This is a genomic window from Streptomyces sp. NPDC127117 (assembly GCF_042677325.1).
Lineage (GTDB): Bacteria > Actinomycetota > Actinomycetes > Streptomycetales > Streptomycetaceae > Streptomyces.
Window position 1 is genome coordinate 130,394 of record NZ_JBHXTM010000004.1, and the last position, 56,585, is coordinate 186,978.

Below are 56,585 nucleotides of genomic sequence, written 5' to 3' on the forward strand. Positions count from 1 at the left end.
CTGCGGCGACACCCCGCTGCTCTCCGGCGAGACGCTCACCGCACTCGCCGCCACCCACACGGCCGACTCCAACGCCGTCACCGTGCTCACCGCCGAGGTGCCGGACTCCACCGGCTACGGCCGCATCGTCCGCGACCCGGCCGACGGCGCGGTCACCGCGATCGTCGAGCACAAGGACGCCACCGACGCCCAGCGCGCGATCCGGGAGATCAACTCCGGGGTCTTCGCCTTCGACGGCCGGCTGCTCTCCGACGCCCTCGGCAAGCTCCGCACCGACAACAGCCAGGGCGAGGAGTACCTCACCGACGTCCTCTCCATCCTGCGCGAGGCCGGGCACCGGGTCGGCGCCTCCGTCGCCCCGGATCACCGCGAGATCCTCGGCATCAACAACCGCCTCCAGCTCGCCGAGGCCCGGCGGCTGCTGAACCAGCGGCTGCTGGAGCGCGCCATGCTGGCCGGCGTGACCGTCGTGGACCCGGCGTCCACGCTGATCGACGCCACCGTCACCTACGAGCGCGACGCGATCGTGCACCCGGGCACCCAGCTCCTCGGCACCACCCACCTCGGCGAGGACGCCGAGGTCGGCCCCAACTCCCGGCTCACCGACACCGTCGTCCGCGCGGGCGCCCGGGTGGACAACACGGTCGCGGACCGGGCCGAGGTCGGCGAGGGCGCGACAGTGGGTCCGTACGCCTATCTGCGGCCCGGCACCAGGCTCGGCACGAAGGCCAAGGCCGGTACGTACGTGGAGATGAAGAACGCCACGATCGGCGAGGGCACCAAGGTCCCGCACCTGAGCTACGTCGGCGACGCGACGATCGGTGACCACACCAACATCGGTGCCGCCAGCGTCTTCGTGAACTACGACGGCGTGGCCAAGCACCACACCACGATCGGCTCCCACTGCCGTACCGGGTCGGACAATATGTTTGTGGCGCCTGTCACGGTCGGGGACGGTGCCTACACCGCGGCCGGCTCGGTCATCACCAAGGACGTACCGCCCGGTTCGCTGGCCGTCGCCCGCGGCCAGCAAAGGAATATCGAGGGTTGGGTGGCCCGCAAGCGTCCGGGAAGCGGCGCCGCGCAGGCAGCACAGGCCGCCGCATCGGAGCGCGACGGCGAAAGCTGACCGGAAACAGGTACGCCGCACACGGCGTACCGTGATAGATGCTCACCCCATTTCGGCTGGCTCGTTGCACATCGGGACACATGCGTGCAGCGCCAGGAACACGTCTGAGGAGACTGTGCTGTGACCGGGATCAAGACGACCGGCGAGAAGAAACTGATGCTCTTCTCCGGCCGCGCCCACCCCGAGCTGGCCGAGGAGGTTGCGCACCAGCTGGGTGTCGGCCTCGTGCCGACGAAGGCCTTCGATTTCGCCAACGGTGAGATCTACGTCCGCTTCCAGGAGTCGGCCCGCGGCGCCGACTGCTTCCTGATCCAGAGCCACACCGCTCCGATCAACAAGTGGATCATGGAGCAGCTCATCATGCTGGACGCGCTGAAGCGCGCCTCGGCCCGCTCCATCACGGTGATCGTGCCGTTCTACGGCTACGCCCGCCAGGACAAGAAGCACCGCGGCCGCGAGCCGATCTCGGCCCGTCTGGTCGCCGACCTGATGAAGACGGCGGGTGCCGACCGCATCCTCACCGTCGACCTGCACACGGACCAGATCCAGGGCTTCTTCGACGGCCCGGTCGACCACCTCTTCGCGCTGCCGATCCTGGCCGACTACGTCGGCGCCAAGGTCGACCGCACGAAGCTGACGATCGTCTCGCCGGACGCCGGCCGGGTGCGGGTCGCCGACCGCTGGTGCGACCGTCTGGACGCCCCGCTGGCGATCGTGCACAAGCGCCGTGACAAGGACGTCGCCAACCAGGTGACCGTCCACGAGGTCGTCGGCAATGTGAAGGGCCGGGTCTGTGTCCTGGTCGACGACATGATCGACACCGGCGGCACGATCTGCGCCGCCGCCGACGCCCTGTTCGCGCACGGCGCCGAGGACGTCATAGTGACCGCAACACACGGTGTGCTCTCGGGTCCGGCCGCGGACCGGCTGAAGAACTCCAAGGTCAGCGAGTTCGTCTTCACGGACACCCTGCCGACCCCGGGCGAGCTGGAGCTGGACAAGATCACGGTGCTCTCGATCGCGCCGACGATCGCGCGCGCGGTGCGCGAGGTCTTCGAGGACGGCTCGGTCACCAGCCTCTTCGAAGAGCAGTAGGAGCAGCGGCTCCGAAGATCCACTTTGGGGACGGCCTCCCCGCCGGGTAGACTCAGCGAGTTGCTCGGCGAGGGAGGCCGTACTCATGTGTACGGCGGTCCGTTATCGACGCGCTCTTCGTAGCAGGCCTGTCGTGGGCCGGGTGACCGTCCAAGTTTCGTCACCTTACGAGGAGTGCAGTCATGGCTGAGGTCAAGCTCGCCGCCCAGGTCCGTACCGAGTTCGGCAAGGGCGCCGCCCGTCGCACCCGCCGCGCCAACCTGGTCCCCGCCGTCGTCTACGGCCACGGCGCCGAGCCGGTCCACGTCACCCTGCCGGGTCACGAGCTGATGATGGCGCTCAAGACCGCCAACGTCCTGATCGGCCTGGAGATCGACGGCAAGGACGCCCTTGTCATCCCGAAGGCCGTGCAGCGCAACCCGCTCAAGGGCGACATCGAGCACGTCGACCTGCTGACCGTCAAGCGTGGCGAGAAGGTCAACGTCGAGATCGCCGTGCACGTCGAGGGCGACCTGGCCCCGGGCGGCAACCTGCTGGAGTACGTGCAGAACACCCTGCTCGTCGAGGCCGAGGCCACCCACATCCCCGAGTCCGTCACGGTCTCCGTCGCGGGCCTGGACGCCGGTGCGTCCATTCTCGCCAAGGACATCCCGCTGCCCAAGGGCTCCGTGCTCGCCGGTGACGAGGACGCCGTGGTGCTCCAGGTCGTCGCCGCGCAGGCCGAGGAGCCGGCCGCCGACGCCGCCGAGGCCGAGGGCGCCGAGGCCTGAGCCTCGCCCGCACTGCTCGACTGACGGGGCGGCGGTTCCTTGTACGAGGACCCGCCGCCCCGTTCCCCTGTGATCAGCCGTTCCGCCAATCAGCCGTCGCCCGCGAGGAGACCGAGAGAGATGTCCGACGCCACCGACCCCTGGCTCATCGTGGGCCTCGGCAACCCCGGCCCCGAGTACGCGGCGAACCGGCACAACGTCGGCTTCATGGTGGCCGACCTCCTGGCCGAGCGGATCGGCGGGAAGTTCAAGCGGGCGCAGAAGGCGCAGGCGCAGGTGGTGGAGGGCCGCATGGGTCCTCCCGGGCCGGCGAACCGCCGGGTGATCCTGGCCAGGCCGATGTCGTACATGAACCTCTCGGGCGGCCCGGTCACGGCGCTGCGCGACTTCTACAAGGTGCCGACGGACCACATCGTGGCGATCCACGACGAGCTGGACATCGACTACGGGGCGCTCCGGCTGAAGCTGGGCGGTGGCGACAACGGGCACAACGGGCTCAAGTCGATGACCAAGGCGATGGGGGCGGACTATCACCGGGTCCGGTTCGGGATCGGACGGCCGCCGGGGCGGATGCAGGTCGCGGACTTCGTGCTGAAGGACTTCTCGTCCGCCGAGCGCAAGGAGCTCGGGTATCTGGTGGACCGGGCGGCGGACTCGGTGGAGTGCCTGCTCGCGGAGGGGCTGGAGCGCGCGCAGAGCGCGTACAACTCCTAGCGCCGCTCGGCTCGCGGCGGCTCGTACATCTCTGACATTCCTGCCGGTACCTCGGCGATTTTCGGCCACGAGTTGACCGGTGGTGCCGGTCTGCCCAAGGATCGCTCCCCATGAAGCGGAGCTCCTCCAACCGCGCCCTGGTCTACGCCCGCAACGCCGCCATGGGCTGTGTCGTCCTGTTGCTGCTGGTGGCGGGTGTGCTGTCGTCCTGGGACGAGGCTCACCACATCGTTCTGGCCAAGGGCCGTGAGCACGGCACGATGACCGTGACCGGTTGTGGCGCCGATGTCTGCACGGGTCCGTTCGCGCCCTCGGGGCAGGCCGCCGCACGGAGCAGGGTGACGATCGACAAGTCCGTCGCGGCGCGGCGGGGTGACCGGTTCCCCGTGGTGATCAAGCCGGGTACGGACGATGTGGTGCGGACCGGGACGCCGGGGTTTCTGCATGCCTGGGTGCCGCTGGGCGGTGCGTTGTTGCTGGCGGGGCTGGTGATCGGTGGTGGTCTGCGGCTGTCGCGGACCGGTTGGGGTACCGGGATCGCGGGTGCGGCCCTGCTCGTGGCGACGTTCATCGCGCTGTGAGCGGGGCCGCGCCCGCGTTCCCGTGGGCTGTCAGCCGGTGTTGCGCAGGCCCGCGGCGACACCGTTCACGGTGAGCAGCAGGGCCCTGGCGAGCAGCGGGTCGGCTTCCTCGCCGCGTGCCGCGGCTTCGCGCTGGCGGGCCAGCAGCGAGACCTGGAGGTAGGAGATCGGGTCCAGGTAGGCGTCGCGGATGGCGAAGGTCTGCTGGAGCACCGGGCTGGTGCCCAGCAGTTCGGTGGAGCCGGTGACCTTGAGGACTTCCTGGACGGTCAGCGCGTGCTCGGCCTCGATGGCGTCGAAGACGTGCTTCAGCTCGTCGGGGACGAGCGTGTCGACGTAGTGCCGGGCGATCCGCAGGTCGGTCTTGGCGAGGGTCATCTCGACGTTGGAGAGGAAGTTCCGGAAGAAGTGCCAGTGCTCGTGCATTTCGTCCAGGACGGTGTCGAGACCGGCCTCGCGCAGTGCCTTGAGCCCGGAGCCGACGCCGTACCAGCCGGGGACGATCTGGCGGGACTGGGTCCAGCCGAAGACCCACGGGATGGCCCGCAGTCCGTCGAGCGAGACGCCCGAGCCGGGGCGGCGGGAGGGCCGCGAGCCCAGGTGCAGGTCGGCGAGCTGGTCCACCGGCGTGGAGGCGAGGAAGTACGTCGGCAGGTCCGGGTCCTCGACCAGCTTGCGGTACGCGGCGTGCGCGGCGTCGGAGACGGTGTCCATCGCGGCGTCCCAGCGGGCCAGGGCCTCGTCGGACTGGCGGGGTGCGGTGTGCAGCGCGGAGGCCTGGAGCGTGGCCGCGACGGTCAGTTCCAGGTTCTCCCGGGCGAGGGCCGGGATGAGGTACTTGTCGGAGATGACCTCGCCCTGCTCGGTCACCTTGATCTCGCCCTCCAGGGTGCCCCAGGGCTGGGCGAGGATCGCGTCGTGCGAGGGGCCGCCGCCGCGGCCGACGGTGCCGCCGCGGCCGTGGAAGAGCCGCAGCCGTACGCCGTAGCGGTGGGCGACGTCGCGGAGCCGGCGCTGGGCGCGGTGGATCTCCCACTGGGAGGTGGTGATGCCGCCGAACTTGGAGGAGTCGGAGTAGCCGAGCATGACCTCCTGGACGTCTCCGCGCAGGGAGACGAGGCGGCGGTAGGAGGGGTCGGCGAGCATCTCGTCGAGGATGACGTCGGCGGCGCGCAGCTCGTCGGTGGTCTCCAGGAGCGGCACGATGCCGATCTTGGCCCAGCCGCCGTGCAGGTCGATCAGTCCGGCTTCGCGGGCCAGTACGGCTGCGGCGAAGACGTCGTCGGCGCCCTGGCACATCGAGATGATGTAGGACTCGATGACTTCGGGGCCGAAGCGTTCGAAGGCTTCCTTGACGGTGTGGAAGACGCCGAGGGTCTTCTCGCCGGCGGCGTCGAGCGGGGCCGGGGTCGGGGCGAGCGGGCGGCGGGAGCGGAGTTCCTTGGCGAGGAGCTTCTGCCGGTAGTCGCGGGGCATGTCGGCGTAGCGCCAGGATTCCTCGCCGAGCCGGTCGAAGAGCTGGCCGAGGGCGTGGTGGTGGGCGTCGGCGTGTTCGCGGACGTCCATGGTGGCGAGCTGGAGGCCGAAGGCGGAGAGCGTACGGATGGTGCGGTCCATCCGGCCGTCGGCGAAGAGTCCGCCGCGGTGCTCGCGCAGTGAGGTCTGGATGAGTGCCAGGTCGGCGATGAGTTCGGCGGTGCCGAGGTAGTCGCAGCCGGGGCGGTGGGGGGTGCCGGAGGCGAGGCGCTCGCGGGTGTTGACGAGCTTCTGCCGGATGCAGGTCGCCTTGAGCCGGTAGGGCTCCTCGGCGTTCAGCCGCTTGTAGCGCGGGCTGATCTCGGGGAGGCGTTCCAGGTCGGCTTCGAGCGAGGTCAGCAGCTCGTCGGTGGCACCGGTGTAGCGGATGGAGTTGGAGAGCAGTCCGCGCAGGTGGTCGATGAGTTCGAGGGCGTCGGTGATGCCGTGCTCGTGCTGGAGGATCAGCACTTCCCAGGTGACGGCGGGCGTCACGTTGGGGTTGCCGTCGCGGTCGCCGCCGATCCAGGTGCCGAAGGTGAGGGGGCGGGTGCCCGCGGGCAGTTCGACGCCGACGCGTTCGAGCTCGGCGGCCAGGTCCTCCAGTACGTCGCCGACCGCGTTGGCGTGCAGTTCGTCGAGGTAGTAGATGGCGTTGCGGGCCTCGTCGGCCGGCTCGGGGCGGACCACGCGCAGTTCGTCGGTCTGCCAGATGAGGTCGATGTTCTCGGCGAGGCGGAGGTCCTGGCGGCGCCGGTCGGCGTCGACGACGGGGGTCTCCAGGAGCGCGGCGATGCGGCGGAGCTTGTTGAGCACGGAGCGCCGGGCGGCCTCGGTCGGGTGCGCGGTGAAGACCGGTCGTACGTTGAGGTTCTTGACGGTCTCGCGCAGGTGGTCGGGGTCGGCGTCCTTGAGCCGGTCGGCCGTCCGGGCGAGGAGGCCGCCCTCGGCGGCGCGGCGGTCGCGCATCTCGTGGGCGCGGTGGACCTGCTCGGTGACGTTGGCGAGGTGGAAGTAGGTGGAGAAGGCGCGCACGAGCTGCGCGGCGGTCTCCAGGTCCGTTTCGCCGAGAAGCTGGGCCGCGGCCTCGCCGTCGGTGCGGGTCAGGGCGCGGACCCGCTCGACGAGGTCGAGGAGGTCCTGACCCTCCTGGCGTACGAGGGTCTCGCCGAGGAGGTCGCCGAGGCGGCGGATGTCGGCGCGCAGCTCGGGGCTGGCGGCAGGGGTCTGGTCGGCACTGCTCACAGTGTGCGGCTCCTTGCAGTGGTTGAGCACGGGGGTCTCCGGGGCCGCGGCAGGCAGCGGTGCTGACGCCACCCCGGGAAAGCAGAGTGCGGACCGCGCTGTCCGACCCCACCAGGATAGGTGTCCACGCCGTCGGCGCCGCTCCCGGCCCGATCGGGATTCCGCTCGATGGGCGGTCCGCCGCGCTCTCGTGCGGTGGGCCTTCCCGCTGCCATACTTACGTCGCCGTAGGTTACGGAAGCGTAGCCAGAGCTATCCGTCGTACTCCTCATCCCCAGGGGAACCCCCATGAACACCAGCACCGCTGCGATCGACGACGCCCAGCCATCGGCGGCCGACGGTCGCGACCTTCCCTCCGCCACGCTCGGCGGGGACAACAAGCGGTCGATCGAGCAGATCGCGCTGCTGCTGTTCATCGTGGTGCCGTTCGTGGCGCTGGTCGCGGCGGTGCCGCTGGCCTGGGGCCGCGGTGTGAGCTGGCTCGATCTGGGTCTGCTCGTGGCGATGTACTTCATCGGCTGCCACGGCATCACGATCGGCTTCCACCGCTACTTCACGCACGGCTCCTTCAAGGCGAAGCGCCCGCTCCGCATCGCCCTGGCCGTGGCGGGTTCGCTGGCCGTGGAGGGTCCGCTGGTGCGGTGGGTGGCCGACCACCGCAAGCATCACCGCTTCTCCGACGCCGAGGGCGACCCCCATTCGCCGTGGCGTTTCGGTGAGAGCCTGCCCGCCCTGATGAAGGGCCTGTGGTGGGCCCACATCGGGTGGATGTTCGACGAGGAGCAGACTCCGCAGCAGAAGTACGCACCCGATCTGATCAAGGACCCGGCGCTGCGCGGCGTCTCCCGCCACTTCCTGACCCTCACGATCGTTTCGCTGGCGCTGCCGCCGCTGGTCGGCGGTCTGGTGACGATGTCGTGGTGGGGTGCGGCGACGGCCTTCTTCTGGGGCTCGCTGGTCCGGGTGGCCCTGCTGCACCACGTCACCTGGTCGATCAACTCGATCTGCCACGCGGTCGGCAAGCGCCCCTTCAAGTCCCGCGACCGGTCCGGGAATGTGTGGTGGCTCGCGGTCCTGTCCTGCGGCGAGTCCTGGCACAACCTGCACCACGCCGATCCGACGAGTGCCCGGCACGGTGTGATGCGGGGGCAGGTCGATTCGAGTGCCCGGCTGATCCGCTGGTTCGAGATGCTGGGCTGGGCGCACGATGTGCGCTGGCCGGACTCCGCCCGGATCGAGTCCCGCCGGATCGGCTCCCGGCGCGACCCCGAGCGTGCCGACGCGGCATGATTGACGACGTGGCGACCGACTCCAGCAGCAGCAGCGAGAAAAACCGTCCTTCCTCTTCCACCCGGCGTACCCGTCGGGTGCGGATGACCGGCAAGGAGCGCCGCGAGCAGTTGTTGGACATCGGCCGTACGCTCTTCGCCGACAAGGGCTTCGAGGGCACCTCGGTCGAGGAGATCGCGTCCCGCGCCGGTGTCTCCAAGCCGGTCGTGTACGAGCACTTCGGCGGCAAGGAGGGCCTGTACGCCGTCGTGGTCGACCGCGAGATGCGCCAGCTCCTCGACATGGTCACGAGCGCGCTGACCGCGGGCCACCCGCGCGAGCTCCTGGAGCAGGCCGCGTTCGCCCTGCTGGACTACATCGAGACGTACACGGACGGCTTCCGCATCCTGGTCCGCGACTCCCCCGTGGCCCAGTCGACCGGCACCTTCGCCTCTCTCATCAGCGACATCGCCACCCAGGTGGAGGACATCCTGGGCCTGGAGTTCAAGGCCCGCGGCTTCGACCCGAAGCTGGCCCCGCTCTACGCGCAGGCGCTGGTCGGCATGGTCGCCCTGACCGGCCAGTGGTGGGTGAACGCCCGCAAGCCGAAGAAGTCGGAGGTCGCCGCCCATCTGGTGAACCTGGCCTGGCACGGCCTGGAGAACCTGGAGGCGAAGCCGAGGCTGATAGGGCACCGCAAGAGCTGAGCGGGGGCCGGCAGGTCACTCCACCGGTTCCAGGAACTCCAGCCGGTTGCCCACCGGATCGTGGCTGTGGAAGCGCCGGTGCCCCGGCAGGCCGCCGTCCCACCGCACTTCGGCGCCCCGCTCCTCCAGCCGGGCCGCGTACGCCTCGATGTCCGTGACGCGCAGCCCCGGGTGGGCCTTCTTCGCCGGGCGGAAGTCCTGCTCGATGCCCAGGTGGAGCTGGACCGGGCCCGCCTGGAACCAGCAGCCGCCGCGGGCCGCGAGTACCGGGGGCTTGGGCATCTCCGTCATGCCGAGGATGTCGGCGTAGTAGGCGCGCAGGGCGTCCTCGGAACCCTCCGGGGCGGCGAGCTGTACGTGGTCGACGGCGGCGATCATCACTTCTCCTTGCGGGCCACGGCGAAGATGCGGCGGAACGGGAAGACCGTGCCGTGCGGGCCCCGGGGGTAGGCGGTGCGCAGCAGGTCGCGGTATTCGGTGAGGAACGCCTCGCGGGCCCCGGGGTCGTCTGCCAGGGCGGTCAGGACGGGGCGCAGGCCGGTGCCCTTCACCCAGTCGAGCACCGGGTCCGGGCCGTGCAGCAGGTGCAGGTACGTGGTCTCCCAGACGTCCGCCGTGATGCCGGGGGCGGTCAGCGCGTCGAGGTAGGCGGTGGGGGTGAGCACCGCGTCGGCGTGGCGCAGTTCGCCGCCCAGGCGGTCGCGCCAGCGCGGGGATCCGGCGAGTTCCCGCATCAGGACGTGGCTGGGCCGGTCGAAGTTGCCGGGGACCTGGAAGGCGAAGGTGCCGCCGGGGGTGATCGCGTCCAGCCAGGCGGGGAAGCGGTCGGCGTGGCCGGGAACCCACTGGAGCAGGGCGTTGGAGACGATCAGGTCGTGGGGTTCGGCGGGGGTCCAGGTGGTGGCGTCGGCCTCGGTGAAGTCCAGGTGGGGGCCGGCGTGGGCGCGGGCCCGTTCGAGCATCTGCGGGGAGTTGTCGTAGCCGGTGATGCGGGCTCGGGGCCAGCGGTCGGCGAGCAGGACGGTGACGTTGCCGGCGCCGCAGCCGAGGTCGGCGATCCGGGGTTCGGGGGCGGCCGGGAGCTCGGGGACGCGGGCGAGGAGGTCGAGGAAGGGACGGGTTCGGTGGTCCGCGTGGCGCAGATACTGCTGCGGATCCCAGGTGGGTGCGGTCATGGGTCCAGGATCACGCCGAAAATATCTTGATGTCAAGACACTTGAATTCAAGAGACTTCATGTCGACAGACCCTCTACACTGATCCACATGGAGGACGAGGTCGACCGACTGGTCGCTGCATGGCGCCGCGAGCGCCCCGACCTCGACGTGGAACCACTCGAGGTGCTCAGCCGCGTCTCCCGCCTGGCCCGCCATCTGGACCGGGCCCGCCGGATCGCCTTCTCCGAGCACAATCTGGAGCCCTGGGAGTTCGACGTACTGACGTCCCTGCGGCGCGCGGGCGCCCCCTACCAGCTCTCCCCCGGCCAGCTCCTCACCCAGACCCTGGTCACCTCCGGCACGATGACCAACCGCATCGACCGCCTGACCAAGAAGAACCTCGTCGAGCGCCTCCCCGACCCCAGCGACCGCCGCGGCGTGCTCGTCCGGCTCACCGCCGAGGGCCGCGACAAGGCCGACCAGTCACTGGCCGGTCTGCTGGCCCAGGAGCGCGCCATCCTGAGCGAGCTCTCCACCCAGCAGCGGGGCGAACTGGCAGGACTGCTACGCCAGTTGACCGCCCCGTTCGACAACATCCCCGGCTAGGGCCGCCGGGCCCGGTTCGGCCGGGCCGACGCCCGCGCGCCGGGCCAGGGCGACCGCGGCCAGGGTGGAGTGCACGCCCAGCTTCCCCAGCACGTTCTGCATGTGGGTACGGACCGTGTGCGGGGAGAGGAACAGCCGCTCGGCCACCGCCTTGCGGCCCAGGCCCGCCACCATGCAGCGCAGCACCTCGCGTTCGCGCGGCGTCAGCGACTCGACCAGCTGCTCGCTCTCGCTGCGGTGCTTGCGCGCCGCCGTCAGCTCCCGCAGCACGCCGGTGAGCAGCGCCGGGGGCAGATGCGTCTCGCCCCGCAGCACGCCGCGGATGACGGTGAGCAGCCGTTGCAGCGAGCAGTCCTTGGCCACCCAGCCCGACGCCCCGGCCTGGAGCGCCAGCGCGGCCCGGACCGGGTCGTCCTTCTCGGCGAGCACCACCGCGCGCACGGACGGCCGGCCCGAACGGACCCCGGCCACCAGGGAGATGCCGTCCACCGGGGCGCTCTCCCCGTCGGTGGGGACCGGTACGGGGGCCCGTCGGCCCCCCGCCGTGCCCAGGATGCCCAGCTCGGCGTCGATCAGCATCACGTCGTAACCGCGGCCCTCGGCGGCGGCCCGCTCCAGGCACCGCAGAGCGGCGGGACCGCTGCCCGCCGCCGCCACATCGACGTCGGGCTCGGCCGCGAGCGCCGCCGCGAGCGACTCGGCGAAAATCCGGTGGTCGTCCACCACGAGAACCCGGATACGAACCACAGGCACCCCCATGCCGCGTCTGTTCCTGGGCCACCCCCGGGCCCACCGAAGGGACCGGCCAGCACGGGTACGGCACCCCGGATCGGTGAATGGACCGCAGTCCCACGGCCGCCGCCGTGTGCCGACTGCTGCCCGCCCCGGGTGCCGTACCCGACTGTCTCGTACCCCTGAATCAGCACCGGCCCCCACCGGTGCTGTGCATCAGGGTACGGCCGACGGGCCGGGTGGGAAGGCGATTCCCAGAACTGACCGGCTCCGGCCGCCCCCCGGGTGTGGCGCGTGTTCCGTCCTGCGACAGAACGCGTGTTCCGTCCTGCGGCAAAAGGGGGCCTGGACCGGGCCTGCGGGGTTCAGACGAGGCGGCGGGCTCCCGCCGAGGGCACGGCCGGGAAGATCCGCGGGGCCGTGTGGCCCGCCGCGGCGAACGCCTCCAGCACCGACTTGGCGACGGTGCCCGCCTGTTCCTCGGCCACCAGGACGATCGCCGAGCCGCCGAAGCCGCCACCGGTCATCCGCGCGCCGAGTGCCCCGGCCTCGTTCGCCGCCGACACCACCAGGTCCAGCTCCGGGCAGGAGACCCGCAGATCGTCGCGGAGCGAGACGTGCCCGGCGTTCAGGACCGGGCCCGCGGCCCGCACATCGCCCGCGTCGAGCAGCGCGATGACCTGCTCCACCCGCGCGTTGTCGCTGACCACATGGCGTACGTAGCGCACCACCGACTCGTCGACGCCGGCCTCGGCCAGGGTGCCCAGGGCCGCGCCGAGGCCGTCGTACGGCACTTCGCGCAGGGTCCGTACGCCGAGTGCCGCCGCGCCCGCCTCGCAGCCGGCCCGCCGCTCGGCATACGCGCCGTCGCCGAGCGCGTGCTTGACCTGGGTGTCGACCACGAGCAGCCGCAGCCCGTGGGCGGCCAGGTCGAAGGGGATCTGGCGCTGGGTGAGATCGCGGGTGTCGAGGTGGAGTGCGTGGCCCTCGGTGCAGCAGGCGGACGCCATCTGGTCCATGACCCCGCAGGGCACGCCCACGAAGTCGTTCTCGGCGCGCTGGCCGAGAACCGCCAACTCGGGGGCGGAGAGCCCGAGTCCGAAGAGATCGTTCAGGGCGAGCGCGGTGACGACCTCCAGCGCGGCGGAGGAGGACAGGCCGGCGCCGGTGGGGACCGTGGAGGTCAGCTGGATGTCCGCCCCGGTGACCGGATGGCCGGCCTCGCGCAGGGCCCAGACGACTCCGGCGGGGTAGGCCGCCCAGCCGTGCCCCTGGTGCGGGGCCAGTTCGTCGAGCCGGAGCTGGACGACGCCGCCGGGTACGTCGGTGGAGTGCAGCCGCAGTTCGCCGTCGGTGCGGCGGGCGACCGCCGCGAGTGCGGTGTGCGGCAGCGCGAGCGGCATCACGAAGCCGTCGTTGAAGTCGGTGTACTCGCCGATCAGGTTGACCCGGCCGGGGGCCGCCCAGATCCCCTCGGGCGCGTGACCGTACAGCTCGGTGAAGGTGGCGGTCAGCTCGGCCCGGGAGGCGGTCGGCTCGGTGTTCACGGTCATGGGGCGGTGGGCTCCTCTCGGCGGGCGAACGTCCAGGCGTCGGTGACGATTCCGGTCAGGTCGGCGCGGGACGGCGTCCAGCCGAGCCGCTCCCGGGCGGTGGCGGCGGAGGCGACCAGCACGGCGGGGTCACCGGCGCGGCGGGGGGCCGCGGTCTCCGGGACGGGGTGGCCGGTGACCTCGCGGACGGTCTCGATGACCTCGCGCACCGAGAAGCCGTTGCCGTTGCCGAGGTTGCAGATCAGGTGCTCGCCCGCGGTGGCCGCGTCCAGCGCCAGCAGGTGGGCCTCGGCGAGGTCGGCGACATGGATGTAGTCGCGGACGCAGGTGCCGTCGGGGGTCGGGTAGTCGTCGCCGTACACGGAGATCGACTCGCGGCGGCCGAGCGCGACCTGGAGGACCAGCGGAATGAGGTGCGACTCGGGATCGTGCCGCTCCCCGCAACTTCCGTACGCCCCGGCCACGTTGAAGTAGCGCAGCGAGACCGCGGCCAGGCCGTGCGCGGTCGCCTCGCCGGTGATCATGTGGTCGACGGCGAGCTTGGTGGCGCCGTAGGGGTTGGTGGGCGCGGTCGCGTCGGACTCGGTGATGGGGGTGGTGGCCGGTTCCCCGTAGGTGGCGGCGGTGGAGGAGAAGACCAGGGTGCGCACACCGGCGTCGCGCATCGCGGCGAGCAGCGCGAGGGAGCCGCCGACGTTGTTCACCCAGTATTTCTCCGGGTCCGCGACGGACTCGCCGACCTGGGAGCACGCGGCGAAGTGCAGCACCCCGTCGTAGGAGGCGTCCAGCCACTTCGCCGCGTCCTGGATGCGGCCCTCGATGAACTCGGCCCCGGCCGGGACGCCCTCCCGGAACCCGGTCGACAGGTCGTCGAGAACGGTGACCGCGTGCCCGGCCTCCAGCAGGTGCTGGGCGACCACGCTGCCGACGTATCCCGCGCCGCCCGTGACCAGGTACTTCTTCTGGGGCTTGCTCACTCGCTCGCTACCTCTCGCAGTCGCTGGGCCGCGGCCTCCGGCGGCACATCGTTGATGAACACGTTCATGCCGGATTCGGAACCCGCGAGGAACTTCAGCTTGCCGGAGGTACGTCGAATGGTGAAAAGCTCCAGATGGAGCCCGAAGTCCTCCCGTCCGGGAACCCCGAACGGGGCCTGGTGCCAGGCCGAGATGTACGGGGTCGGCGGCTCGCCGGGGCCGAAGATCCGGTCGAATCGCCTCAAGAGTTCCAGATAAACCTGTGGGAACTCCGTGCGCGCGGCCTCGTCGAGCTCCCGCAGGTCGGGGACGCGGCGGCGCGGGTGCAGATGGACCTCGTACGGCCAGTGGGCGGCGTACGGGACGAAGGCGACCCAGTGCTCGGCGTCGATGACGATCCGGGAGCCGTCCTTCTCCTCGCGGGCCACCACGTCGTCGAAGAGGTTGCCGCCGGTCTCGGCGCGGTGGTCGGCCATCGAGCGGAACATCAGCTCGGTGCGCGGGGTGACGAAGGGGTACGCGTAGATCTGCCCGTGCGGGTGGCCGAGCGTGACGCCGATCTCGGCGCCCCGGTTCTCGAAGCAGAACACCTGCTTGACCTGCGGGAGTTCGGCGAGCTCGGCGGTGCGGTCGGTCCAGGCCGAAAGGACCAGGGCGGCCTGCTCCTCGGTGAGGTCGGCGAACGACGCGTCGTGGTCGGAGGTGAAGCAGACGACCTCGCAGCGGCCGGAGTCACCGGCGAGCGAGGGGAAGCGGTTCTCGAAGACGGCGACGTCGTAGTCGGCCTCGGGAATCTCGCTCTGCCGGCCGTCCCGCGAGGGGCAGAGCGGGCACTCGTCGGCCGGCGGGTGGTAGATGCGGCCCTGGCGGTGCGAGGCGATGGCGACGCTGTCGCCGAGGAACGGGTCACGACGGATCTCCGACGAGGTCGAGACCGGGTCGAGGGGGCGCCGGTCGACGGCGTCGCGGACGATGTCGTCGCGGCTGTCGTAGTAGAGCAGCTCCCGGCCGTCGGCGAGCGTCGTAACCGTCTTCTTCACCAGGTTCCTCCAAACATAACCGAACACAATGAACCACAAGTCAACAATGACGTCAATGAGTGGCCCATGCCCGGCGGCCGGGCACGGCAGGGCCGGGCCCGGGCCCGGCCCGGTGCGTGGTGTTCGTCGTGTCCGCGGGAACGAGCCGCGGCTCAGTGCTTCCGCTGCTGCCCGGGCAGTTCCGGCCGCCCGGCCGGTGCCGCGTGGTCCAGCAGTCCCGTGCGGGCCGCGAGTGCCGCGGCCTCCAGCCGGGAGCCGACGCCCAGCTTCATCAGCACCCGCTGCACATGCGTGCGCGCGGTGCTCGGCGCGATCCGCATCCCGGCCGCGATCAGCCGGGTGTCCTCACCCTCGGCGACCCGCACCAGGACCTCGACCTCGCGCGGGGTGAGCAGTTGGAGCAGCCGCTGCCCCTCGTCGTCCGGCGCCGCGGCGGGATTGAGCAGTTCGGCGAAGGCGCCCTGAAGGAGCTGCGGCGCCACCGCCGCCTCCCCGGCGCGCGCCTTGACCATCGCCCGTTCGACGCCCTCCATGCGCTCGTCGTGGCGGACGTATCCCGCGGCCCCCGCCGCGAAGGCCGCCGCGATCCCGCGCGGGCTGGGCACCGGTCCGAGCACCACGACGGCCACCTGCGGGCGCTCGCGCCGGATCCGTACGATCGGGTCGAAGGCGCCGGGTTCGGCCGGGGCCGCGGTGCCGAACAGGCAGACGTCCGGGGCCCTGCTGACCACCAGCTCCGCCGCCCCCGACGTCGGTGCGGCCGCCGCGAGGACCCGGTGGCCCCGCAGTTTCAGCGCCGAGGCGAGCGCCTCGGCGAGCAGTCTGTGATCATCGACCACCATGAGCCGCACGCCCATCGAGCACACCCCCGTTGCACCGCCACACCGGGCCCCCCGGCCTTCCTGACCCGGCAAGCTACACGCTTGTTCGACGCCGCGGGCGCCTTACCGGCCAAAAGGAGCCGGAACACCGGATCGACGTGCGTTCGGGACCGGTTGATGGTGTGCCATGTCCGACTGGTCGCCGTTGTGATCGGCCCGCCGACCGTTACGGATCACTTCCCGAGGCCCCCGTGCGCCCGGCCCCGAACGTGCGCGGGGGTGGTGCCCGTTACCCGGACACCACCCCCGCGCGCGCGTGCGGCCTGCTGTTACGGCCTGCTGAAGCTGACCACCAGTCGGCGGCTCGCGTCCAGCGAGCCACTCGGCTTGCTGACCATGGTGCTGGACAGGTACAGGTGCCCGTCGCTGTAGCGGAACTCGGAGTAGTCCGGCGTGAAGCTGGTCTCCGCGTCCCGGATCGACTCGTCGCTCGGGTTCTCCATCAGCACCGTCTGCTTGAACGTGGCGCCGTCGATGGAGACGACCTGGCCGCCCTTGTCGTACGGGGGAACCCGGTAGGCGATGATGTTGCCGCCGTCCATGCGGATCGGGAACATCGTGTAGCGGTCGCCCGCGTCGGCCTTGTCGCTGGTCGGCTTGCCGGTGGTGAGGTCGAAGGAGACGATCTCGTTGGTGTCGCCGTACTCGCCGGTGCCCTCGTGGTCCTCGGTCGGCACGTAGATGCGGTTGTTGCCGACGGCCAGCTGACTGCAGCTCTCGACCTCGGTGGAGGCGCAGCGCGCCGCGTACTTCTCGCCGTCCGCCGCGATCCGGGTGAGCAGCTTGCCGGTGGAGGCGTCGATCGAGAAGAAGTCCGAGATGCCGCTGCCGTCACCGGCGGTGTCGCCGACATCGGCCGCGACGACCAGCGGCTTGGTGGAGACGATGCTCGCGTAGTCGACACCGGGCGGCATCTTGTACGAGGAGATCGGGGCCCCGGTGGTGGGGTTCAGCGCCTGGACGACGAGCTGCGGGTCGTCGTACGTACCGCACTTGCGGACCACCGCGAGCGCTTCGCCGCCGCCGTACCCCTTGTCGTAGCAGCCGTCGGTGGTGGCCTTGGGCTTCCAGCGCTCGGCGCCGGTGTTGAGGTCGAAGGCGGCGCCGCCCTCGGTTCCGCCCGCGGCGACCGTGGTGCCGCTGAGCGTGACCTCGTCGAACCTGACCGCCGCGTCACCGCTGGTGGCGGCGGTCACCGACTTGCTCCACATCAGCTTGCCGGTGCTCAGGTCGAGCGCGCCGACCTGGTTGCACGGCGGGTACTTGGTCGCCTTGGTCGGCTTGCTCTGCTCGAAGGCGATCGCGGTCTTGAAGTCCTTGGACATGTGCCGGGACGCGGCGCAGACCTGGCCCGCCAGCGGGATCGACCAGAGCTTGGTGCCCTTGGCCGGGTCGTAGGCGACGATCTCGTTCAGACCGGTCTTCACGTACGCCTTGTCGGTCAGCCAGGAGCCGTCGACCTTGGTGACGTCGGTGACCTTGGGCAGCGGCAGCTGGAAGGCGACCTTGGACTTGGGGTCCGCGGGGGCCTTCTCCTTGCCGGCGCCGTCGACGGCGTTGCCGCCCTGGCCGCCCTTGCCCTCGGTGGTGCCGCCGCTGGACTGGGACGCCTTGTCCTTCTTGCCGTCGTCACCGCCGGAGGAGTACCAGATGCCGCCGGCCACGATCAGCACCACGGCCACCGAGGCGGCGACGATGATCTGCATCTGGGTGCTGAACTTCTTGCCGCCGTTCCCGTCCTGCTGGGGCGGCTGCGGCTGCTGCATCGGGGTGGTCTGGTAGCCGTACCCCTGCTGCGGCGGCTGGCCGGGCGGCATGCCCTGCGGGAATCCGTAACCCTGCTGCGGCTGGCCGGGCACCGGCGCCTGCGGGTAGCCGTAGCCGGGCTGCGGGGGCTGGGCCTGCGGATAGCCGTAACCGGGCTGGGCCTGCGGGTAGCCGTAGCCGGGGCCCGGCTGCTGCGGGGCACCGGTGGGCGGCGGGGTGTCCGCGGGCGGCGGGGTCGGGGCACCGAACCCGCCCGGGGGCGGGGTGGCCTGCTGCTTGCCGAAGGGGTCGGCGGGCGGCGCGCCGAACCCACCGGGCGGTGGGTCCTGCGGAGCACCGAACCCACCCGGCGGGGGGTCCTGCGGGGCACCGAATCCGCCCTGGGGCGGATCGTTGGGCGGCTGGGGGGGCTGCGTCATGGCGTACGTACCTCTGGGGAAAGGGAGTCGGTGGGACGGGTCCGGCGGCGGTCGGTGGTGTGCCGGCCGCCGCCGGTCATGAGCCGTGGGGCTCCGACGGACGAATGGTGCCGTCGAGGGGCCTCGTGAGCCGTCAGTTGCCGAAGGCCATCATGGTCTTCGTCTCCAGCTCTTCCTTGTCGTTCCTGGCGCTGACCCGGCCGCTCGCGATGAACGAACGGCCGCCCGCGTAGAGGATCTTCGAGTTGTAGAAGTCGTTCTCGATCTCGGCCGTCGACGCGGGGTGCTGCAGCAGCATCCGGGGGGTGCCGCCGGTCGGTGCGAGGGTGGCGATGCCGCCGCCCTTCTGGTAGCCGGGCTCCACGTAGAGCAGCACGTTGCCGCTCTCCATGCGCAGCGGCTTCACGGTGCGGTCGGCCGGGGCGGCGGCCTTCCACTTGGTCCTTCCGGTGTTCAGGTTGAACGCCACGACCTTGTTCGTGCGGGCGGTGCCGCTGGAGTCCGGCGCGGTCGCCATGTAGAAGGTGTTGGCGTCGGCGGCGACTCCGGTGCAGCCGTCGAGGGACTTGCCGAAGATGGCGAAGCTGCTGCCGCAGTCCGGTGCGAACTTGTCGCCCTTGTCGCTGGTGATGCCGGTGCGGAGGGAGCCGTTCTCCTTCAGCGCGAGGATGCTCCACTCCTTGTCCTTCTTCAGGGAGACCACCAGCGGGCTGACCGAGTAGACCCGGTCGATCTCCCAGCCGCGCTTGGGCCGGTAGGTCCACCTGGGCTTCCCCGTGTTCGGGTCGAGCTCCTGTATCTGGTGCTGCGGGTTGTCGGTGTTGTCGGTGCGGCAGCTGGAGGCGGCGATCAGCTTGGCCCCGCCGGCGAAGGCGAACGGCTGGCAGATGCCCGACGGCTTGCCGAACAGTTCCTTGCCGTCACTGACCCGGTAGGCGTTGGAGTTTCCGGTGCGTCCGACCGTCACGGTGTCGCCGCTGATGGCCAGCGAGATGTCCGACAGGAAGTCCCAGGTGCCGTTCTGCTTGACCGCCTTCTTCCACCCGGCCTTGCCGGTGGCGAGGTCGATCATCTGGAGGTCGGCGCAGTCCGCCTTGTCGGTGGTGCCGTTCTTGACCCCGATGACGATCTTGCCGTCGGCCGTGGGCTGCGAGGGCGCCGCGCACAGGTCGGCGGGCAGCTTGAGGGTCCACTTCTGCTTGCCGTCGGCCACCGAGTAGCCGGAGACCGAGCGGTACATGCCCCTGACGATGGTGTCGCCGGACACCCAGGGGCCGTAGACGTCCGAGCCGTTGCGCGGCAGGTCGATGTCGTTCTTCTGGAGCCAGAGGACCTTCGCCTCACCGGCCTTGCGCCCGGCGTTGAGGTCCTCGTCGGCGTCGCCGCCGTTGCCGTCACCGTTTCCGTTGCCCTCGTTGATGGAGGGCGAACTGCTCGGCTTCGCGTCCCCGCTCTCCTTCGCGATGGGCTTCTTGTCGTCGTCGCCCCCGCTCGTGGCGACGAAGATGCCGCCGCCGATCACCAGGAGCGCGACGGCCGCGGCACCGATGATGATCGCGGGCTTGCGCTTGGAGGGACCGCCGCCGGGACCGCTCGGGGTGGGCGCGCCGGGGTACTGCTGCTGCGGGTAGCCGTAACCGGGCTGCTGCTGGCCGTACGGACCCGGCTGCTGGCCGTAGGGGCCGGGCTGCTGGGCGTACGGACCCGGCTGCTGGCCCGGCTGCTGCGGGTAGCCGTAGCCGGGGGCCTGGCCCGGCGGCTGGCCGGGTGCCTGCGGATAGCCGTAGCCCGGCTGGGCGGGTGGCGGGGTCTGCGGCGGGCCCTGGGGCGGCTGAGGACTACCCGGCGGCGGCTCCTGCGGCGCGCCGAAGCCTCCCTGCGGCGGTTGCTGGCTGGGCGGCTGGGTCATCAGCACGTCCCCCTTCGTGCGGTCCGGTGCCCGGTCCGTTCTCCCCCGCGATTCCGCGGAACACCACGGGGCAGAACCCCCTGAAATTCCCGGAAAGGAGCGAATCAGGCATGGATCCCGCAGTGTTACGTCAGTCGAGCGGGGCTTCTTTGTACCACCCGCAAGACCCCGCGCACCGGGGCGGTCCACCCCCTGTTCCCAAGGGAGAACCGCCCCGTGATGCCTCCGTTACGCCTCGGTGTCCGTCAGTTGCCGAACATCTCCATCGACTTGGCCCGCTGCTCGTCGCCGTCCTCGACCCCGCTGATGCTCGTACTCATCAGGAGGGAACGGCCGTTCACATAGGCGACCCGGGGCTGGAAGAGCGTGCGCTCGGTCCGCACCCCCGCGTCCGGGTGCCGCAGCAGCGGCCGCGGTGTGCCACCGGTCGGCGGCAGCGACGCGATGGCGCCGGCCTTGTTCATCGACGACTCCACGAACACCAGCAGCCGGCCGTCCTCCACCCGCATCGGCATCATGGTCTGCCCGGCCGGGGCCTCGGCCTTCCATTTGGTCCGGCCGGTGCTCACGTCGAAGGCGGCGACCTTGTTGGTGGGGGTGGCATCGGACTCCTCGGGCTTGGTCGCCAGATAGACCGTCCGGTCGTCGGCCGCCACTCCGAGGCAGTTGTCGAGGTTCCCGCCGCCGGTGATGAGATCGGTGTCGCACTCCACCCGGTAGTTCTCGGTGCCGCCGACCAGCTGGGAGCGGTAGGTGCCGTCCGCGTTGAGCATGACGATGGCCCAGTTGTCTCCCTTCTTCAGGGAGACGACCAGCGGGCTGACCGAGTAGAACTGCGAGATCTCCCAGCCCTTCTTGACCCGGTACTTCCACAGGACCTTCCCGCTGGCCGGGTCGATCCGCTCCACCAGCTGTTCCTTGTGGTCGTCGGCCGCCGTCTGGCAGCTGGCCGCGGCTATCCCCAGCGGTCCGCTCGCGAAGCCGAACGGCTGGCAGTTGCCCGGCAGTTTCCCGAAGAGCACCTTGCCGTCGCTGACCCGGAAGGCGTCCGTCCTGGTCTTGCGCCCGACGGTCACGGTGTCGCCGTTGATCGCCATCGCCGGGTAGGAGAGCAGGTCCCAGGCGCCCTGCCGCTCGTACTTCTTGTACCAGCCGGCCTTACCGGTCGTGAGGTCGACCATCTGGAGTCCGTTGCACTCCGCCGCGCTGCCGCTGCCGCTCTCCACCCCGAAGACGATCCTGCCGTCGGAGGTGGCCTGCGAGGGGGCCCCGCACAGCTTGCCCGGCATGCGGAGGCTCCACTTCTCGCTGCCGTCGGAGACCGAATAGCCGGAGACGGTGTGGAACATCGCCTTGACGACGGTGTCGCCGGCGAACCAGGGGCCGTACACGCTCTCACCGTTGCTGGGCAGGTCGACGCCGCCCTCCTGGAGCCAGCGGACCTTCGCCTCGCCCGGTTTGCGCTTGGCGTTGATCCCGTCGGCCTCCCCGCGCAGGTCGCTCGGCCCGGGGTCCTTCTCGTCGCCCTTGCCCTTTCCGGTGGAAGTGGGGCCCGGCGCGGGGGCGGTGCTCGACTTCGCCGTGGGCTCCTTCTCGTCGCTCCCGCTCGTCGCCAGCCAGACACCACCGCCCGCCAGCAGCACCACGGCGAGCGCGGCACCGATGACCGCCCCTCGCCTGCCCCGGAAGAACCCGCCACCACTGCCGCCCCCGGGGCCACCGGACTGCGGTGGCGACGGCACGCCGTACGGGCCGGGCTGCGTCGGTGCGTCGTAAAGCCCCGGCTGCGTGGGCGCGTTGTACGGACCTGGCTGGACGGGCGGCGGCCCGTAGGGCCCGGACGGCTGGGTGGGCGGCCCGTACGGACCGGGCGGCCGGGTGCCGTACGGGCCGGCGGCCTGGCCCGATGGCTGCGTAGGCGGCTGGGCCGGTGACCCGTACGAACCGGGCTGTGGTTCGTACGGAGCCCCGAAGCCTCCCTGCGGCGGTTGCTGGCCGGGCGGCTGGGTCATCAGCACGTCCCCCTTCGTGCGGTCCGGTGCCCGGTCCGTTCTCCCCCGCGATTCCGCGGAACACCACGGGGCAGAACCCCCCTGGACTCCCCGGAAAGGAGCGAATCAGGCATGGATCCCGCGGTGTTACGGCTGTCGAGCGGGGCTTCTTTGTACCACCCGCGTCTTTTCGGCCACCGGGTCGGTCAGTCGCCGAAAGAGATCATGGTCTTCATCGCGATCTCCTCCTCGTCGGTGACCCCGCTGACGAAGGCGTGCATGAGCAGGGAGCGCCCGTTCACGTACGCGACCCGGGGCAGGGAGAAGCCCCGCTCCACCTCGGCCGCCGACGCCGGATGCCGCAGGACCGGCCGGAGGGTGCCGCCCGTCGGGGCGAGCGACATGATGCCGCCGCCCTTGCCCTTGGTCGCGTCCATGTAGACCAGCACCTTGCCGCCCTCCACCCGCATCGGCATCAGGGTCTGCCCGGCAGGCGCCGGGACCTTCCACTTGGACTTGCCGGTGCCCAGATCGAAGGCAACGACCGCGTTGGTCATGTCGGAACCGACGAACTCGGGCTTCGTGGCCATGTAGAAGGTGTCCGCGTCGGCCGCGACCCCCAGACAGTTGTCGACGTTCTGGCCCCGGGTGAGCACGTCGCCGCCGCACTGCGTCGCGTAGTCGTCGGTGCCACCGATCAGCTGGGACCGGTACGTGCCATCGGCGTTGAGCACCGCGATGGCCCAGTTCTTCTCCCCTTTCCTGATGGAGACGACCAGTGGGCTGACCGAGTAGAACTGGTCGACCTGCCAGCCCTTCTTGACCTTGTACGTCCACCGGACCTTGCCGGTGGCCGGGTCGATCCGCTGCACCTGCTGCTCGGCATGGTCGTCGGCCTCGGTCTGGCAGCTGGTGGCCGCGATCGGGACGGGGCCGCTCACAAAGCCGAACGGCTGGCAGTTGCCCGGCAGTCTGCCCCACAGCGCCTTGCCGTCACGGACCCGGAAGGCGTCCGTCCGGCTGGTCCGCCCCACGGTCAGAACGTCTCCGTTGATCGCCATCGCCACATCGGAGAGCCCGTCCCAGGCACCGGGCCGCTCGTACGACTTGCGCCAGCCCGCCTTGCCGGTGGCGAGGTCGATCATCTGGAGGCTCTCGCAGGGCGCGTCGCTCGCGGTGCTGTTCTCGATCCCGATCACGATCTTGCCGTCGGCGGTCGCCTGCGTGGGGGCGGCGCAGACGTCGGCCGGCAGACGCAGGCTCCACTTCCGCGTGCCGTCCATGACCGAATAGCCGGACACCGTCCGGTACATGGCCTTGACCACGGTGTCGCCGACGATCCAGGGACCGTATGCGTCGGCGCCGTTGCGGGGCAGGTCGACGCCGTTCTTCTGAATCCAGAGAACCTTCGCCTCGCCGGACTTGCGCCCGGCGTTGAGCTTCTCGGCGGTGTCGTGGTCCACGACCGCCTTCCCCTTGCCGTCATCGGTGGGGTGCGGGGGGCTCGGCGGCCCGGTGGTGCTGTGCTGGGCGACCGGCTTCTTCTCTCCGTCGCCGCCGCTCGTGGCGAGCCGGACGCCGCCGCCCACGATCAGGCAGACCGCGAGCCCGGCGGCGACCACGACCGCGGGCTTCCGCTTGGAACGCCCGTCCCGACCGGGCCCGCCGGGGGGCTGCGGTTGCGGTTGCGGTTGCGGCCAGCCGTACCCGGGACCGCCGTAACTCCCCGGCGTCTGCGGGCCGTACGGCTGCGGAGGCTGACCGTACGGCTGCGGGGGCTGCCCGTACTGGCCGGGCTGTGGTTCGTACGGAGCCCCGAAGCCTCCCTGCGGCGGTTGCTGGCCGGGCGGCTGGGTCATCAGCACGTCCCCCTTCGTGCGGACCGTTCCGGCTGCTGCGCCGGGCAAGGTTTCTTTGTATCACCCGCCCCACAGGCCCCAACGGTCACACCTGACGCACCGCAACGATCAGGCGTCCTCGGCCAGTTCCAGCCAGCGCATCTCCAACTCGTCGCGTTCGGCGACCAGTTCGCGCAGTTCGGCGTCGAGCTTCGCCACCTTCTCGAAGTCCGTGGCGTGCTCCGCGATCTGCGCGTGCAGCGTGGTCTCCCGCGTCGACATCTTGTCGAGCTGCCGCTCGACCTTCTGGAGTTCCTTCTTCGCCGCACGGGCGGCCTGCGGGGAGACCGCCGTGACCGGCGCGGCCTCCCTGGCCGGCGCGGGTGCGGCGGAGGGCGTGGCCGCCTCCTCCATCCGCTGCCTGCGCTCCAGGTACTCGTCGATCCCGCGCGGCAGCATCCGCAGCGTGCGGTCGCCGAGCAGCGCCATCACCCGGTCCGTGGTCCGCTCGATGAAGAACCGGTCGTGGGAGATCACGATCATCGAACCGGGCCAGCCGTCGAGGAGGTCCTCCAGCTGGGTCAGGGTCTCGATGTCGAGGTCGTTGGTGGGCTCGTCGAGGAAGAGGACGTTCGGCTCGTCCATCAGCAGGCGCAGGATCTGGAGCCGGCGCCGCTCACCGCCGGAGAGGTCGCCGACCGGGGTCCACTGCTTCTCCTTCGAGAAACCGAACTGCTCGCAGAGCTGGCCCGCGGTCATCTCGCGGCCCTTGCCGAGGTCGACCCGGTCCCGTACCTGCTGGACGGCCTCCAGGACCCGCAGGTTCGGGTTCAGCTCGTGGACCTCCTGGGAGAGGTAGGCCAGCCTGACGGTCTTGCCGACGACGACCTTCCCGGCGGCGGGCTGTGCGTCGCCCTGGGTACGGGCCGCCTCGGCCAGCGCCCGCAGCAGCGAGGTCTTGCCCGCGCCGTTGACCCCGACCAGGCCGATCCGGTCGCCGGGGCCGAGCTGCCAGGTGAGGTGCGTGAGCAGCGTCTTGGGGCCCGCCTGGACGGTCACGTCCTCCAGATCGAAGACGGTCTTGCCGAGCCGGGCGTTGGCGAACTTCATCAGCTCGCTGGTGTCGCGCGGCGGCGGCACATCGGCGATCAGCTCGTTGGCCGCCTCGATGCGGTAGCGCGGCTTGGAGGTGCGGGCGGGGGCGCCGCGGCGCAGCCAGGCCAGCTCCTTGCGCATCAGGTTCTGCCGCTTGGACTCCTCGGTCGCGGCGATCCGCTCCCGCTCGGCCCGCGCGAAGACGTAGTCGCTGTAGCCGCCCTCGTACTCGTGGACCGTGCCGCGCTGCACGTCCCACATGCGGGTGCAGACCTGGTCGAGGAACCAGCGGTCGTGGGTCACGCAGACGAGCGCGGAGCGGCGGGCCCTCAGATGGCCGGCCAGCCAGGAGATGCCCTCGACGTCGAGGTGGTTGGTCGGCTCGTCGAGGACGATCAGGTCCTGCTCGGCGATGAGCAGCTTGGCCAGCGCGATCCGGCGCCGCTCGCCGCCGGAGAGCGGGGCGATGACGGTGTCCAGGCCGTGCTCGAAGCCGGGCAGGGCGAGGCCGCCGAAGAGTCCGGTGAGTACGTCGCGGATCTTGGCGCTGCCCGCCCACTCGTGGTCGGCGAGGTCGCCGATCACCTCGTGGCGGATGGTCGCCTGCGGGTCGAGCGAGTCGTGCTGGGTGAGGACGCCGAGCCGCAGTCCGCCGTTGTGGGTGACGCGTCCGCTGTCCGCCTCCTCCAGCTTGGCGAGCATCCGGATGAGCGTCGTCTTTCCGTCACCGTTGCGGCCCACGACCCCGATCCGGTCCCCCTCGGACACCCCGAGGGACACGCCGTCGAGCAGGGCACGGGTGCCGTACACCTTGCTGACCTGCTCGACATTGACCAGATTGACGGCCATTTCACTCCTGCCCGGGGGGATGGATCGGCTTCCCAGGGTACGGGGCTGCGGAGGTGCGCCGCCCGCTCGCCCCGGGGCCTCCCCCTCGGACGTGCGCGGGGCGGGCGTGGTCAGACGACGATCGCCCCCGGCGCCGGTGAGACCGCCGTGCGTGCGTTGCGGCAGGTGCCCGAGGTGATCAGGGCCTCGGCCACCTTGCGGGCCGACTCCTCGTCCGCCACCAGGAACGCGGTGGTCGGCCCGGAGCCCGAGACCAGGGCCGCCAGGGCTCCGGCGGCGGTGCCCGCGGCGAGGGTGTCGGCGAGCGAGGGGCGCAGGGAGAGCGCGGCGGGCTGGAGGTCGTTGGAGAGGGCCTCGGCGAGCGCGGCCGGGTCGCCGGTGCGCAGGGCGGCCAGGAGCGCCGGGGACGCCTCGGGGGCGGGGACGTCGGTGCCCGCCGTCAGCCGGTCGAACTCGCCGTAGACGGCCGGGGTGGAGAGCCCGCCGTCGGCGACCGCGAAGACCCAGTGGAAGGTGGAGCCGACCTCGACCGGGGTGAGCCGCTCGCCGCGTCCGGTGCCGAGTGCGGCGCCGCCGACCAGGCTGAACGGGACGTCGCTGCCCAGCTCCGCGCAGATGGCCAGCAGCTCGTCCCGCCCGGCGCCGGTGGACCAGAGGGCGTCGCAGGCCAGCAGCGCGGCCGCGCCGTCGGCGCTGCCGCCCGCCATGCCTCCGGCGACGGGGATGTCCTTGGCGATGTGGATGTGCACATCGGGTGCGATGCCGTGCCGCTCGGCCAGCGCGATCGCGGCGCGGGCGGCGAGGTTGGTCGCGTCCAGCGGGACCTGGGCGGCGTCCGGGCCCGAGCAGGTGATGCGCAGCCCGTCGGCGGGGGTGACGCTGACCTCGTCGTACAGGCCGACGGCGAGGAAGACATTGGCCAGGTCGTGGAAGCCGTCGGGGCGCGGGGCGCCGACCGCGAGCTGGACGTTGACCTTGGCGGGTACGCGGACGGTGATGGTCACTCGCCACTCCCGGCGGACTCGTTCCCGGCAGCCCCGGCGGGCTCGTTCGTGGTGGCCCCGGAGGGCCGGCTCCCGGTCGTCCCGGAGGGCTCGTTCCCGTTGGCCCCGGCGGGCTTGTTCTCGGCGATTGCGGCGAACTCCTCGACGGTCAGCGACTCGCCGCGGGCCTGCGGGGAGATCCCGGCCGCGACCAGGGCCGCCTCGGCGGCGGGCGCGGAGCCGGCCCAGCCGGCCAGGGCGGCCCGCAGCGTCTTGCGGCGCTGGGCGAAGGCCGCGTCGACGACCGCGAAGACCTCGGTCCTGCTCGCGCTCGTCGCGATCGGCTCGGTGCGCCGGACCAGGGAGACCAGCCCGGAGTCGACGTTCGGGGCGGGCCAGAAGACGTTGCGGCCGATGGAGCCGGCCCGCTTGACGTCCGCGTACCAGTTGGCCTTCACGGACGGCACGCCGTAGACCTTGTTGCCCGGCCGCGCGGCCAGCCGGTCGGCGACCTCGGCCTGGACCATGACGAGGGTGCGCTCGATGGACGGGAAGCGCTCCAGCATCGTCAGCAGGACCGGCACGGCGACGTTGTACGGAAGGTTCGCGACCAGCGCGGTCGGCGCCGGCCCCGGCAGCTCCCGGACCAGCATCGCGTCGGAGTGCACCAGGGCGAACCGGTCGGCCCGCCCCGGCATCCGCGCGGCGACGGTGGCCGGCAGCGCGCCCGCCAGCACGTCGTCGATCTCGACGGCGACGACCCGGTCCGCCGCCTCCAGCAGCGCCAGGGTCAGCGAGCCGAGCCCCGGGCCGACCTCGACGACGACGTCGTCCGGCCGGACCTCCGCCGTCCGTACGATCCGGCGGACCGTATTGGCGTCGATGACGAAGTTCTGGCCGCGCTGCTTGGTCGGGCGTACGCCCAGCTCGGCGGCCAGCTCGCGGATGTCTGCGGGGCCCAGGAGGGCGTCGGGCTCAGTGGTGCTCACCCGGTAAGCCTACGGCGGCTGCCGCCGCGGTCAGTAGTCGAAGGCCCTGGCGGTGTTGTCGAAGACGGCCGACGCCAGGGTGTCCTCGTCCAGGCCCTTCACCGCCGCCATGGCCCGCAGGGTGACCGGGATGAGGTAGGGCGCGTTGGGCCGGCCCCGGTACGGGGCGGGGGTCAGGAACGGGGCGTCCGTCTCGACCAGCACCAGTTCCGTCGGGGCGACGGCCAGGGCGTCCCGCAGCGGCTGGGCGTTCTTGAAGGTGACGTTGCCCGCGAAGGACATGAAGTACCCGGCGTCCGCGCAGATCCGGGCCATGTCGGCGTCGCCGGAGTAGCAGTGGAACACGGTCCGTTCCGGGGCGCCCGCGTCGGCGAGGATCCGCAGCACGTCCGCGTGCGCCTCGCGGTCGTGGATGACCAGTGCCTTGCCGTGCCGTTTGGCGATCTCGATGTGGGCCCGGAAGGACTCCTCCTGGGCGGCCATGCCCTCGGGGCCGGTGCGGAAGCAGTCCAGTCCGGTCTCGCCGACACCGCGTACGTGGTCGAGGGCGGCCAGCGCGTCGATCTCCGCGAGCGCCTCGTGCAGCGCCGCCTGCCCGCCGCCCTCCCGCGCGCCCTGGCGCGACCGGCCGTCGGGGTCGCCGTGCACGATGCGCGGTGCCTCGTTGGGGTGCAGGGCGACCGCCGCGTGCACGTTGGGGTGCGCGGCGGCGGTCTCGGCGGCCCACCGCGAACCGGCCACATCGCATCCCACCTGGACCACGGTGGTCACATTGACCGCGGCGGCCCTGGCCAGGCCCTCCTCGACGGTCGCGTCCTGCATGTCCAGGTGGGTGTGCGAATCGGCGACCGGTACCCGGAGGGGTTCGGGCAGCGGCGGGGCTTCGGTACGGCTCATGACGACGATCGTACGAGGACCCACCGGTGCGCCCGGCCCGTGGTGGAGCCGGGGTGCCTACCTCCGGTGGAACGGGTGCAGCAGATCGGACAGGTGCCAGTGGTGTCCGGTGTCCGCGGGGGCGGCGGCCGCGGCCTCGCCGTCCTGGATCGCCGGCCGCGCCGGCTCGGAGCTGCGGAGCAGCTGCTGGACGGTCGAGACCCGGCCGGCCCGCATGATCCGGACCACGTGTCCGCCGCAGTTCGTGCAAGTGGGCCGGGACAGGGGCGAGGGCACCCGCTCGCCGTCCGCCTTGTATATGACGAAGGGGTTGTTGGAGCCGTCGACGTGGTGCTCTATTTCGAAGGCCTGCTCCCAGCCGTGTCCACACCTCATACAGGCGAATGCGTACGCCTCGTGCACGGTGGTTTCTGCGATCTCGCTCATGCCCGCTCCTTTGTCCGCCGGACAGGCACTCCGGACAAACGTTCCGGAGAATGCGTCCCTGACCAGTGGACGCCCTTACCGGCAGGAGCGCATCGACCCCTGTCGACTGTTGGAGCGCTTTTGGCCATCTCGTGGCAGAAAAGCCCCGTGCGCGGCTCTCGCTTTGCTTTTCACGATGGTCCTTTGCCCTTCGCGGGGGCCGTCCGCTCCGCGTTCTTTGCCGCGACGACCGCGTCGAACACCTCGCGCTTGGGAAGCCCCGCGTCGGCGGCCACGGCGGCGATCGCCTCCTTGCGCCGCTCCCCCGCCTCCTCGCGCACCCGCACCCTGCGCACCAGCTCCTCGGCGTCCAGTTCCTGGGGTCCGGACTCGGCCGCGCCCTCGACGACGACGGTGATCTCGCCGCGTACGCCTTCGGCCGCCCAGACCGCCAGTTCGCCCAGCGGGCCGCGCTTCACTTCCTCGTACGTCTTGGTCAGTTCCCGGCACACGGCCGCCCGGCGGTCGCCGCCGAAGACCTCGGCCATCGCGGCGAGGGTGTCGTCGAGGCGGTGCGGGGCCTCGAAGAAGACCATGGTGCGGCGCTCGTCGGCGACCTCCCGGAGCCGGCCGAGCCGTTCGCCCGCCTTGCGCGGCAGGAAGCCCTCGAAGCAGAAGCGGTCGACGGGCAGCGCGGACAGGGCGAGCGCGGTGAGCACGGCGGACGGGCCGGGCACCGCGGTGACCTTGATGTCCTTCTCCACGGCGGCGGCCACCAGCCGGTAGCCGGGGTCGGAGACGGACGGCATCCCGGCGTCCGTGACCAGCAGCACGCGGGCGCCGCCGGTCAGTGCCTCGACGAGTTCGGGCGTACGGGCCGACTCGTTGCCCTCGAAGTAGGAGACGACCCGCCCCGTGGTGTGGATGCCGAGCGCCTGGGTGAGGCGGCGCAGCCTGCGGGTGTCCTCGGCGGCGACGATGTCCGCCGTCTCCAGCTCGGCGGCGAGCCGCGGCGGGGCGTCCGCCACATCGCCGATGGGGGTTCCTGCGAGTACCAGCGTTCCAGTCGTTCCAGTCACGGGAACCATCCTCCCAGCACGGGCGACAGCGCCCGCACAGATGTGTTCCCTACGATGGCGCGGTGACGAGTACTGCGCCCGAAGCCCGACAGGGCCAAGACGCCGGGGAACCGCACGGCGAAGATCCGGCCTCCTGGCAGCAGCGGCTGCGCCGCTTCGGCCATTCGCCCCGGCCCGGGATCGGGCTGCGCGAGCGGCTTGTCCCCCCGTACACCAGGCCCGGCGTCCAGTTGTGGGCGGTGCTCGGGATCTCCCCGCCGATGGCCGAGCGCCTGGTGCGGTGGTCGGCCTGGGGCGGTCCGCTGCTCGTGGCGCTGGTCGCCGGGCTGCTGCGGTTCTGGAATCTGGGCAGCCCGCACGCGCTGATATTCGACGAGACGTACTACGCCAAGGACTCCTGGGCCCTGATCAATCAGGGGTACGAGGGCGACTGGCCCAAGGACATCGACAAGCTGATCCTCCAGGACCCGTCGAAGGTGGACATCCCGGTGGACCCGGGTTATGTGGTCCACCCGCCGGTCGGCAAGTGGATCATCGGGCTCGGTGAGCACTTCTTCGGGTTCACGCCGTTCGGCTGGCGGTTCATGGTGGCGGTGCTCGGCACGCTGTCGGTGCTGATGCTGTGCCGGATCGGCCGGCGGCTGTTCCGCTCGACGTTCCTGGGCTGTCTGGCGGGCACCCTGCTCGCGGTGGACGGTCTGCATTTCGTGATGAGCCGCACCGCGCTGCTCGACCTGGTGCTGATGTTCTTCGTGCTGGCGGCGTTCGGCGCGCTGCTGATCGACCGCGACTGGGCCCGGCGCAGGCTCGCCGCGGCGCTGCCGGTCGACGAGGAAGGGGTGCTGCGCCCCGACGCGGGGGTCGCGGAGAATCTGCGGCTCGGCTGGCGGCCCTGGCGGATCACCGCGGGCCTGATGCTGGGGCTGGCCTTCGCCACCAAGTGGAACGGCCTGTACATCATGGTCGGCTTCGGCCTGATGACGGTGCTGTGGGACGTCGGCGCGCGCCGGACCGCGGGGGCGGTCCGTCCGTACACGGCGGTGCTGAAGCGGGACCTGGTGCCGGCGTTCGTCTCGACGGTGCCGGTCGCGATCCTGACGTACCTCGTCTCCTGGACCGGCTGGATCGTCACCGGCAAGGGCTATTACCGCAACTGGGCGCAGACCGACGGCCGGGGCGGCGACTGGACCTGGCTGCCGGACTGGCTGCGCAGCCTGTGGCACTACGAGTACCAGGTCTACGAATTCCACGTGAACCTGACGTCCGGCCACACCTACCAGTCCAATCCGTGGAGCTGGATCGTGCTGGGCCGGCCGGTCTCGTACTTCTGGGAGGAGCAGCAGGGCTGCGCGGCGTCGGCGACCGGCAAGTGCTCGCGCGAGGTGCTGGCCATCGGGACGCCGCTGCTGTGGTGGGCGGCGTGCTTCGCCCTGGCGTACGTGCTGTGGCGGTGGTTCTTCCGGCGCGACTGGCGGGCGGGCGCGATCGCCTGCGGCGTGGCGGCGGGCTGGCTGCCCTGGTTCCTCTACCAGGAGCGGACGATCTTCCTCTTCTACGCGGTCGTGTTCGTGCCGTTCCTGTGCCTGGCGGTGACGATGATGATCGGCGCGATGCTGGGCCCGGCGGCCGGGACCGGGACCGGACAGGAACTCGGCCTGGGGTCCGGCGATCCGACGGGCGAGCGGCGGCGGACGCTGGGCGCGATCGGGGCGGGTGTTCTGGTCCTGCTGATCATCTGGAACTTCATCTACTTCTGGCCGATCTATACGGGAACACCGATTCCGGACGGGTCGTGGCGCGAGCGGATGTGGCTGGACACCTGGATCTGACAGAAGCGCGCCGGTCGGGGCCCGGATGTCCCGATCGGCGTGCTCACGTCACCCATATCGCGTTCCGATAACAACTGTCCCCGCCTTCACCACCGTCCCGTAGGGTGCCGAGCAGCATCCCCTTGAACACGTTCAAGGGGGACTCCTGGGGAGGGGGACTGCAGCAATGCGCAGTGGAGCGAAGGTTGCGATAGTCGGCGGAGTGTTCGCGGTCGTGGTCGGCGGTGTCGGTTACGGGGCGTACAACATCCTGGACGGGCTGAACGGCGGGGGCGGCGGTACGGACAGCGAATCCGCGTCCGCCGAGGTGAAGACGGGCCCGGTCACCAAGGCGGAGATCGACGACGCGTCGAAGAAGTTCCTCAAGGCGTGGGCGGACGGCGACGCGGACGCCGCGTCCCAGCTCACCAACAACGCGGCCGAGGCCGGCCCGGCCCTCACCGGCTACCGCGAGAGCGCCCATGTCACCGAGGCGGTGATCACCCCGGGTCCGGCGGTCGGCGCGAAGGTGCCGTACACGGTGAAGGCGACCGTCTCCTTCGGGGGCACGTCCAAGCCCTGGTCGTACTCCTCGGAGCTGACCGTGGTGCGCGGACTGACCACCGGCAGGCCCCTGGTGGACTGGGCGCCCGCCGTGATCCACCCGGATCTGACGGACGGCGCGAAGCTCCGGACGGGGGCCGCGTCCACCCCGTCGATCGAGGCCGTCGACCGCAACAACCGGCCGCTCACCAAGGAGAAGTACCCCTCGCTGGGCACGATCCTGGACGCGCTGCGCGCGAAGTACGGCGAGAAGGCCGGCGGCACCGCGGGCATCGAGACCGTGATCGAGAGCGCGGACGCGGACGGCCCGGACAAGACCCTGCTGACCCTCACCAAGGGCAGGCCGGGCAAGCTGCGGACCACCCTGGACGCCAATGCCCAGGCGGCGGCCGAGGTGGCGGTCAAGAAGTTCAGCCAGGCCTCCGTCGTCGCGGTCCAGCCGTCCACGGGCGCGATCCGCGCGGTCGCCAACAACCCGGCCACCGGGTTCAACGCGGCGATGCAGGGCAAGCAGGCGCCCGGCTCGACGATGAAGATCGTGACCGCCGCGATGCTCATCGAGAAGGGTCTCGCCTCGGCCGGTCAGAAGATCGAGTGCCCGCCGACCGCGACGTACTACGGCCGTACCTTCAAGAACCTGGACGGCTTCTCGATCCCGCAGGGCACTCTGACGACCAGTTTCGCCCGGTCCTGCAACACGGCCTTCATCAAGCTGATCGACGACACGAAGGACGACGCGGCGCTGGCCAAGGAGGCCCGCGACGTCTTCGGGATCGGCCTGGACTGGCAGACCGGCGTCGTGTCCTTCGACGGCAGCGTGCCCGAGGAGACCCAGGGCGAGGCGGCCGCCCAGTACATCGGCCAGGGCACGGTCCAGATGAACGCCCTCAACATGGCCTCCATCACCGCCACCGCGAAGAACGGCACCTTCCGTCAGCCGATCATCGTGGACCGTGAGCTGGACGGCCGGCCGATCGCCACCGCCGCCCGCCCGCTGCCCGCGTACGTCTCCCAGCAGCTCACCAACATGATGCGCCAGACCGCGAGTTGGGGCACCGGCAAGGCCGCGATGGCCTCGGTCGGCGGCGACAAGGGCGCCAAGACGGGCTCGGCGGAGGTGGACGGCCAGTCCACCTCCAACAGCTGGTTCGCCGGCTTCAGCAACGACCTGGCCGCCGCCGCGGTCGTCCAGGCCGGCGGCCACGGCGGCGACGCGGCGGGCCCGGTGGTCGCGGCGGTGCTGCGGGCGGGGTCCTGACGCGGACGGGCGGACCGGTTCCTCGGGGGGCGGGTCCGACGCGTGGAACACCGTCGCGTGACCCGTGCCGTCTTCGCTAGCGTGCGGGCATGAGCACTTCCGATGCCACCGCCGCCGCCGAAGCCCACCCCCGATTCGCCGAGGCCCTGCGGGAGCTGGGGCTCGATGTCGAGGTCCGGCGGTTCCCCGAGGCCACCCGCACCGCCGCCGAGGCCGCCGCCGCGATCGGCTGCGAGCTCAGCGAGATCGTCAAGTCCCTGATCTTCGAGGCCGACGGCGCCCCGGTGCTGGTCCTGATGGACGGTTCCTCGCGCGTCGACGTGGAGCGGGTGCGCGCGGAGCTGGGCGCCGGGAAGGTCAAGCGGGCCGCGGCCGAGCTGGTGCGGGAGACGACCGGGTACGCGATCGGCGGCGTGCCGCCCTTCGGGCACCGTACGAGGACCCGGGTGCTGGCCGACCGCGGGCTGCTGGACCACGACGTGGTGTGGGCGGCGGCGGGCACCCCGCACACCGTCTTCCCGCTCGACCCCAAGTCACTGATCGGGCACGCCGGCGGAACCGTGGTGGATGTGCGCGAGCAGTCGGAGTGACACCGCTGGTCGCCTTCGCGGTCCTGGTCGCGGCGGTCACGCACGCGAGCTGGAACGCGATCGCGCACGCGGTCGAGGACCAGCTCCTCTCCTTCACCCTGATCTCCGGCGGCGGGCTGCTGATCGGCGCGGCCGGCGCCTGCTTCGTGCCGTTCCCGGCCGCCGGGGCCTGGCCGTATCTGCTGGTCTCGGCCGGGCTCCATGTGGCGTACATGCTGCTGCTGATGCGTTCGTTCACGCTGGGCGACTTCGGGCAGATGTATCCGATCGCCCGGGGTACGGCCCCGCTGGTGGTGACGGTCCTCGCGGCGGTCTTCGTCGGCGAGCACCCGGACGGCTGGGCCACGACCGGGGTCGCGGTGGCCTCGGCGGGGCTCGTCGGGCTGGCCCTCTGGGGCATCCGGGGTTCCGGCGGGCGCCCCGACTGGCCGGCCCTGCTGGCCGCCCTCGCGACCGGCCTGGCCATCGCCGGGTACACCACGGTGGACGGTGTCGGAGTACGCGCCTCCGGCAGCTCGCTCGGCTACATCGCCTGGCTGATGATCCTGGAGGGGCTGGCCATCCCGGCCTGCGCGCTGTACCGGCGCCGGGGCGAACTCTTCGGACAGCTGAAGCCGTACGCCGCCCGCGGGCTGCTGGGCGCGGCCCTTTCGGTGACGGCGTACGGTCTCGTCCTCTGGGCCCAGACAAGGGCCGCGCTGGCTCCGATCGCGGCGCTGCGGGAGTCGTCCATCATCGTCGGCGCGGCCATCGGGACGCTGTTCTTCAAGGAACGGTTCGGCGCACCGCGCATCGCAGCGGCGGGGCTGATGGTGGTCGGCATCGGGCTGATGCTCCACACGGGCTGAGCACGACGGCCCCGGAGCCGGCGCTCAGGGGCGTCGGGCCGTCGGAGGCACGTCCGGGCGTCCGGCCGACGGGCAGCGGGGCCGCCGCTGCACGATGTGCGCCCGGGGCCGCGCGTCGGCCCCGCCGGTCCTCGTACCGGGCACGGAGCCCGGCGGGGCGGTCCGCCCGGATGCCGACGGGCCCGCTTCGCCGCCCGCTGGGTTCCGGGCGGGCGGAACGCGTCGCCGGGTCACCGCCGGGGAGCCGTGCTCAGCTCGCCGGGACCGGCGCCAGGTCTGCCGCCGGTTCCTCGGTGGCCGGGGCCGCCGGAGCCGCCGGCTTGGCGGCCGGGCGCAGGAGGAGGGCGCAGGCGAGGGCGGCCAGCAGGGCGAGCGAGGCCGAGACGGTCAGGCACAGCCGCATGCCGTCGAGGAAGGAGTCGCCCAGGGCGGTCAGGGCCGGTCCGGTGGCGGCATCCAGGTCGAGCCCGGCCACGGCGCCGAGTCCCTGCTCGCGGGCGGTGTCGAGGACGCGGTCGCCGGCCTCGGCGGGCACTCCCGCGTCGGCGAGGCGGCCGGGCAGCGCGTCCAGGGCCCGGGTGGTCAGCAGTGCGCCGAGCACGGCCGGGCCGAGGGCGCCACCGACCTGGCGGAAGGCGTTGTTCCCGGCGGCGGCCATCCCGGCCAGGTGGTACGGGACGGAGGACACCGCGGAGGCGGTCATCGGGGTGAGTACGGCGCCCATGCCGAGGCCCAGCAGCGCCAGCCGCCAGACGATCGAGCCGTAGGAAGTGTGGGCGTCGACGCCGGTCAGCGAGAGCATCGCGCCCGCCGCGAGGAGCAGACCCGTGGTGATCAGGACCCGGGCGGAGACCCGGTGCATCAGGCGTCCGATGGGCGCGCCGACGACGAGGGCCACCCCGGACACCGTCACCATCCGCAGCGCCGCCTCGATCGTGGTCAGGTGCTGAACCATGCCGAAGTAGAGACTCAGCACGAAGAAGAAGCCGATCAGCCCGAGGAAGCTGATCATGGCGACCAGGGCGGTGGCGGTGAAGGCCGGGCTGCGGAACAGCGCCAGGTCGAGCATCGGGCTCGCGCTGCGGCGCTCCACGACGACGAACACGGCGGCGGCGACCGCGCCGAGCACCAGGGCCGTCACCACGGCGGGCTCGCCGAAGCCGTCCGCGCCGCCCTCGATGACGCCGTAGACGACCGCGGTGACCGCGACGGCCGCACTGATCTGTCCGGGCCAGTCGAGCCGGCGGCCGTGCGGGGCGCGCGAATCGGGCAGCAGGAACGCCGCGACGACCAGCACGGTCAGGGAGACCGGCACGGGCAGGAGGAAGATCCAGCGCCACGCGACGTTCTCCAGCAGCACACCCGCTATCAGCGGGCCCATGGCGAGCGAGGCCATCAGGGACATGGCCCACAGGCCGATGAACCTGCCCCGCTCCCGGTGGTCGGGGGCCGCGTGGCTGATCAGGGCCAGCGTCGTGGGCAGCAGCGCCGCCGCCCCCAGCCCGGAGACGGCCTGCCCGGCCCACAGGGCCTGCACCGAGTCCGAGGACAGCGAGACCGCCGCGCCCAGCGCGCAGAGCGCCATGCCCGTCTGGAAGACCCGCTTGCGGCCGTGGACGTCGCCCCACACCCCGGTGGTCAGGATCAGCGCGGCCATCGGCAGCACGAAGGCGTCCGAGACCCAGGACAGCTGGGAGGTCGAGGCGCCCAGAGCCCGCTGGATGGCCGGCAGGCTCACCGACACGGTGGTCACGGGGAGGTAGGCGACGAAGACGCCCAGGCAGGCCATGACGAGCGTGACGCCTCGCCCTGATCTGTCCTGTGTCGTTGCGGAATTCACGAAGAGGTTTCCTTCTGCTGCGGGTGGGTGCCGCGCGGGCACCGGCTGCGATGTGAGCACCGCCGTCCGGCGCGCGCCCGCTCCCGGGCGCACCGGCGTACCACCGCGTTCCGCGCGGTCCGCCGGATCACCCGCAAAGCCGCCGACCAGCTTCGCCCCGACCGTCGACCATTCCCCAAGCGATCCCGGCGAACGTCGCAGAACCTCCAGATCAGGTCGATACCGTGTGATCATTCATCCATGCCTGACGATCTGGACCGAAAAATCATCCATGGTCTGAACTGTTCGCCGCGGGTCTCCTTCCGCCGCCTCAGCGAGGTCGTCGGGGTGTCCGAACAGACCGTGGCGCGCCGCTACAACGCCCTGCGCCGCGGCGGCGTCGTCCGCGTCGTCGGGCTGAGCAGCCCGGCCGCTCACGGCCGGTCCGAGTGGATCGCGCGGCTGCGCTGCCGCCCGGACGCCGTGGGGCCCCTCGCGGATTCCCTGGCCCGCAGGCCGGAGGTCGCGTACACGAGCATCGCGTCGGGCGGTTCGGAGATCATCTGCATCATCCGTTCGCCCGCCGGGACCGTCCGCGACGATGTGCTGCTGCGGCAACTCCCCCGGGCGGCCTCGGTCCTCGACCTGAACGTCGATCTCCTCGTCCACGCCTTCGGTTCCCCGGACACGGCCGGCTGGACCGGCCGGGAGGGCTCGCTCACCGACGAGCAGGTGCGGCTGCTGACCGCGGAGCTCCCCACCCCCACCGGGCCCCCGCTCGCCCCGACCGAGGAGGACCGCCCGCTCCTCGAAGCGCTGGCGGAGGACGGCCGCGCCTCCCACACCCGGCTCGCGGAGGCCACCGGCTGGTCCAAGCCGCGAGTGGCCCGCCGGCTGGAGGCCCTCGAAGCGACCGGCTCGCTGGTCTACGACATCGACACCGTGCCCGAACGCCTCGGCTACGAGCTCAACGCCACTCTCTGGCTCCAGGTCGACCTGCCGCGGCTCCATGAGATCGGCGAGGAGCTCAGCGGGCACGACGAGTGCGCCTTCGCCGCGGCCATCAGCGGCAAGCACAACATCATGGCCGTGGTCATCTGCAAGGACACCCCGGACTTCTACCGCTACCTCAGCGGCCGCTTCGCCCGTACCGAGGGCATCAGAGGCTACGAGATCAGTGTGCGCGTGCGCCGTCTCAAGCAGGCCGCCTCCCTCATCCTCAACGGGCGGCTCATCCACCCCGCACTCGCCTGACACGGGCGCGGGGCGGACCGGGCCCGCGTCGGTCAGGTATCCGAAACCGCCTTCCGGAAGCCGTAGTTGGTCGCCGTCAGCCCGCCGTCCACGCGCAGCGTCGTCCCCGTGATCCACGCCGCGTCGCGGGAGGCGAGGAAGGCGACGGCGGAGGCGATGTCCTCCGGCTCGCCCACGCGGCCGAGCGGGTAGAGGCCGCTCACGCGGGACAGTTCGGCGTCGCGGCCCGCCCAGGCGTCGGTGCGGATCGTGCCGGGGGCGACCAGGTTGACGCGTACGCCGCGCGGGCCCGCGTGGCCGGCCAGGGTGCGGGTCAGGCTGCCCAGGCCCGCCTTGGCCGCGCTGTAGCCGTGGTTGCCGAAGTCCTGCTCGCCGTTGACCGAGCCGATGTTGACGATCGCGCCCCGGCCGGAGGCCACCAGGTGCGGGAGGGCCGCCCGCGCGCAGCGGTAGGGGCCGCTGAGGGTGACGTCCAGGTCGCGCTGCCAGGCCTCGTCGGGCTCGTCCTCGAAGAGCGGGACGTCCCTGGTGCAGGAGTACGCGTTGTTGACCAGCACGTCCAGGGAGCCGAAGGCGGCGACCGCGCGGGTCACCGCCGCCTCGACGGCCGCCCGGTCGGCCACGTCGCAGGGCAGCGACTCGGCGGCGCCGCCCGTCTCGCGTATCGCGGCGGCGGTGCGTTCCGCGCGGTCGCCGTCCAGGTCGGTGACCAGGACCCGGGCGCCCTCCGAGGCCAGTCGGCGGGCCGTGGCCGCGCCGATGCCCCGGCCCGCTCCGGTGATGAGTACGCCGTGGCCGTCGAATCGGGGACCGGTGGGGTGTGGAGTAGTCATGGCGCCGACCGTACTGCCCTGACCAGGGCCTGGGCACGGGGATCGGCGGTGACTCCCTTCTGCAGACCGTTCGTCACATAGCCCAGCGCGATGCCGGATTCGGGGTCGGCGAACCCGAGGGATCCGCCCCGGCCGGGGTGGCCGAACGAGCCGGGGGCGAGCAGCGGGGACGCCGGGCCGTGGAGCATGTAGCCGAGGCCGAAGCGGGTGTTCACGACCAGGACCCGGTCGGGGCCCGCCGACTCCTCGGTGCGGGCCAGGGTGAGGGTGGCCGGGGCGAACAGGCGGTGGCCGTCGACCGGGCCGATCATCGCGGCGTAGCAGCGGGCCAGCGCGCGGGCGGTGGCGATGCCGTTGGAGGCGGGGAGTTCGGCCGCCCGGTAGCCGGGGTCGTTCTCGTCGGGGAGCGGGTCGATGGCCCCGAAGGCGCGGCGGGTGAGGGACTGCGGGTCGCGGTACGCCTCGCTGACGGAGCGCTTGGGGCGCAGCCGCAGGACGCCGCTGTTGCCGCCGTCGCCCGCGGCGGGCGGTTCGACCGGGCCGATCCGGCCCACCCGGTGCGCCTCGTCCGCCGGGAGGCCGAACCAGAAGTCCAGGCCGAGCGGGCGGGCGATCTCCTCGGCGATCCAGCGGCCGACGGTGCGTCCGGTGACCCGGCGCACCAGCTCGCCGATGAGCCAGCTGTAGGTCTGGGCGTGGTAGCCGTGGTCGGTGCCGGGTTCCCACTGGGGGCGCTGGGCGGCGACGGCCTGCGGGCCGGAGATCCCGTCGGCCGCCTCGGAGGGGGTCAGCGGGCAGTCGAGCGCGGGGATGCCGGCCCGGTGGGACAGGAGGTGGCGGACGAGTACGCGTTCCTTGCCGGCCGCCTTGAACTCCGGCCAGTACGTGCCGACCGGGGCGTCCAGGTCGAGCTGGCCGCGCTGGTGCAGCAGCAGCGGTACGGCGGCGGCGATGCCCTTGCCCGCCGAGCGGACGATCTGCACGGTGTCCACGGCCCAGGGTTCGGCGCCGTCGACGTCTCTCGTACCGGCCCAGAGGTCGACGACCTTGTGCCCGTCCCGGTAGACCGTGACGGCCGCGCCGCGTTCGCCGCGCTGCTCGAAGTTACGGATGAAGGCATCCCTGACCGGTTCGAATCCGGCCGCCACCGTGCCCCGTACGTCCACGTCTGCTCCTGCGCTCCCGCTCATCCCCCCATGGTGCATCCCGTCGCGGGCGGCAGGCGTGGCAGGTCACCTCATGTTCACAGTCACGGAACGCGGGTCGAAGCCGAAGGGCAGTTCCAGGCGGTGTGCGCGCATCAGCTTCTCGTCGCAGAGCAGGTCCTGGGTGCGGTCGTCGGCGGCGATGACGCCCTCGCTGAGGATCACCGCGCGCGGGCAGAGCTCCAGTGCGTACGGCAGGTCGTGCGTGACCATGAGCACGGTGACGTCCAGGGACCGCAGGATGTCGGCGAGTTCGCGCCGCGAGGCCGGGTCCAGGTTGGAGGACGGCTCGTCCAGGACGAGGATCTCCGGCCGCATGGCCAGGACGGTGGCGACGGCGACGCGGCGGCGCTGGCCGAAGGAGAGGTGGTGCGGCGGGCGGTTCGCGTACTCCGCCATGCCGACCTGCTCCAGCGCCTCGGTGACGCGTTCCTCCAGCTCGGCGCCGCGCAGCCCGGAGGCGGCCGGGCCGAAGGCGACGTCCTCGCGGACGGTGGGCATGAAGAGCTGGTCGTCGGGGTCCTGGAAGACGATGCCGACGCGGCGGCGGATCTCGGCGAGGTTGCGCTTGTCGACCGGGAGACCGGCGACGCGGACGGTGCCCGCCCCGGCGTCGAGGATGCCGTTGAGGTGCAGGACGAGGGTGGTCTTGCCGGCGCCGTTGGGGCCGAGCAGGGCGACGCGTTCGCCCCGGGCGACCGTGAGGTCCACCCCGAAGAGCGCCTGGTGCCCGTCGGGGTAGGCGTAGGCGAGGCCGCTGACTTCCAGGGACGGGGCGGGGGCGGTGGGCTGGCTCATAGGGTCCATCCCAGCAGACATACGGCGAGGGCGAGGGCGGGGAGTGCCGCGGCGTACGCCCACTGGGTCCGGGAGGCGGTCACCTCGTCGATGACCGGCATGTGCCCGGCGTAGCCGCGGCTGACCATCGCGAGGTGGACGCGTTCGCCGCGCTCGTAGGACCGGATGAACAGGGCGCCCGCCGATTTGGCCAGGACGCCCCACTGCCGTACGCCGCGCGCCTCGAAGCCCCGGGAGCGGCGGGCGATCGACATCCGGCGCATCTCGTCGGTGATCACGTCGCCGTACCGGATCATGAAGGAGGCGATCTGGACGAGCAGCGGCGGCAGCTTGAGCCGCTGGAGGCCGAGCAGCAGCGAGCGCAGTTCGGTGGTGGAGGCCAGCAGCACGGACGCGGCGACGCCGAGGGTGCCCTTGGCGAGGACGTTCCAGGCGCCCCAGAGGCCGGGGACGCTGACGGAGAGGCCGAGTACGTGGGTCTGCTCGCCGGGCACCACGAACGGCATGAGCAGCGCGAACGCGACGAACGGCACCTCGATGAGCAGCCGCTTGAGCAGGAAGCCCGCCGGGATGCGGGCCAGCGCGGTGACCGCGCCGAGCAGCACCGCGTACAGCGCGAACGCCCACATCGACTCGCGCGGCGTGGAGACGACGACCACGACGAAGCAGAAGGCGGCGGCGATCTTGCAGTGCGGCGGCAGGTCGTGGATCGGCGAGTGGCCGTGCCGGTAGAGCTTGTGCGCGTGCCCGGCGCCCATGTCAGACGGATTCCTTGTCGCGCGGGGTGTCCGTGGGGGCGTCCGGCGTACGGCGGCGGCGGACCACGTAGAAGACTCCGCTGCCGACGACGACGGTGGCGGCGACGCCGATGACTCCGGCGAGGCCGCCGGAGATCCGGGCGTTGGACACGTCCTTGACGCCGTAGTCGGCGAGCGGGGAGTCCTTGGCCGCGTGCTCCTCGGTCTTCTTGTCGATGCCCTGGTCGGCGGCGACCTTCTCCAGGCCGTCCGGGTTGGAGGAGGCGTAGTACGAGACGAAGCCCGCCAGGACGAGGGCGGTGACCAGGCCGGCGGCCCAGATCCTCCGGTGCGAGCGGGCGGCGACCGGGGCGGCCGGAGCGGGGGCGGGGGCGGGGGCGTCGACGAGTTCGCCGTCGATCCGGAGCTTGAGCGAGGAGGTGAGTCCGCGGGCGCCGTGCACCAGGTCGGGGCGTACGGCGATGACGGCTCCGACGGTCAGCGCGGTGATCACGGCCTCGCCGATGCCGATCAGCACATGGACCCCGACCATCGCGGTGAAGACCTTGCCGATCGGGATGTCGGTGGTGCCGCCGATCCAGTAGATCAGCGTGAAGACACCGGCCGCGGCCGGTACGGAGACCAGGGCGGCGACGAAGGACGCGGCGGTCACCGAGCGCCGGGTCTTCGGCAGCACCCCGAGCAGTCCGCGGAAGAGGGCGTAGGCGACGACGGTGGTCGTGATGCCCATGTCGAGGACGTTCACGCCGAGCGCGGTGAGGCCGCCGTCGGCGAAGAGGATGCCCTGCATGAGGAGGACGACGGTCACGCAGAGCACGCCGGTGTACGGCCCGACCAGGATCGCGGCCAGCGCCCCGCCCAGCAGATGTCCGCTGGTGCCGGCGGCGACCGGGAAGTTCAGCATCTGTACGGCGAAGATGAACGCGGCGACGAGACCGGCGAGCGGCGCGGTGCGCTCGTCCAGTTCGCGCCGGGCGCCCCGCAGGCTGACGGCGACCGCACCCGCGGCGACGACTCCGGCGGCGGCGGAGACGGGCGCGTTGATGAATCCGTCGGGTACATGCATGGGGGCTCCGCTTCCTGCGGTCGCGCGTTGCTGCGGACGATGTCGTGAACCGCTCAATGATAGGACCTTGTTGCAAACCCTTCGCAAGAGCGGCTCCGTCACAACTGCCCCCCCGCGCCCGCCACCGGAAATATGCGACATTGGATGGCGAAGCAGCACACACAGGAGGAGTCGTTCCATGCCCCCCGCGATCCATGAACAGGCAGACGCCTGGCTCGTCAACGACACCCCCGATCTCCCGGCGGTACCGGTCGACCTGCTGTACGACGCCGACAAGGACCCGCGCACCGTCCATGTCGCCTTCCCCGGCGGCGCCGACTGGTCATTCGGCCGCGATCTGCTGGAGGGCGGACTGCGCGCCCCCACCGAGCGCGGCGGCATCCGCGTATGGCCGTGCGGACGGACCCAGCTGGTCGTGGAGAATCACTCGGCCGACGGCGTCGAGGTGGTGCAGTTCGACAGCGCGCCGCTGATCCGCTTTCTGCACCGTACGCACACCGAGAACGCCAAGCCGCCCGCGCACGCCTAGGCCCTGGCGCAAACCGCATGAGAGAAGCCCCCGTGCCGCTCGCACGGGGGCTTCTCTCTTCGCCCCGGTCCCCCGTCCCCACAGGTAACCGGCGCTTCCGGGGCCGCGCTCCGCTCAGACGCGGGCCCGGAAACTCGTTGCGGCTCTTGCCACGCGGCTCAGACCCGGGTCAGCTCGCGCTCGCCCCCGGTCTCACCGCCGGGCGTCTCGTCGAGCTGCTCGCGCAGCCCCTCGCCCTCCACGTCCACGTTCGGCAGGATCCGGTCCAGCCAGCGCGGCAGCGACCAGGCACGGTCGCCGAGCAGTGCGAGGACCGCGGGCACGATCGCCATGCGGACCACGAACGCGTCGAAGAAGACGGCGATGGCGAGCGAGAAGCCGATCATCTTGACCATCTGCTCGCTGGAGCCGATGAAGCCCGCGAAGACCGCCATCATGATCACGGCCGCGGCCGTGACGACCCGGGCGCCGTGCCGGAATCCGGTGACGATCGCCTGGCCGGGCTTCTCGCCGTGGACGTACGCCTCGCGCATCCGGGTCACGAGGAAGACCTCGTAGTCCATCGCGAGGCCGAAGACCACGCCCACCATGAAGATCGGCATCATCGACATGATCGGGCCGGGCTGCTCCACCCCGAAGAGCGAGCCGAGCCAGCCCCACTGGAAGACCGCGACGACCGCGCCCAGGGCCGCGACGACCGAGAGCAGGAAGCCGAGGGCCGCCTTCAGTGGCACCAGTACCGACCGGAAGACCACCATCAGGAGCAGGAAGGCCAGGCCGACGACGAGCGCCAGGTACGGCAGCAGCGCGTCGTTCATCTTCTGCGAGAAGTCGATGTTCATCGCGGTGGAACCGGTGACCAGGACCTCGGCGCCGGTGTCGGACTTGATGTCCTTGCCCGCGTCCCGGATCGCGTGGACCACGTTCTCCGTGTCGACGGAGCTCGGCCGGTCCTTCGGGACCACGGTGATCATCGCGGTGTCGCCGGCCTTGTTGAACTGGGCCGGGGTGACGGCGGCGACGCCCTTGATGCCGGAGATCTCGTCGGTGACCTGCTTGGCCGCGGTCTTGCCGTCGGAGCTGTCCGCGGTGTCGACGACGACCATCAGCGGCCCGTTGAAGCCGGGGCCGAAGCCGTCGGAGAGCAGGTCGTAGGCGCGCCGCTGGGTGGTGCTGGTGGGCTGGGAGCCGTCGTCGGGCAGGCCCATCTCCAGGGAGGCGACCGGTACGGCCACCGTGCCGAGTCCGATGACGCCGACCAGCAGCACCCACACCGGCTTGCGCAGCACGAACCGCGCCCAGCGGGTGCCCATGTTCGGCTTGTCCTCGGTGTTGCCCGGGGCACCGGCGGCCTTGCGCGCCTTGCGTCCCAGGACCCGCTTCCCGGCGAAGCCCAGCAGGGCCGGGACCAGGGTGAGCGCGATGAGTACGGCGATGGCGACGGTACCGGCCGCGGCGAAGCCCATCTTCGACAGCATCGGGATGTTCACGACGGCGAGGCCGACCAGCGCGATGACGACGGTGAGACCGGCGAAAACGACCGCGGAGCCCGCCGTGCCGACGGCCCGTCCGGCCGCCTCCTCGCGCTCCCTGCCGTCGGCCAGCTCGGCCCGGTAGCGGGAGACGATGAAGAGCGCGTAGTCGATGCCGACCGCGAGGCCGATCATCATCGCGAGGGTGGAGGTGGTGGAGCCCAGGTCCAGCACGTTCGCCAGCGCGGTGATCGTCGAGACGCCGATGCCGACCCCGATCAGGGCGGTGAGCAGCGGCAGCCCGGCGGCGATCAGCGAGCCGAAGGTGATGACCAGCACCACCGCGGCGATCGCGACACCGATGATCTCGGTGATTCCGGTCTCCGGGATCACCATGAGCGCGTCACCGCCGATCTCCACGGTCATCCCGCTCTTCTGCGCCGCGTGGCCCGCGTCCTCCAGCGCCTCCCGGGTCTCGTCGGTCAGCTCCATCGAGTTGACCTTGTAGGAGACCGAGACGTACGCCGTGGAGCCGTCCTTGCTGACTGCGCCGGCGGTGTACGGGTCGGAGACCGAGGCGATCTGGTCCGAGCCCGACTTCAGCTCGCCGGCGAGCTTGTTGACCTCGGCCTTGTTCGCCGGGTCGGTCATCTTCTCGTTGTCGGGCGCCTTGAAGACGACCCGGGCGGTCGCACCGTCGGCACTGCCCCCGGGGAAGCGCTGTTCCAGCAGGTCGAAGGCGCGCTGCGCCTCCGTGCCCGGGATCGAGAAGGAGCTGGAGGTGGCGGTGGACGCGGAGGCCGCGCCGAATCCGGCGAGCGCCAGCAGCGCCACCCAGATCAGGGCGACATAGCGGCGGCGCCGGAAGGCGAGCCGTCCGAGTTTGTAGAGGAATGTGGCCACGGAGGCGTACTCCCGGTCAGGTCGTGTGAGTGGAAAAGGGCGTGAGGAACCAGCCCGACGACGAGAGCGGCGTGTCAGGTGGAGCTTGGGGAGGGGCGGTGCCATGGGGACGGACCGCGCGGGGCGGTCCGGGAAGTCAGACTCCGAGGGCGGGGAAGACCACGGATTCGACGTAATCGGTGAGGAACGCCTGGTCGACCGAGCGGTCCTCGACCAGCTGCCGGGCGGCGAAAGCGCCGATCAGCATGTGCGGGACGTATTTCAGCGCCGGATTGTCCGGACGCACCTCGCCCCGATCCACGGCTCGGCGCAGCAGCAGGTCGAGGCCGGTCATCTCCGGCTCGACCAGCAGGTCGCGCAGGGCCTGGTGCAGATCGGGATTCTCGTGAATGGCATGGCTCAGGCCCCGCATCAGCGCGGAGTCCTTCTCCATCTGGCAGTCGTCGGAACGGCGGACCGCGGCGTGGAAGTCGCCGCGCAACGACCCGGTGTCGATCTCTTCGAGGGACACCGGCGTGTTGTGCCGCAGGGCCTTGACGACCAGCTCCGGCTTGCTCCCCCACTGGCGGTAGAGGGTGGCCTTGCTGGAACGGGTGCGCGCGGCGACGGCGTCCATGGTCAGGGCGTCGTAACCGACCTCGCGGAGCAGGTCGAGCACGGCGGCGTACAGCTCGCTCTCGCGCTCGGGTGTGAGCCGGGTGCGTGCCACGTGTCGACCTCCTGTTCGGGTTCTCGTACGTCAGTCAATCGAACGAAACTGTTTCGTACACATCGACGATACCCCGCCCGCCCAGCGAAACGAAATCGTTTCGCTTGTGTTCCGCACCACAACCGGTACCGCACCACGAGTTGCCGGGGCCCTCCCGCGCGGAAAGCATTGAAGGGTGAGTGACGACGCCGCGTATCTCCGTTTCCCGCACCTCCACGACGATCTGCTCTGCTTCGCGGCCGAGGACGACCTCTGGGTCGCCCCCCTCGCGCCCGAGGGGCAGCCGCCCGGCCGCGCATGGCGGCTGACCATCGACCGGACCAGGGTCAGCCACCCGCGCTTCTCCCCCGACGGGAGCCGCATCGCGTACACGACCTGGCGCAGCCTCGATCCCGAGATCCATCTCGTCCCGGTCGAGGGCGGCCCGGCCCGCCGGCTCACCTACTGGGGGTCGACGGACGCCCGGGTCTGCGGCTGGACCCCCGATCCCGGGGACGCCGCCCAGATCCTCGCCGTGTCCTCGCACAGCCAGCCCTTCTCGCACGTCTCCTGGGCCTACAGCGTCCCCACCGACGGCAGCCCCGGCGGCAAGCTGCCCTGGGGCCCGGTCTCCGGCATCGACGTCGCCGACATCGACGACGAGCGGCGCACCCTCCTGCTCACCGGCACCCCGCCGCACGAACCCGCCGCCTGGAAGCGCTACCGGGGCGGCGCGACGGGACGGCTGTGGCTGCACGGCAAGCGGCTGCTCCCGGACATCGGCGGCCATCTCGACTCACCGATGTTCGTCGGCGGCCGGATCGCCTTCCTCTCCGACCACGAGGGCGTCGGCAACCTCTACTCCTGCCGCCCCGACGGCGGCGATCTGCGCCGCCACACGGACCACGACGCCTTCTACGCCCGGCACGCCTCCAGCGACGGGCACCGGGTCGTCTACCAGTGCGCGGGCGATCTGTGGCTGGTGGACGACCTGGCGTCGCCGGACGCGGTGCCGCGCAAGCTGTCGGTCCGGCTCGGCGGGCCGCGCACCGGACGCCGCGTCCACCAGGTCCCGGCCGCCAGCAACGTCGACTCGCTGTCCGTGGACGAGACGGGCCGCGCCAGCGCCGTCACCGTGCGCGGCAGCCTGTACTGGCTGACCCACCGCGACGGCCCCGCCCGCACCATCGCCGACACCCCGGGCGTCCGGGTCCGGCTGCCCGAGATGCTCGGCAGCGGCGGCCAGGTCGCCTACGTCACCGACGCCGACGGCGAGGACGCCATCGAGATCGCGTACCTGCCGCGCGCCAGCGGCGACCGCGCGCCGCGCCGGCTGGCCTCCGGGCAGGTCGGCAGGGTGCAGGAGCTGATCGCCGACCCGGACGGCGAACGCCTCGCCATCGCGACGAACGACGGGCGGCTGCTGCTCCTGGACACCGACGAGGAGACCTCCACCGGCGAACCCACCGAGCTGATCCGCTCCATCAACGGCCCGGTCCGCGACCTGGCGTTCTCCCCGGACGGCGCCTGGCTGACCTGGTCGCACCCCGGCATCGGCCGCTCGCTGCGCCAGATCAAGCTGGCCCGCATCCTGGGCACCGGCGCGCCCGTGATCGTCGATGTCACCAACGGCCGCTTCGAGGACGAGAACCCGGTCTTCACGGGCGACGGCCGCTATCTCGCCTTCCTGTCCTGGCGCGGCTTCGACCCGGTGTACGACGTCCACACCGGCGACCTCTCCTTCCCGCTGGGCTGCCGCCCGTACCTGGTGCCGCTCTCCTCCGCCACGCCCTCCCCGTTCGCCCTGTCCCCGGAGGGCCGCCCGGCGGCGGGCGGGCTCGACCCGGCCGACGACACCCCCGACATCGGCACGGGCGAGGGGCCGTCGACGGTCACCGTCGAGTTCGAGGGCCTGGAGAACCGGGTGACGCCCTTCCCGGTCTCCGCGTCGAAGTACTCCGCCCTGCACCCGGTGAGCGGCGGCGGGCTGGTCTGGCTGCGCTGGCCGATCTCCGGCGCGCTCGGCGAGACCTTCGCCAACCCGGCGGACATGTCGGGCCGCCCCACCCTCGAACACTTCAACATCACCAAGGCCAGGAAGACCGAACTGGTCGCCCATCTCGACTGGTTCGCGGTCAGCGGCGACGCGACCCGGCTGGTCGTCATGGACGAGGGCGAGCTGCGCGCCGTGCCCGCCACCGAGACCGGCGACAGCGACACCACCGTCTACCTGGACCTGCGCCGCATCCTGCACGAGGTCGACCCGGCGGCGGAGTGGCGGCAGGCGTACGAGGAGGGCGGCCGCATCATCCGCTCCTACTTCTGGGAACCGGACATGTGCGGCATCGACTGGACGGCGGTGCTCGACCAGTACCGTCCGCTGGTCGAACGGGTCGCCTCCCCCGACGAGTTCGCCGATCTGATGCGCGAGGTCCTGGGCGAACTGGGCACCTCGCACGCGTATGTGACACCGGCCCGCCGCAACGAGGGCCCGCCGCACTACCAGCGGGCGATCGGCCTGCTCGGCGCGAACCTGGTGTGCCGGGACGGCGAGTGGATGATCCGGCGCATTCTGCCGGGCGACTCCTCCGACTCCAAGGCCCGTTCCCCGCTGGCCGGTACGGGCATCCGGGAGGGCGCGGTACTCACCCATGTCGACGGCCGCCCGGTCGATCCGGTGGCCGGACCGTACCCGCTCCTCACGGCGGCGGGCGGCACCACCGTCGAGCTGACCTTCCGCCCGGCCGGGGACGAGGGCCGCCCCCGCCGCGTCGCCGTCGTACCGCTGGTCGACGAACGGCCGCTGCGCTACCAGGACTGGGTGGCCAAACGCCGCGAAGTGGTACGGGAGTTGAGCGGCGGCAAGTGCGGCTATCTGCACATCCCCGACATGGGCGGCTCGGGCTGGGCGCAGTTCAACCGGGACCTGCGCATGGAGGTGTCCCGCCCGGCCCTGATCGTCGACGTGCGCGGCAACGCGGGCGGTCACATCAGCGAGCTGGTGGTCGAGAAGCTGACCCGCCGGATCCTCGGCTGGGACCTGACCCGCAACGCCCAGCCGGTCAGTTACGCCTCCAACGCCCCGCGCGGCCCCGTGGTCGCCCTGGCCGACGAGGCGACCTCCTCCGACGGCGACATGATCACCGCCGCGTTCCGCCTGCTGAAGCTCGGCCCGGTGGTGGGCCAGCGGACCTGGGGCGGAGTGGTCGGCATGACCGGCCGTACCCGGCTGGGCGACGGCACGGTGATCACGGTGCCGATGAACGCGGCCTGGTTCGACACCTACGGCTGGTCGGTCGAGAACCACGGCGTCGAACCGGACCTGGAGGCGCTGCGCACCCCCCTCGACTGGGCGGAGGGCCGGTACGCGGTACTCGACGACGCGGTACAGGTCGCCCTGGACCTGCTGGCCGCCCAGCCGGCGGCCACCCCACCGACGTACGACGACGTCCCGGACCGGCGACGGCCGCCACTGCCGCCGCGGTAGGCCCCCGTCGACAGGCCCCGGCTCGCGCCGGGGCCTGTCGCACACAGCGGCCCGAGTGATCTGGCTCACCCTCTGTCACAGCTCCGATCCACCCGGTGTCTTGATGCCGGAAGCAGGCAACGGAACGGACGGAGACACACCATGAACAAGAACACCGGCGTGGTCGTGATCGGCGGAGGTTACGCGGGCGTCACCGCCGCCAACCGGCTGGCCCGGCAGGCCGACGTGACCGTCACACTCATCAACCCGCGCCCCGACTTCGTCGAGCGCATCCGCCTCCACCAACTGGTCGGTGGAAGCAATGACGCCGTCGTCGACTACGCGGACGTCCTGGCCGGGAACATCCGGCTGGTGGTCGACAGCGTGGCGACGATCGACGCGGCCGGGCGTGGTGTGGAACTGGCGGGCGGCTCCACGGTCGGCTACGACTACCTGATCTACGCGGTGGGCAGCGGCAGCGCCGAACCGGACGTGCCCGGCGCGGCGGAGTTCGCCCACCCGATCGCCACCCTGGAGGAGGCGCGGAGGCTGCGCCCGCTGGTCGACGCGGCACCCGCGACGGCCCCGGTGACCGTGGTCGGATCGGGCCCGACCGGCATAGAGACCGCCGCCGAACTGGCGGAGGAGGGCCGGGCCGTGACCCTGGTCTGCGGCGAGGAGCTCGGCCCGTATCTGCACCCCCGGGGCCGCCGCGCGGTCGCCCGAACCCTCGCCGAACTCGGTGTGACCGTGATCGAGGGCCCCGGCGCACGGGTGGCCGCCGTGACCCGTGATGCCGTACGGCTCGACGACGGCCGCGAACTCCCCAGCCGGGTCACCGTCCGGGCCACCGGATTCAGTGTGCCGGACCTGGCCGCCCGCAGCGGGCTGACCACCGACGCGGTGGGCCGGCTGCTCACCGACGACACGCTGACGAGCGTGGACGACCCGCGCATCGTCGCGGCCGGGGACGCGGCGGCACCGGCCGGCGCGCCGTTCCGGATGAGCTGCCAGGCCGCCGGCCAGCTGGGCTCGCGCGCCGCCCGCACGGTGCTCAGCCGGATCGCGGGCGAGCAACCCGCGCCCCTGAAGGTGCGGTTCGCCGGCCAGTGCATCAGCCTGGGCCGCCGCACCGGGTTCTTCCAGTTCGCCTCGATGGACGACCGCGCGAACCCGCTGTACCTGGGTGGCCGCCCCGGTGCGAAGCTCAAGGAGATCGTCTGCAGGGCCACCGTCAAGCAACTGGTGAACGAGGCGCGCAAGGGCGCCCCGCGCGCCGAACGCGACAAGGCACCGGCCACCGCCGAACAGACGGCCTGAGCGCCACGAGCCGAGCGCTGATCGCCGAGGAGAGGCACGAAGTGAACGACGACCACGCCACCACCGACCCGGCGACCGAGGCCTTCGTCGCCCATCGCAACCTGCTCTTCACCGTCGCCTACGAAATGCTCGGTTCGGCGGCCGACGCGGAGGACGTCCTCCAGGAGACCTGGCTGCGATGGGTCGGAGTCGACCAGGAAAAGGTGCAGGACCAGCGCGCCTACCTGGTCCGGATCACCACCCGGCAGTCGCTCAACCGGCTGCGCGCGCTGTCGCGCCGCAAGGAGGCGTACGTCGGCCCCTGGCTTCCCGAACCGGTGCTCACCGCGCCGGACGTGGCCGAGGACGTCGAACTCGCCGAGAGCGTGTCGATGGCCCTGATGCTCGTCCTGGAAACCCTGTCGCCGACGGAGCGCGCCGTCTTCGTGCTGCGCGAGGTCTTCGCCGTCGACTACGACGAGATCGCCGCCGCCGTCGACAAGACCCCCGCGGCCGTCCGCCAGATCGCCCACCGCGCCCGCCGCCACGTCGACGCCCGCCGTCCCCGCGCGGCGGTCTCGGCGAGCGTGTCCCGGGCGGCGGTGGACTCGTTCCGGCGCGCCCTGGAGACCGGGGACCTCCAGGGCCTGCTCGATGTGCTCGCCCCCGACGTGGTCCTCCTCGGCGACGGCGGCGGCATCAAGCAGGCCGCGCGCCGGCCGATCATCGGCGCCGACAAGGTGGCCCGCTACCTCGTCGGAGGCACCGGCAAGAACACCGCCACGATCACCATCAGCCCCACCCTGGCCAACGGCAACCCTGCGTTCCTGCTGCGCCTGGACGGCGTCATCGACGGCGTCGTGGCCTTCCGGATCGAGGACGCCCACATCACCGGCCTCTACTACGTACGCAACCCGGAGAAGCTGACCCGCGTCGACTCCGAGACCCCGCTCACCCTGCGCTGACCCCCTTCACCGGTCCGTCCCTCGCCGGGGGACGGACCGGGGGCCCGCAGCTCGCACCAGACCGTCTTCCCGTACGGCCGCTGCTCGATCCCCCACCGCAGCGCCAACGCGTCAACGAGCACCAGCCCCCGCCCCGACTCGTCACCGCCGGCCGCGGTACGCAGCGTGGGCCAGGCGCACGGCTCGGGATCGCTCAGTTCGACCCTGACCCTGCCGGTACGCGTACCGCTGACCCGGAGTGTGACCGGCGTCCCCTCCCCGAGATGCACGATCACATTGGTCAGCAACTCGCTGACGCAGAGCAGCAGATCGGGCGAGTCCACACCCCCGCACCGCTCCCGCAGGGTGCGCCGCATCTCCGGTACGGCCTCCGGCACGGCGAGCAGGTCCACCGCGATGGGCAACGGGCTCATCCCCCGGCCGCCGAACGCAACGCCTCGGCCATCCGGCGCGCGGTCGCCAGATTGCAGTTCCCGAGCGAGACCAGCGGCGGCCGGGTCGACCTCGCGGCGAAGGTCAGCGGTTCGACACCGAGCGAGGGCAGGGTGATGCCGTGCGCGGCGAGCGCGGCGCGGAGCGCGTCGATGTCCGGGCCGATGTCGTGGCCGGTGAGGCCGTACGTGTCGTCCATGGGGGGAAGTCCACCTTTCGTTGCTTACTGTGACGAACGACTCACACGCTGCCGCACGGGCCTCTACCGTGAAAGGGCTTCCGGTCCACAAGGCACAGCGCGAAAGGCGGTCAACAGTGGCCACACGCAAGGAGATCGACGGCTCGGCGGGCGTCCCGCAGTTCTACGGCAAGGAACTCCGCTTCAAGCGGGAGGAGGCGGGCCTGACCCTGGAGAAGCTGGTGGACGGCAGCTTCTACGGCATCACGTACCTGAGCGAGATCGAGCACGGCCACCGCCGGATGCCCGAGGATCTGGCCCAGCACGTGGACCGGGTGCTGGGGACGGACGGGTTCTTCGGACGGCGGTGCGGGGACGTGCGGAAGGCCCGGCGCAAGGGGCACGCGGAGTACTTCGAGCGCGTGCTGGACGCGGAGAGGCATGCCGAGACCATCGAGCAGTGGTCGCCGACGGTCTTCCCCGGCCTGCTCCAAACAGAGCCTTACGCACGTTCCTTGTTCCACGTCGAACGGACTCTGGACCTGCCGGAAGAGATCGATGCCAAGGTCGATGCGCGGCTGGCGCGGGCGCAACTCTTCGAGAAGAACCACCGGACCCCGCAGTACTGGAACATTCTGAGCGAGTCCCTGCTGCGCCTGCCAATCGTGCCGTCGCAGCAGATGGCCGAGCAGCTCAATCACATCGCCGAGCTCACCAAGCGCGGCCGGATCTTTACGCAGATCATTCCGTGGAACGCGGGAGCGCACCCCCTCATGCAGGGCAACGCCCTGATTCTGGACTTCGCGGACGCCCCGCCATTCGCCTACACGGAGGGCCAGCACCATGGAGTTTCCGTCGACGATCCGGGCCTCGTGAAGCAGTATCGGAGGTCGTACGATCTGCTGAGGGCCACCGCCTTGCCGCCGGAGGTGTCCCTCGCAATGATCGAGAAAGCGGCAGAGGAATTCCGAAATGGCGTGCACCCCAATCGACTTGAACACCGCGATCTGGCGTAGGAGCAGCCACAGCAACACCTCCGGCGGCGACTGCCTCGAAGTCGCGGACGGCCACCAGGGCCTCGTCCCCGTCCGCGACTCCAAGCGCCCAGAAGGACCCGTGCTCGTCATCCCCGCGTCCGCGTGGGCGCCGTTCGTCGAGGCCGTCAAGGCCGCTTGACTCGTTCCCTGGCCCAGAGGCTGGGGAGCGAACCGGAATCAGGGCATGATCGGTGCATGACACTGCCTGGGGGTCCGGGACAGGACTACGAAGTCGTCATCAGCGGATCCGGCCTCGCCGGCAGCGCCGCCGCGATCCTGCTCGCTCGACGCGGCGTCCGCGTCGCGCTGCTGGAGCGCCGCTCGGACCCCGAGGCGTACAAGGTGCTCTGCACCCACTCCATCACGGCCAACGCCTACCCGGTGCTGGACGAACTCGGCCTCGTACCCGCTCTTGAGAAGGCGGGAGCCCTTCGTAACGATGCGCGCTGGCACACCCGTTGGGGATGGATCGAGCCGAACGCCCCGTCGGACGGCCCCGAGCTGCCGCACGGGTACAACGTGCGGCGCAGCACCCTCGATCCGTTGATCAGGTCCCGTGCGGTGGAGACGCCCGGCGTCGATCTGCTGCTCGGCCACCGTGTGACCGGGCTCGTCCGGGAAGCCGGGCGGACCGTGGGGGTGCGGGCGTCGACGCCGCAGGGCGAGCGCGAGATCCGGGCCCGCCTGGTGGTCGGGGCCGATGGCAAGGACTCGGCCGTGGCGAAGCTCGCCGGGGTGCCCACCAGGCAGTACGAGAACGGGCGGTTCGGCTATCTCGCGCACTTCCGCGGTCTTCCGCTGCCCGGCGGAATCGGCCAGGCGTGGTTCCTCGACCCCGACATGGCGTACGCGTTCCCGAACGACGACGGCGTGACGGTCCTCGCGGCGCTCCCGGACAAGAAGTGGCTGCCGGCCTTCAAGGAGGACCTGGAGGGCAGCTTCCTCGAATTCTTCCGCGCTCTGCCCGAGGCGCCGCCCGTCGACTCCGCCGAGCGCGTGTCGAAGATCATCGGCACGGTCGACTACCCGCTCCACACCCGCAGGCCGACCGCACCGGGCGTCGCGCTCATCGGCGACGCCGCCCTGACCAGTGACCCGCTGTGGGGCGTGGGATGCGGGTGGGCCCTGCAGACCGCGCAATGGCTGGCCGATGCGGTCGCACCGGCCGCGACCGGGCTGCGGGAAGACCTCGACGCGTCCCTCACGGCGTACGCGCGCACGCACCGGCGCCGGCTGACCGGTCACCAGCAGCTGGCCGCCGACTATGCCAAGTCCCGTCCGTTCAAGGCCATGGAACGGCTGATGTTCTCCGCCGCGGCGCGCGACACAGCGCTGGCGCGGCACATGTACCTGTTCGCGGCCCGCCTGATCGGTCCGCTGCGATTCCTGAGCCCCGTGGCAGTGGTCAAGGCTCTGGCCGTCAATGTCAGGAGGCGTTCATACTGAGCCTGCCCTGGTCGTCGATGACCTCGACCGTGACGGTCTTGTCGTTGTAACCGACCAGGACCCTGCAGTCGAACTTGTTGCCCTTCTCGGCCTCCATGGCCGTCGGGCACTCCACCCCGTCCCTGGACACGTCCTTCGGCCCCCGCGCGGCCCGGGCGGCCTGCAGTTCCACCGCTTCCTGGTCCAGCAGCCGCGGCGGGTGGAACGCTTCGGGATCGGTGTTCATCACCTTGATCGTCACGGTGAGGGCGCACCCGGCGACGATGACGGCCGAGAGCGTTATGAGAAAGCGCGCGAACTTCCCTTGATCGGTCACGCATGGTTCCTACCGGCTCCATGGTCGCAGAGACAAGTGCGCTTCCGCGATCAACACCAATTCCTTCCGGATCCCGGCCACTTGGCTCGCACCGCACCGAGAGCGTCAACTCCTCGCGCGTGGGGCCCGGATACCCCACTATTTAAGGCAACGGCAGGAAGAACCGGGGGGAATCCGCATGCCGCGATGGAAAGAGCTGCCCACCGAGCTGCCCAGCAGCGAACGCCAACTTCTCGTCCAGTTACGCAGACTGAAGGACCACAGCGGCCTGAGCCTGGCCGCGCTCTCGACCCGGACCAGCTACAGCCGTTCCTCGTGGGAACGGTATCTGAACGGCAAGAAGCCCGTGCCGCGCAAGGCGGTCGAGGAGCTGGCGCAGGTCTCCGGTACGGACCCGACGCGGCTCGTCGTGCTGTACGAGGTCGCCGAGCGGGCCCGTACCGAGGAAGCCGCCGCACGGCCTGACCAGCCGACGCGGGAGCAGGACCGGGAACGGGACCAGCAGGAGCAGGACGAACAGGAGCAGGAGCCGCCCCGGGCGGGGCGCACCGTGCCGCTGAAGTGGACGCTCGGGGCGGTGGCGCTGGCCGTCGCCGTTTCCTTCGGGGGCGGGCTGCTGGTCGCGGGGGCGTGGGACGACGACGCCACGGCGGAGAAGGCCGGTGCCGTGGCCGCCGGGACCGGGTATCTGCGCGGGCAGACCTACACCTGCGACGTACGGCGCAAGGGCGGCGAGCTGCGGGCGGGACACAGCGGCACCCGCGAGATGCTGCTCGACATCAACAGCACCGGGTTCGACGTGGTGGAGGCCCAGTGCCTGCTGCGCGAGAAGGGTTTCAGCCCCGGCGTCTTCGACGGGCTGT

The 56,585-nt window shown here is 71.5% G+C and carries 50 protein-coding genes (2 of these 50 running past the window's edge); 21 read left to right on the forward strand and 29 right to left on the reverse strand.

Annotation, left to right across the window (positions count from 1 at the left end; translation table 11 throughout):
- From glmU to ACFVH0_RS05580, 5 genes are all read left to right on the forward strand, one after another.
- A protein-coding gene (glmU, locus tag ACFVH0_RS05560; protein ID WP_385818173.1) for a bifunctional UDP-N-acetylglucosamine diphosphorylase/glucosamine-1-phosphate N-acetyltransferase GlmU crosses the window boundary here: on the forward strand, positions 1-1,129 show its 3' portion. It extends 320 nt beyond the left edge of the window; the window shows 1,129 of its 1,449 coding nt (coding positions 321-1,449); its start codon lies off the left edge, out of view; the stop codon is at positions 1,127-1,129.
- A 120-nt stretch (positions 1,130-1,249) separates the two neighbouring features.
- Positions 1,250-2,224, forward strand: a complete 975-nt coding sequence (locus ACFVH0_RS05565) for a ribose-phosphate diphosphokinase (protein ID WP_030926792.1) — start codon at positions 1,250-1,252, stop codon at positions 2,222-2,224.
- 182 nt (positions 2,225-2,406) lie between these two features.
- Positions 2,407-2,994 carry a 50S ribosomal protein L25/general stress protein Ctc gene (locus tag ACFVH0_RS05570; protein WP_385818174.1) on the forward strand — a complete coding sequence of 196 codons (588 nt, stop codon included), beginning with the start codon at positions 2,407-2,409 and terminating at the stop codon, positions 2,992-2,994.
- A 120-nt stretch (positions 2,995-3,114) separates the two neighbouring features.
- Positions 3,115-3,708 (forward strand): aminoacyl-tRNA hydrolase, encoded by a 594-nt coding sequence (pth, locus tag ACFVH0_RS05575; protein WP_259933959.1) that lies wholly within the window; start codon positions 3,115-3,117, stop codon positions 3,706-3,708.
- A gap of 110 nt (positions 3,709-3,818) precedes the next feature.
- Positions 3,819-4,289, forward strand: coding sequence for a hypothetical protein (locus ACFVH0_RS05580; protein WP_385818175.1), 471 nt, complete (start codon positions 3,819-3,821; stop codon positions 4,287-4,289).
- A gap of 30 nt (positions 4,290-4,319) precedes the next feature.
- Here ACFVH0_RS05580 and ppc read toward each other — a convergent pair whose 3' ends face one another.
- Positions 4,320-7,049, reverse strand: coding sequence for a phosphoenolpyruvate carboxylase (gene ppc / locus ACFVH0_RS05585; protein ID WP_385818176.1), 2,730 nt, complete (start codon positions 7,047-7,049; stop codon positions 4,320-4,322).
- A 288-nt stretch (positions 7,050-7,337) separates the two neighbouring features.
- Between ppc and ACFVH0_RS05590 the strand changes: the two genes are divergently transcribed.
- Positions 7,338-8,339, forward strand: a complete 1,002-nt coding sequence (locus ACFVH0_RS05590; protein WP_385818177.1) for an acyl-CoA desaturase — start codon at positions 7,338-7,340, stop codon at positions 8,337-8,339.
- Positions 8,336-9,025, forward strand: a complete 690-nt coding sequence (locus ACFVH0_RS05595; RefSeq protein WP_385818178.1) for a TetR family transcriptional regulator — start codon at positions 8,336-8,338, stop codon at positions 9,023-9,025. The genes ACFVH0_RS05590 and ACFVH0_RS05595 overlap by 4 nt, the downstream gene beginning before the upstream one ends.
- Positions 9,026-9,040: 15 nt before the next feature.
- On the opposite strand, the gene ACFVH0_RS05600 is transcribed toward ACFVH0_RS05595, so the two are convergent.
- The gene (locus tag ACFVH0_RS05600; protein WP_385818179.1) at positions 9,041-9,403 is read right to left on the reverse strand and encodes a VOC family protein; all 363 of its coding nucleotides are present in this window, start codon (positions 9,401-9,403) and stop codon (positions 9,041-9,043) included.
- A complete protein-coding gene (locus ACFVH0_RS05605; protein ID WP_385818180.1) occupies positions 9,403-10,200 on the reverse strand; it encodes a trans-aconitate 2-methyltransferase in 798 nt (265 codons plus the stop codon). The genes ACFVH0_RS05600 and ACFVH0_RS05605 overlap by 1 nt, the downstream gene beginning before the upstream one ends.
- Before the next feature lie 88 nt (positions 10,201-10,288).
- Here ACFVH0_RS05605 and ACFVH0_RS05610 point away from each other — a divergent pair, with 88 nt between their 5' ends.
- The gene (locus ACFVH0_RS05610; protein ID WP_072487439.1) at positions 10,289-10,786 is read left to right on the forward strand and encodes a MarR family winged helix-turn-helix transcriptional regulator; all 498 of its coding nucleotides are present in this window, start codon (positions 10,289-10,291) and stop codon (positions 10,784-10,786) included.
- On the opposite strand, the gene ACFVH0_RS05615 is transcribed toward ACFVH0_RS05610, so the two are convergent.
- From ACFVH0_RS05615 to rsmI, 15 genes are all read right to left on the reverse strand, one after another.
- Positions 10,745-11,545, reverse strand: a complete 801-nt coding sequence (locus ACFVH0_RS05615; RefSeq protein WP_385818181.1) for a LuxR C-terminal-related transcriptional regulator — start codon at positions 11,543-11,545, stop codon at positions 10,745-10,747. The two genes, ACFVH0_RS05610 and ACFVH0_RS05615, sit on opposite strands and share 42 nt — an antisense overlap.
- A 338-nt stretch (positions 11,546-11,883) precedes the next feature.
- Positions 11,884-13,071 (reverse strand): galactokinase, encoded by a 1,188-nt coding sequence (gene galK, locus ACFVH0_RS05620; protein ID WP_385818182.1) that lies wholly within the window; start codon positions 13,069-13,071, stop codon positions 11,884-11,886.
- Entirely contained in the window at positions 13,068-14,048 is a 981-nt protein-coding gene (galE, locus tag ACFVH0_RS05625; protein ID WP_385818183.1) for a UDP-glucose 4-epimerase GalE, read from the reverse strand. The genes galK and galE overlap by 4 nt, the downstream gene beginning before the upstream one ends.
- Positions 14,045-15,088, reverse strand: coding sequence for a galactose-1-phosphate uridylyltransferase (gene galT / locus ACFVH0_RS05630; RefSeq protein ID WP_385818184.1), 1,044 nt, complete (start codon positions 15,086-15,088; stop codon positions 14,045-14,047). Before galT ends, galE begins: the two co-directional genes overlap by 4 nt.
- Before the next feature lie 152 nt (positions 15,089-15,240).
- A complete protein-coding gene (locus tag ACFVH0_RS05635; RefSeq protein ID WP_385818185.1) occupies positions 15,241-15,945 on the reverse strand; it encodes a response regulator transcription factor in 705 nt (234 codons plus the stop codon).
- A 293-nt stretch (positions 15,946-16,238) separates the two neighbouring features.
- The gene (locus tag ACFVH0_RS05640; protein WP_385818186.1) at positions 16,239-18,155 is read right to left on the reverse strand and encodes a PQQ-binding-like beta-propeller repeat protein; all 1,917 of its coding nucleotides are present in this window, start codon (positions 18,153-18,155) and stop codon (positions 16,239-16,241) included.
- A gap of 133 nt (positions 18,156-18,288) precedes the next feature.
- A complete protein-coding gene (locus ACFVH0_RS05645; protein WP_385818187.1) occupies positions 18,289-20,064 on the reverse strand; it encodes a PQQ-binding-like beta-propeller repeat protein in 1,776 nt (591 codons plus the stop codon).
- A gap of 245 nt (positions 20,065-20,309) precedes the next feature.
- The gene (locus ACFVH0_RS05650) at positions 20,310-22,076 is read right to left on the reverse strand and encodes a PQQ-binding-like beta-propeller repeat protein (protein ID WP_385818188.1); all 1,767 of its coding nucleotides are present in this window, start codon (positions 22,074-22,076) and stop codon (positions 20,310-20,312) included.
- A 185-nt stretch (positions 22,077-22,261) separates the two neighbouring features.
- Positions 22,262-23,914 (reverse strand): PQQ-binding-like beta-propeller repeat protein, encoded by a 1,653-nt coding sequence (locus tag ACFVH0_RS05655; protein WP_385818311.1) that lies wholly within the window; start codon positions 23,912-23,914, stop codon positions 22,262-22,264.
- 108 nt (positions 23,915-24,022) lie between these two features.
- On the reverse strand, positions 24,023-25,837 hold the full coding sequence (locus ACFVH0_RS05660; RefSeq protein ID WP_385818189.1) for an ABC-F family ATP-binding cassette domain-containing protein: 1,815 nt from the start codon (positions 25,835-25,837) through the stop codon (positions 24,023-24,025).
- A 110-nt stretch (positions 25,838-25,947) separates the two neighbouring features.
- Entirely contained in the window at positions 25,948-26,841 is an 894-nt protein-coding gene (locus tag ACFVH0_RS05665; RefSeq protein ID WP_385818190.1) for a 4-(cytidine 5'-diphospho)-2-C-methyl-D-erythritol kinase, read from the reverse strand.
- Complete coding sequence (gene rsmA, locus ACFVH0_RS05670) at positions 26,838-27,809, reverse strand: 16S rRNA (adenine(1518)-N(6)/adenine(1519)-N(6))-dimethyltransferase RsmA (RefSeq protein ID WP_385818191.1); 972 nt, start codon at positions 27,807-27,809, stop codon at positions 26,838-26,840. Before rsmA ends, ACFVH0_RS05665 begins: the two co-directional genes overlap by 4 nt.
- A 30-nt stretch (positions 27,810-27,839) precedes the next feature.
- The gene (locus tag ACFVH0_RS05675; protein WP_326742109.1) at positions 27,840-28,706 is read right to left on the reverse strand and encodes a TatD family hydrolase; all 867 of its coding nucleotides are present in this window, start codon (positions 28,704-28,706) and stop codon (positions 27,840-27,842) included.
- A 57-nt stretch (positions 28,707-28,763) separates the two neighbouring features.
- Positions 28,764-29,132 carry a hypothetical protein gene (locus ACFVH0_RS05680; RefSeq protein ID WP_385818192.1) on the reverse strand — a complete coding sequence of 123 codons (369 nt, stop codon included), beginning with the start codon at positions 29,130-29,132 and terminating at the stop codon, positions 28,764-28,766.
- A gap of 170 nt (positions 29,133-29,302) precedes the next feature.
- Positions 29,303-30,199, reverse strand: a complete 897-nt coding sequence (gene rsmI, locus ACFVH0_RS05685; RefSeq protein ID WP_385818193.1) for a 16S rRNA (cytidine(1402)-2'-O)-methyltransferase — start codon at positions 30,197-30,199, stop codon at positions 29,303-29,305.
- Between the two features lie 53 nt (positions 30,200-30,252).
- On the opposite strand from rsmI, the gene ACFVH0_RS05690 reads away from it, so the two are divergent.
- From ACFVH0_RS05690 to ACFVH0_RS05705, 4 genes are all read left to right on the forward strand, one after another.
- Positions 30,253-32,019 carry a dolichyl-phosphate-mannose--protein mannosyltransferase gene (locus tag ACFVH0_RS05690; RefSeq protein WP_385818194.1) on the forward strand — a complete coding sequence of 589 codons (1,767 nt, stop codon included), beginning with the start codon at positions 30,253-30,255 and terminating at the stop codon, positions 32,017-32,019.
- A 166-nt stretch (positions 32,020-32,185) separates the two neighbouring features.
- Positions 32,186-33,820 (forward strand): penicillin-binding transpeptidase domain-containing protein, encoded by a 1,635-nt coding sequence (locus ACFVH0_RS05695; RefSeq protein ID WP_385818195.1) that lies wholly within the window; start codon positions 32,186-32,188, stop codon positions 33,818-33,820.
- An 89-nt stretch (positions 33,821-33,909) separates the two neighbouring features.
- Entirely contained in the window at positions 33,910-34,410 is a 501-nt protein-coding gene (locus ACFVH0_RS05700; protein ID WP_385818196.1) for a YbaK/EbsC family protein, read from the forward strand.
- On the forward strand, positions 34,407-35,258 hold the full coding sequence (locus tag ACFVH0_RS05705) for an EamA family transporter (RefSeq protein WP_385818197.1): 852 nt from the start codon (positions 34,407-34,409) through the stop codon (positions 35,256-35,258). The genes ACFVH0_RS05700 and ACFVH0_RS05705 overlap by 4 nt, the downstream gene beginning before the upstream one ends.
- A gap of 250 nt (positions 35,259-35,508) precedes the next feature.
- On the opposite strand, the gene ACFVH0_RS05710 is transcribed toward ACFVH0_RS05705, so the two are convergent.
- On the reverse strand, positions 35,509-37,047 hold the full coding sequence (locus ACFVH0_RS05710; protein WP_385818313.1) for an MFS transporter: 1,539 nt from the start codon (positions 37,045-37,047) through the stop codon (positions 35,509-35,511).
- A gap of 291 nt (positions 37,048-37,338) precedes the next feature.
- Here ACFVH0_RS05710 and ACFVH0_RS05715 point away from each other — a divergent pair, with 291 nt between their 5' ends.
- Positions 37,339-38,331, forward strand: coding sequence for an Lrp/AsnC family transcriptional regulator (locus ACFVH0_RS05715; RefSeq protein ID WP_385818198.1), 993 nt, complete (start codon positions 37,339-37,341; stop codon positions 38,329-38,331).
- Between the two features lie 32 nt (positions 38,332-38,363).
- On the opposite strand, the gene ACFVH0_RS05720 is transcribed toward ACFVH0_RS05715, so the two are convergent.
- The 5 genes from ACFVH0_RS05720 to ACFVH0_RS05740 form a co-directional block, all read right to left on the reverse strand.
- Positions 38,364-39,164 (reverse strand): SDR family NAD(P)-dependent oxidoreductase, encoded by an 801-nt coding sequence (locus tag ACFVH0_RS05720; protein ID WP_385818199.1) that lies wholly within the window; start codon positions 39,162-39,164, stop codon positions 38,364-38,366.
- Positions 39,161-40,330 carry a serine hydrolase domain-containing protein gene (locus tag ACFVH0_RS05725; RefSeq protein ID WP_385818314.1) on the reverse strand — a complete coding sequence of 390 codons (1,170 nt, stop codon included), beginning with the start codon at positions 40,328-40,330 and terminating at the stop codon, positions 39,161-39,163. Before ACFVH0_RS05725 ends, ACFVH0_RS05720 begins: the two co-directional genes overlap by 4 nt.
- A gap of 66 nt (positions 40,331-40,396) precedes the next feature.
- Positions 40,397-41,167 carry an energy-coupling factor ABC transporter ATP-binding protein gene (locus ACFVH0_RS05730; protein WP_385818200.1) on the reverse strand — a complete coding sequence of 257 codons (771 nt, stop codon included), beginning with the start codon at positions 41,165-41,167 and terminating at the stop codon, positions 40,397-40,399.
- Positions 41,164-41,925 carry a cobalt ECF transporter T component CbiQ gene (cbiQ, locus tag ACFVH0_RS05735; RefSeq protein ID WP_385818201.1) on the reverse strand — a complete coding sequence of 254 codons (762 nt, stop codon included), beginning with the start codon at positions 41,923-41,925 and terminating at the stop codon, positions 41,164-41,166. The genes ACFVH0_RS05730 and cbiQ overlap by 4 nt, the downstream gene beginning before the upstream one ends.
- A 1-nt stretch (position 41,926) precedes the next feature.
- Positions 41,927-42,991: an energy-coupling factor ABC transporter permease gene (locus tag ACFVH0_RS05740; RefSeq protein WP_385818202.1), complete on the reverse strand. Its 1,065-nt coding sequence runs from the start codon at positions 42,989-42,991 to the stop codon at positions 41,927-41,929.
- Between the two features lie 178 nt (positions 42,992-43,169).
- Here ACFVH0_RS05740 and ACFVH0_RS05745 point away from each other — a divergent pair, with 178 nt between their 5' ends.
- Positions 43,170-43,520: an SsgA family sporulation/cell division regulator gene (locus ACFVH0_RS05745; protein ID WP_385818203.1), complete on the forward strand. Its 351-nt coding sequence runs from the start codon at positions 43,170-43,172 to the stop codon at positions 43,518-43,520.
- Positions 43,521-43,678: 158 nt separating this feature from the next.
- Here the strand turns inward: ACFVH0_RS05745 and ACFVH0_RS05750 are convergent, their stop codons facing one another.
- Both ACFVH0_RS05750 and ACFVH0_RS05755 read right to left on the reverse strand, forming a co-directional pair.
- Positions 43,679-45,895 (reverse strand): MMPL family transporter, encoded by a 2,217-nt coding sequence (locus ACFVH0_RS05750; protein WP_385818204.1) that lies wholly within the window; start codon positions 45,893-45,895, stop codon positions 43,679-43,681.
- 136 nt (positions 45,896-46,031) lie between these two features.
- The gene (locus tag ACFVH0_RS05755; RefSeq protein ID WP_385818205.1) at positions 46,032-46,604 is read right to left on the reverse strand and encodes a TetR/AcrR family transcriptional regulator; all 573 of its coding nucleotides are present in this window, start codon (positions 46,602-46,604) and stop codon (positions 46,032-46,034) included.
- A gap of 175 nt (positions 46,605-46,779) precedes the next feature.
- On the opposite strand from ACFVH0_RS05755, the gene ACFVH0_RS05760 reads away from it, so the two are divergent.
- The 3 genes from ACFVH0_RS05760 to ACFVH0_RS05770 all read left to right on the forward strand — a co-directional run bounded on the left by ACFVH0_RS05760 (position 46,780) and on the right by ACFVH0_RS05770 (position 52,313).
- On the forward strand, positions 46,780-50,070 hold the full coding sequence (locus ACFVH0_RS05760; RefSeq protein WP_385818206.1) for a S41 family peptidase: 3,291 nt from the start codon (positions 46,780-46,782) through the stop codon (positions 50,068-50,070).
- Positions 50,071-50,211: 141 nt separating this feature from the next.
- A complete protein-coding gene (locus ACFVH0_RS05765; RefSeq protein WP_385818207.1) occupies positions 50,212-51,369 on the forward strand; it encodes an NAD(P)/FAD-dependent oxidoreductase in 1,158 nt (385 codons plus the stop codon).
- A gap of 41 nt (positions 51,370-51,410) precedes the next feature.
- Complete coding sequence (locus ACFVH0_RS05770) at positions 51,411-52,313, forward strand: RNA polymerase sigma-70 factor (protein WP_385818208.1); 903 nt, start codon at positions 51,411-51,413, stop codon at positions 52,311-52,313.
- Here ACFVH0_RS05770 and ACFVH0_RS05775 read toward each other — a convergent pair.
- Together ACFVH0_RS05775 and ACFVH0_RS05780 are read right to left on the reverse strand one after the other, a co-directional pair.
- Complete coding sequence (locus tag ACFVH0_RS05775) at positions 52,250-52,726, reverse strand: ATP-binding protein (protein WP_385818209.1); 477 nt, start codon at positions 52,724-52,726, stop codon at positions 52,250-52,252. The genes ACFVH0_RS05770 and ACFVH0_RS05775 overlap by 64 nt on opposite strands.
- Positions 52,723-52,944: a hypothetical protein gene (locus tag ACFVH0_RS05780; protein WP_385818210.1), complete on the reverse strand. Its 222-nt coding sequence runs from the start codon at positions 52,942-52,944 to the stop codon at positions 52,723-52,725. Before ACFVH0_RS05780 ends, ACFVH0_RS05775 begins: the two co-directional genes overlap by 4 nt.
- A 116-nt stretch (positions 52,945-53,060) precedes the next feature.
- Between ACFVH0_RS05780 and ACFVH0_RS05785 the strand changes: the two genes are divergently transcribed.
- The 3 genes from ACFVH0_RS05785 to ACFVH0_RS05795 are packed head-to-tail and all read left to right on the forward strand — an operon-like array spanning position 53,061 to position 55,406.
- On the forward strand, positions 53,061-53,939 hold the full coding sequence (locus tag ACFVH0_RS05785) for a helix-turn-helix domain-containing protein (protein WP_385818211.1): 879 nt from the start codon (positions 53,061-53,063) through the stop codon (positions 53,937-53,939).
- Complete coding sequence (locus ACFVH0_RS05790; protein WP_385818212.1) at positions 53,896-54,099, forward strand: DUF397 domain-containing protein; 204 nt, start codon at positions 53,896-53,898, stop codon at positions 54,097-54,099. Before ACFVH0_RS05785 ends, ACFVH0_RS05790 begins: the two co-directional genes overlap by 44 nt.
- A gap of 56 nt (positions 54,100-54,155) precedes the next feature.
- Positions 54,156-55,406: an NAD(P)/FAD-dependent oxidoreductase gene (locus ACFVH0_RS05795; RefSeq protein ID WP_385818213.1), complete on the forward strand. Its 1,251-nt coding sequence runs from the start codon at positions 54,156-54,158 to the stop codon at positions 55,404-55,406.
- On the opposite strand, the gene ACFVH0_RS05800 is transcribed toward ACFVH0_RS05795, so the two are convergent.
- Positions 55,387-55,722: a DUF4333 domain-containing protein gene (locus ACFVH0_RS05800; protein WP_385818214.1), complete on the reverse strand. Its 336-nt coding sequence runs from the start codon at positions 55,720-55,722 to the stop codon at positions 55,387-55,389. The genes ACFVH0_RS05795 and ACFVH0_RS05800 overlap by 20 nt on opposite strands.
- A gap of 178 nt (positions 55,723-55,900) precedes the next feature.
- Between ACFVH0_RS05800 and ACFVH0_RS05805 the strand changes: the two genes are divergently transcribed.
- A protein-coding gene (locus tag ACFVH0_RS05805; RefSeq protein ID WP_385818215.1) for a helix-turn-helix domain-containing protein crosses the window boundary here: on the forward strand, positions 55,901-56,585 show its 5' portion. Its footprint extends 104 nt past the window's final position; only the first 685 of its 789 coding nucleotides appear in the window; its start codon is at positions 55,901-55,903; its stop codon lies beyond the right edge, outside the window.

Coding starts and splice junctions, on each gene's coding strand:
- ACFVH0_RS05570 (WP_385818174.1), top strand. CDS start 2,407: ATGGCTGAGGTCAAGCTCGCCGCCCAGGTCCGTACCGAGTTCGGCAAG.
- pth (WP_259933959.1), top strand. CDS start 3,115: ATGTCCGACGCCACCGACCCCTGGCTCATCGTGGGCCTCGGCAACCCC.
- ACFVH0_RS05580 (WP_385818175.1), top strand. CDS start 3,819: ATGAAGCGGAGCTCCTCCAACCGCGCCCTGGTCTACGCCCGCAACGCC.
- ACFVH0_RS05590 (WP_385818177.1), top strand. CDS start 7,338: ATGAACACCAGCACCGCTGCGATCGACGACGCCCAGCCATCGGCGGCC.
- ACFVH0_RS05595 (WP_385818178.1), top strand. CDS start 8,336: ATGATTGACGACGTGGCGACCGACTCCAGCAGCAGCAGCGAGAAAAAC.
- ACFVH0_RS05600 (WP_385818179.1), bottom strand. CDS start 9,403: ATGATCGCCGCCGTCGACCACGTACAGCTCGCCGCCCCGGAGGGTTCC.
- ACFVH0_RS05605 (WP_385818180.1), bottom strand. CDS start 10,200: ATGACCGCACCCACCTGGGATCCGCAGCAGTATCTGCGCCACGCGGAC.
- ACFVH0_RS05610 (WP_072487439.1), top strand. CDS start 10,289: ATGGAGGACGAGGTCGACCGACTGGTCGCTGCATGGCGCCGCGAGCGC.
- ACFVH0_RS05615 (WP_385818181.1), bottom strand. CDS start 11,545: ATGGGGGTGCCTGTGGTTCGTATCCGGGTTCTCGTGGTGGACGACCAC.
- galK (WP_385818182.1), bottom strand. CDS start 13,071: ATGACCGTGAACACCGAGCCGACCGCCTCCCGGGCCGAGCTGACCGCC.
- ACFVH0_RS05635 (WP_385818185.1), bottom strand. CDS start 15,945: ATGGGCGTGCGGCTCATGGTGGTCGATGATCACAGACTGCTCGCCGAG.
- ACFVH0_RS05640 (WP_385818186.1), bottom strand. CDS start 18,155: ATGACGCAGCCCCCCCAGCCGCCCAACGATCCGCCCCAGGGCGGATTC.
- ACFVH0_RS05645 (WP_385818187.1), bottom strand. CDS start 20,064: ATGACCCAGCCGCCCAGCCAGCAACCGCCGCAGGGAGGCTTCGGCGCG.
- ACFVH0_RS05650 (WP_385818188.1), bottom strand. CDS start 22,076: ATGACCCAGCCGCCCGGCCAGCAACCGCCGCAGGGAGGCTTCGGGGCT.
- ACFVH0_RS05655 (WP_385818311.1), bottom strand. CDS start 23,914: ATGACCCAGCCGCCCGGCCAGCAACCGCCGCAGGGAGGCTTCGGGGCT.
- ACFVH0_RS05660 (WP_385818189.1), bottom strand. CDS start 25,837: ATGGCCGTCAATCTGGTCAATGTCGAGCAGGTCAGCAAGGTGTACGGC.
- ACFVH0_RS05675 (WP_326742109.1), bottom strand. CDS start 28,706: ATGAGCCGTACCGAAGCCCCGCCGCTGCCCGAACCCCTCCGGGTACCG.
- ACFVH0_RS05680 (WP_385818192.1), bottom strand. CDS start 29,132: ATGAGCGAGATCGCAGAAACCACCGTGCACGAGGCGTACGCATTCGCC.
- rsmI (WP_385818193.1), bottom strand. CDS start 30,199: ATGGTTCCCGTGACTGGAACGACTGGAACGCTGGTACTCGCAGGAACC.
- ACFVH0_RS05695 (WP_385818195.1), top strand. CDS start 32,186: ATGCGCAGTGGAGCGAAGGTTGCGATAGTCGGCGGAGTGTTCGCGGTC.
- ACFVH0_RS05700 (WP_385818196.1), top strand. CDS start 33,910: ATGAGCACTTCCGATGCCACCGCCGCCGCCGAAGCCCACCCCCGATTC.
- ACFVH0_RS05710 (WP_385818313.1), bottom strand. CDS start 37,047: ATGGCCTGCCTGGGCGTCTTCGTCGCCTACCTCCCCGTGACCACCGTG.
- ACFVH0_RS05715 (WP_385818198.1), top strand. CDS start 37,339: ATGCCTGACGATCTGGACCGAAAAATCATCCATGGTCTGAACTGTTCG.
- ACFVH0_RS05720 (WP_385818199.1), bottom strand. CDS start 39,164: ATGACTACTCCACACCCCACCGGTCCCCGATTCGACGGCCACGGCGTA.
- ACFVH0_RS05730 (WP_385818200.1), bottom strand. CDS start 41,167: ATGAGCCAGCCCACCGCCCCCGCCCCGTCCCTGGAAGTCAGCGGCCTC.
- cbiQ (WP_385818201.1), bottom strand. CDS start 41,925: ATGGGCGCCGGGCACGCGCACAAGCTCTACCGGCACGGCCACTCGCCG.
- ACFVH0_RS05740 (WP_385818202.1), bottom strand. CDS start 42,991: ATGCATGTACCCGACGGATTCATCAACGCGCCCGTCTCCGCCGCCGCC.
- ACFVH0_RS05745 (WP_385818203.1), top strand. CDS start 43,170: ATGCCCCCCGCGATCCATGAACAGGCAGACGCCTGGCTCGTCAACGAC.
- ACFVH0_RS05765 (WP_385818207.1), top strand. CDS start 50,212: ATGAACAAGAACACCGGCGTGGTCGTGATCGGCGGAGGTTACGCGGGC.
- ACFVH0_RS05775 (WP_385818209.1), bottom strand. CDS start 52,726: ATGAGCCCGTTGCCCATCGCGGTGGACCTGCTCGCCGTGCCGGAGGCC.
- ACFVH0_RS05780 (WP_385818210.1), bottom strand. CDS start 52,944: ATGGACGACACGTACGGCCTCACCGGCCACGACATCGGCCCGGACATC.
- ACFVH0_RS05790 (WP_385818212.1), top strand. CDS start 53,896: ATGGCGTGCACCCCAATCGACTTGAACACCGCGATCTGGCGTAGGAGC.
- ACFVH0_RS05795 (WP_385818213.1), top strand. CDS start 54,156: ATGACACTGCCTGGGGGTCCGGGACAGGACTACGAAGTCGTCATCAGC.